A 49,440-nucleotide genomic window follows, 5' to 3' on the forward strand; every position below is an offset into this window, starting at 1 on the left:
TGGTACGCGGAGCACCGGGTGCTGCCCTACCTGCGCCGGGCGGTCGACGAGGGCGTCCTGCGGGCTGCGGAGGCGGCCGTCGTGGAGCGGGTGTGCGAGCGGCTGCCCGAGCTGGCCGGGCCCCAGGAGCCGCCCGCCCGGCTGCACGGCGACCTGTGGAACGGCAACGTGCTGTGGGGCGCCGACGGAGAGGCCTGGCTGATCGACCCGGCCGCGCACGGCGGGCACCGGGAGACCGACCTCGCCATGCTCCAGCTGTTCGGCTGCCCGTACCTGGACCGGGTGCTGGCCGGCTACGACGAGGCCGCGCCGCTCGCCGACGGCTGGCAGGGGCGGGTGCCGCTGCACCAGTTGTTCCCGCTGCTGGTGCACACGGTGCTCTTCGGCGGCGGTTACGCCGCGCAGGCGGTCACGGCCGCCAGGGCGGCGCTGGCGGCCTGACCGGACCGGGCGTCAGGACGCGCGGCGGTAGACGGCGGCGGGGCCGATGACCGTCGGGCCGAACCGGTCGCGGATGTCGTCCGCGGCCTCCTCCGCCGCCAGCCGGGCCTCCCGCGCCTCGTCCAGGCTGATCTGCCGGGCGACCTGCTCCGCGTCCAGCAGGTCCTCCGCCCTGAGGCCTATCGCCGTCAGCCGCCCCCGCTGCAGCCCCGCCGCGTCCATCAGCTGGTAGGCGAGGGCGCGCAGGTCGTCGTCGTGGCCCGAGGGCTCCGGCAGGCGGCGGGTCTTCTCCCAGGCGCCGCCCGCCGCGAACCGCAGGGTCAGCCGCAGCCCGCGGGCGGCCTGGCCGCGACGGCGCAGCAGGAGCCCCAGCCGGACCACCAGGTCGAGCAGGGCCGCCCGGACCTCCGCGCCGTCCAGGGTCTGCCGGGGGAAGGAGTGGCTCACAGACGCCGAGGCCGGCAGCTCACGCGGCACCACGGGCCGGGGGTCGATCCCCCGGGCCCGCTCCGAGGCCGCGCGCCCCGCCGTCCCGCCGAGCAGCCGCTGCACGGTGGCCGGCGGCAGTCCGGCCAGCAGCCCCACCCGGTCCACGCCGTACTCCCGCAGCGCCGACGCCTGACGGCGGCCGACGCCGTGCAGCGCCTCCACCGGCAGGGGGGCGAGCCAGGCGGCGACGCCGTCGGCCTCCACGGCCACCACGCCGCCGGTGGCCGCCCCGTCGCGGGCCGCCTGCCCGGAGGCGGTGGCCGCGACCGCGATCGTGGGGCCGATGCCGATCCGCAGGTCGACGCCCAGCCGGGATATCGAACGGATGCGCAGCACCTCGCCGAGCCGCCGCACCTCCTCGATCCGGCCGCCGTCCACGCCGTGGCAGCGCAGGGCTCCCCGCAGGTCCACCAGCGCGGCGGAGGGGGGCGACGCCTGCACCACGGGGGACAGATCCCCCAGCAGCTCCAGGACCTGCCGGTAGACCGCCTCGGGCAGCCGCTCGGGGCAGCGCACATGCATCACGCACCCCGTGCCGGTTCCGGTCCCGCCGCTGCTGGTCATCGTTCCCACCTCCCCCACCACGTTATCGAACTAGAATTCGAACACGCGAATCGTTTACGCCCCCCAGAAGTCGATCTCCTTGCTCTCCACGGTCCCGGCCACGCGACCGGGCGCCTTCTGGAAGGACCAGTAGAGGTTCGTGTGCGCGACGACCTCGGCAGGGGCGGGCGCGCCCCACCGGGTGAGGTCCACGGTGGTGTGCGCGTCCGAGACGAGCATCGCGTCGTAGCCCCGGGCCAGGGCGCCGTGCAGGGTCGAGCGGACGCACATGTCCGTCTGGGCCCCGGTGACGAAGAGCCGCGCCACTCCCCGCTCGGCCAGCACCGCGTCGAGGCGGGTGGCCTCGAACGCGTCCCCGTACTCCTTCTCCACCACCGGCTCGCCCTCGGCCGGGCGGAGCTCCGGCACGATCTGCCAGCCGTCGCCGCCCGCCGGCATGTCCTCGCTCTGGTGCCGCACCCAGACCACCGGCACCCGCTCGGCGCGGGCCTTCTCCACCAGCGCGCCGATCACCCCCACCACCGCGTCACGCTCGTACGCCTCCGCGACCACGGCGTTCTGCACGTCGACGACCAGTAACCCGCTCTTCAGGCGGCCTTCGAGAGTGCTCATGAAGGCTCCCCACCTCGATCCCACGATCCGACTTGTGACCGGGACCACATTACTGGCCGTCGCCGACAACACTCCTCGCCCAGGGCTCCGGGGCCAGGGCGCAGGGCTCCGGGCGCAGGGCCCGGGCTCAGACGGCGGGCAGGATCCGTCCGGTGACCGACCCGAACCCGATCCGCACCCCGCCGGCGCCCGGCGCGGTGGCGCTGATGGTCACCTCGTCGCCGTCCTCCAGGAAGGTCCGCACCGTGCCGTCGGGCAGCTCGACGGGCTCCGCCCCGCCCCAGCTCAGCTCCATCAGTGAGCCCCGCTGGTCCTGGCCGGGCCCGGAGACCGTTCCCGAGGCGTAGAAGTCGCCGGTGCGCAGGGAGGCGCCGTTGACCGTCATGTGGGCCAGCATCTGCGCGGGCGTCCAGTACATGGCCGCGAACGGCAGGGTGGCGACCAGGTGCCCGTTGAGCCGGACCTCCAGGGTCAGGTCGAGCCCCCAGTCCTCCTTCTCCACCAGGTAGGGACGCAGCTCGTGCTCGCGGGCCGGCGGGGCGACCCTGGCCTCCTCCAGCGCCTCCAGCGGGACCACCCAGTGGCCGACGGAGGTCGCGAACGACTTGCCCAGGAAGGGGCCGAGCGGCACGTACTCCCAGTTCTGGATGTCGCGCGCCGACCAGTCGTTGACCAGCGTCACCCCGAAGACGTGCTCGCGGAAGTCGTCCGTCGGCACCGGGGTGCCGAGCGCGGACGGTGTGCCGACGACGAAGCCGACCTCCGCCTCGATGTCCAGCCGGACCGACGGGCCGAAGCCCGGGAGGGCCCCCTCGCCGGACGGCCGCTGCTGGCCGCTGGGACGCACCACGGGGGTGCCGGAGGGCACCAGGGTCCCGGCACGTCCGTGGTAGCCGATCGGCAGGTGCTTCCACTGCGGGGTGAGCGGGTCGGAGCCGGGACGGAACATCCGGCCGATGTTGGAGGCGTGGTGCTCGGAGGCGTAGAAGTCGACGTAGTCGGCCGGCTCGAACGGCATGCCCAGCTCGACGGCGTCCAGCCGGTGCAGGTGGGGCTCGACGTCGGCCCTGCGCGCCTCGTCGGTCAGCAGGCGGACGACCGCGGCGCGCACCTCCTGCCAGCGGGCGCGGCCCTGGGCCATGAAGGGGTTCAGCGAGCCGTGCGCGAAGGTGTCGTCGCCGAGGACGGCCGCCAGGTCGAGGACCTGTCCGCCGATCGCGACGCCGACCCGGGCCTCGCCCTCGGCCGGGGTGAAGACGCCGTAGGGGAGGTTCTCCAACGGGAAGGGGGAGCCGTCGGGCACGGTGACCCAGGTGTGGTTCATGCGGGGTCCTTCGGGGTGTCGGGCGCGCCGAGCAGCAGGCGCGCCTGGTGGACGGGGGCGGCGGTGGAGCAGGAGCCGTAGGAGACCAGCACCCGGCGGACGGCTTCGGCCTCCTGGGCGCCGGTCGCGGCCGCGGCCCGGGCCAGTTCGGCGGGATCGCGGACCTCGAGGGTCCGGCGCACGGCCTCCTCGTCCCCGCCGCCCACCGCGGTCGCGGTGGCGAGCAGGAGGTTGAGGTAGCCGTGGTGGGTGAAGCCCGTCTCCGGCGAGGTGTGGCGGACGGCCTCGTGGAGACCGGCCGTGGCCTTGAAGGGTGTTCCGGCCCGCACGCAGGCGTGCAGGAAGGCGGCGACCTGGGCGGTGCTCGGGAAGAGTTCGGCGCGCACGCCGCCGCAGCGGAGCTTGGCGCCCAGCGGCCGGACGCCCGGGCGGGCGGCCAGCTCGGTGAGCAGCGGGCTGGGGCGCGCCTGCACGGCCGGCTCCACGTAGAGGGGCACCTCGGCGGGCACGACGTCGAGGGCGGCGAGCAACGCGTCGAGCGCGGCCGCCTCGTCGTCGCCGTACGCGGCGAGCGGCGCCTCGACCAGGACGATCCGCAGTCTCGGGTCGGCCAGGGCGCGGCGGCAGGCCCCGGTCAGCTCCTCGGCGCCCAGGTCGGCGATCAGGCCGAGCGTGAACACCTCGTCGTCGCGCAGGAGTCCGGCCAGCTCGTCCACCCGCGAGGCGGGGACCAGGAAGCGGTGCGTGTGCATCGCCTGCCCGGCCTCGAGGTCCGCGCGGTGGCGTGCCACGGCCCGGTCCATGGGCAGGGCGGTCGGCGGGAAGAGGCCGGCGTCGTCGACGAGGGCGCGCAGCAGTTCGGCGCTACCGGTGCTCACGCGCGCCGCCCTCCGGACCAGCTCCAGGCGTAGACACCGTCGTCGCACGCCTGGCCGCCCTCGCCGAGCTCCAGCGGCCGGAAGGTGTCGACCATGACGGCGAGCTCGTCGAAGAACTCGGCGCCGATGGACCGCTCGTAGGCGCCGGGCTGCGGTCCGTGGGTGTGGCCGCCGGGGTGGAGGGAGACCGAGCCCTGGCCGATGCCGGAGCCCTTGCGCGCCTCGTAGTCGCCGCCGCAGTAGAACATGACCTCGTCGGAGTCGACGTTGGAGTGGTAGTAGGGCACCGGGATCGACAGCGGGTGGTAATCGACCTTGCGCGGCACGAAGTTGCAGATGACGAAGTTGTCGCCCTCGAAGACCTGGTGGACCGGCGGCGGCTGGTGAACCCGGCCCGTGATCGGCTCGTAGTCCTCGATGTTGAAGGTGTAGGGGTACAGGCAGCCGTCCCAGCCGATGACGTCGAAGGGGTGGTGCGCCTGCAGGAAGCGGGTGCCGACGATCCGGCCGCCCGCGCCGCGGTGCTTGACCAGCACCTCGACGTCGGTGCCCTCCTCGCGCAGCAGCTCGGTGGGGCCGTGCAGGTCCCGCTCGCAGTAGGGGGCGTGCTCGAGGAGCTGGCCGTAGCGGGAGAGGTAGCGCTTTGGCGGGGCGATGTGGCTGTTGGCCTCCACGCAGTAGGCGCGCAGCGGGCCGTCGCCCTCGGGGATCCAGCGGTGCGTGGTGGCGCGCGGGATCAGCACGTAGTCGCCGGCCCGGGCGGTCAGCGTGCCGAAGACGGTCTCCACTCGGGCGGCGCCGGACTCCACGTAGACGCACTCGTCCCCGACACCGTTGCGGTAGAGCGGGGACGCCGTACCGGCCACCACGTAGGAGATGCGCACGTCGGCGTTGCCGAGGACCAGGCGGCGTCCGGTGACCACGTCGGCGTCCTGCCAGGCGTCGTCCTTGAACAGCTCGTGCAGCTTCAGGTGGCGCGGGCGCATCGGGTGGTTGGGCACCGTGCGGGTGTCCGGCAGCTCCCAGATCTCGGATCCGGTGATCGCGGACGGGATGTGGCGGTGGTAGAGCAGCGAGGAATCGGAGGAGAAGCCCTCCTCCCCCATCAGCTCCTCGTAGGCGAGCGCCTCGCCGTCGTACCGGAACTGGGTGTGCCGCTTGGGCGGAACGACGCCCAGGGAGCGGTAATGGGCCATGTCCGGCCTCCTTCGGTCGGTTCTGGGTGGGCCGGCCTCGACGCGTGGCGCCCGGGGTGGCGTGCGGCGCGGCCGGGTGCGCGAGTCCCCGTGACGAGGGGGCAGACACGCCGCGCTCGGCATGCCACACTCCTCTCGTCGCAGATAGCGAGACACCCTGTCGTGAATACCGCGACAACACCCTGCAACATCTCCGCACCGGACGCCTCCGGTCAAGATGTCTGCGGAAGTTTTCGCACCACCGGATGCTCCCGGGAGGTCTCCGGGACGTCATCGGACTCCACCGGACGCGGCATCTCGACGACTTGGCGATGTAACGACGTGACGATGTGACGACTTGGCGACATCGAACGGACGAGGCGGCCGCCGAAGCGGCAGGACGAGAGGAGAGGGCATGGCCACCGACGGCTCGCAGACACTCGAACGCGGACTCACCGCGCTCCGCCTGATCGCCGGCCGGCCGGAAGGGCTGACGGCGGGCGAGGTGGCGTCCGAGCTGGGGGTGCACCGCTCGATCGCCTATCGGCTGCTGGCCGCGCTGGTGCGCCAGGGTTTCGCCCACAGGGACGCGACCGGCCGCCACCGCCCGGGCGTCGCCTTCTACACCTTGGCCGAACTGGCCCGGCCTCCGCTGCTGGACGCGGCGCGGCCGGTGCTGCACGATCTCGCGGCGCACCTCGGCGTCACGGCCTGCCTGGTGGTGGCCGAGGCGGGCCAGGCGGTGGCCGTCGCCGTGGTGGAGCCGCCCGGGGCGGGCCCTCGCCTCTCGTACCGGGTCGGCAGCCGGGACCCGCTGGAGCGCGGGGCGGGCGGACTGGCCCTGCTGGCCGCGCGGCCGGAGGCCGAGGGTGAACCGGAACGGGTCGCCGAGGTCCGCTCCCGCGGGTACGCGGCCACCGGTGAGGAGTTGATCCCCGGCGTCTTCGGCGTCGCCGCCCCGGTGGGCCGGGCGGTCGGCGAGGAGCCCGCCGCGGTCACGGTGCTGACCCACCGGAAGGAACTCGCCGACGGGGCCGTCGCCGCCGTGCTCGAGGCCGCCGCGCGCCTGGCCGGCACCCTCGCGACGCCGTCCGTCGCGGGCGTCGGCGACGCGGACCAGGGGCAGGAGTGAACGATCACGCGGGTCCGCGCCAGGAGCGGCCCCGCTGCTCATGCGTCCGGTGAGGCGTCCACTCCTGGCCGCCGCCTCACCCTCGGCGTCCTGAGGCCATCACCAGGGTCCACCAGGGTCCGCCGCGCCCCCGGACCACTCCGACGCCGGCGTGCGTGTACCGGCAGTTGAGGATGACGGCCCGGTGCGGGGCACTGCGCATCCACGACCTCACCGCCCGGCGCGGCCCGGCCGGGCCGGCGACGACGTTCTCACCCACCGGCCCCGGGCGGTACCCGGTGGCCCGGACTCGCTGCCAGGGGGTGCTGCCTCCCCGGCCCCGGTGACTCAGCCGCCCGAGACGGGACAGGTAGGCGCTGTGCCCGGTGGCCGCCCGATGGAGGGCCCTGCGCCCTCCGACGGGTCGGCATCCGGCCCGGGCGCGCTGCTGGTTGACGGCGGACAGGACGCGTGAGCGCGCCGACGCCCTTCCCGGTGACTGCGGGCGGGGCCGCCAGGGAGCGATGCCGTCGCCCGGCCGGTGCGGGCGGCCTTGCCGGCCGTCGAAGAGCCAGGGAACCAGGTGGTGCGGGGTCCAGAGCGGCTGCTCATGACGGTGAGGGGGAGGATCCGCCAGGGGTTGCCCCGCCCAGGACGGCGTCGCCATGAGGGCCACCATCGCCAGGGCGATCCGCATCGCCGTTCCCGCTCTGCGCAGCCCGGCCATTTCATCCCCTTTCGCGGGCATTGTCTTCCCGCGCATCTTGGCACGCGCCGCCCGTCGCGACGGGCACCGGCCCGCGCCCCTTTCGGGGGATCGTCCGTTGTGCTGCACAAACAGGATGTATGCGGACAATTACGTACGGACATGTGTGCGACCCGGCGGTGACGCGGGTACTCGGGGCGTCGACCACGGGACCGCCCGGAACCGTCGGGAGGAGAAGCGACCATGACCACACTCGACTTCCACCGCCATCGCTCCAACGGGCACCGCACCGATACCCACGGCTCGCCGACCGGCACAGCCGACGCGCATGCGTCGGTGGGGCAGCTGGTGCAGCAGGCCTCACGACAGCTCACCGACCTGGTGCGGGCCGAGATGCGGCTGGCGCAGACCGAGATGACCCAGAAGGGCAAGCGGTTCGGCACCGGCGGAGGCATGCTCGCGGCGGCAGGGATATTCGGGTTCCTGGCACTGGCGACGCTGGTGACGGCCGCCATCGCCGCGATCGCCATGGAGCTGCCGCTCTGGGCGTCGGCACTGATCATCGCGGGCGCACTGCTGCTGATCACCGCCGTGATGGCGCTGGTGGGCAGGACGATGATCCGCAAGGCGACCCCGGCGGCACCACGCCGGACGATGGCGAGCATGCGCACCGACGTGGCCGAGATCAAGGAGAGGACTCGGCGATGAGCAATACGCACACCCATCACCACACCCACGCGGGGCCTCACGGCCCGCACTGCGAGGACGAACTCCGCCGGGACGTCGAGGTGAAGCGGGAGGAGCTGGGCCACACGGTCGAGGAACTGGCCTCCCGCGCCGACGTGAAGGCCCGTGCCCGGACCAAGCTGCGGGAGACGAAGCAGCAGGCCGAGGCCCGGCGGGCCGACCTGAAGACACGTGCCCTCCAGGCGAAGCAGCGGATCGGATCCGCCTCCGCCGAGGAGGAGACGACCGCGTACCGGCCCGTGATGCCTCCGGCCCCGGGAACGTCCGGAACGACGGACACGGGCGCCTACCGCGTGGATCAGAAGGAGGAGGGCTTCGGCAGCCGGAAGCCGTTGATCGCCGCGGGTGGCGCGGCGGCGCTGGCCGCCTGCGCGGCCGGAGTGATGCTGCGCAAGGGGAGCCGCTCCCCGATGGGCGGCCACTCCGCCATAGGCGGACGCCACATGGGCCGACACACCATGGGTCGCCGCACCATGGGCGGTCACCGTATGGGCCGGCACGCCACGGGCGGTCACCGCATGGCCGGCTCCACGTTGTCCAAGTTCACCGCGGGCAGGACGGGCACGGGATCCTCCGGCGGACACGCGGCGGGCTCGCTCGGCATGCGGTCCATGGCCTCCATGGGCGCGCTGAAGAGCGGCAAGGAAATGCTGAAGGGCCGTTCGACACCGACCCGTTCGACACCGACCGGCCGGATGCACCTCCCCGGCGGCCACGGCAACGTGCCCGGCGGATCGACGATGCGCGGCATGGCCCTGAAGAAGGGCGCCGCCATGGCCGGCGGCGCGCCGTTGGTGGGCGCGAAGATCGCCCAGCAGGGCGTGCGGAAGGGAGGCACGCTCATGCATGCCGGGGCCCGGGGCGGCGGACACTCCGCCACGAGCGGTCTCAGGCACTCCCTGGCCCACACGGTGACCCCGGACCAGGGCATGGGCCACCGGCTGGAGCACGCCATGGGCCACGGCCACCACCGTCACGGACCCAAGGGCCTGTGGCACTGACACCCCTCGTCCGGAAGGAGCCGACCATGACGGTCCGGCCCACGACATCCGCCCTGCTGGCGGCGGCCGTCGGCGCGGCGCTGGGGGCGCGCAGGTCCGCGGCGCGGCGGGCCGCCAGGTACGAGGCGAGCGCCGCCCGCGCACCGTGGCGTCGCAGCGCTCCCGACGGCCCCGTGGGCCGTACGACCGGCCGCTCCACCATGCGGTCCACGACACCGGAGCGTCCCGAGGCCGGCCCTCGGACCGACGACAGGACCACTCCCCGGACCGACGGACGGACCGAGCCGCAGGCCGACGCAAGGACCGACGACCGGGGCGACGGACGGACGGACGACCGAGGCGACGGCCGGAGCGAGCTCCGCGCCGACGCCCGGACCGATTCCGAGGACCGCCCCCCGGCGGCCTCTCCGCCGGCCGCCCACCCGGCCACGCCCGTCGGCGCCCCGACCGCCCCGGCCGCCCCGACGGCCCCCGTCGGCACGGCGGCGCCCGAAGGCCGGGCCGTGCCCGACGCCGGGCCGCAGGCGCAGACGATGGAGGAGGTGGGCCGGGACCTGCGCCGTTACTGGGACCGCATCCGGCCTCTGTATCCCGACGAGTGATCCGCGCGAGGGTCACCCGGACCCGGCGACGGCCGCGGAGGAGTCATCGGACCCCTTCGCGGTCGTCGCCGCTGTAGTCCACGACGTCCCGCCTTCCCTCGTTCTCCCGGTCCTCGACGGCGGCGTGCTCCGGATGGTGGATGTCGAAGGCCGGCGAGTCGGACCGGACCCTGGGCAGGGCGGTGAAGTTGTGACGCGGAGGCGGGCAGGAGGTGGCCCACTCCAGTGAGCGCCCGTAGCCCCAGGGGTCGTCGACATCGATCTTCGGGGCGTACTTCCGGGTCTTCCAGACGTTGTAGAGGAACACCAGGGTGGACGCGCCCAGCAGGAACGAGCCCACGCTGGAGACCGTGTTGAGCGCCGTGAACCCGTCGGCCGCGAGGTAGTCGGCGTAGCGGCGCGGCATGCCTTCGGCGCCCAGCCAGTGCTGCACCAGGAAGGTGGTGTGGAAGCCGACGAAGAGCGTCCAGAAGTGGATCTTCCCCAGCCGTTCGTCGAGCATCCTGCCGGTCATCTTCGGCCACCAGAAGTGGAAGCCGCCGAACATGGCGAAGACGATGGTTCCGAAGAGCACGTAGTGGAAGTGCGCCACCACGAAGTAGCTGTCCGTCACGTGCCAGTCCAGGACGGGTGAGCCGAGCACCACGCCGGTGAGGCCTCCGAAGAGGAAGGTGACCAGGAAGCCGACGGCCCACAGCATCGGCGTCTCGAAGGAGAGCGAGCCCTTCCACATGGTGCCGATCCAGTTGAAGAACTTGACCCCGGTGGGCACGGCGATCAGGAAGGTCATGAAGGAGAAGAAGGGCAGCAGCACGGCGCCGGTGGCGAACATGTGGTGGGCCCACACCGTCGCGGAGAGGGCCGTGATGGTGATGGTGGCGCCGACCAGTCCCATGTAGCCGAAGATCGGCTTGCGGCTGAAGACCGGGATGATCTCGGTCACCACGCCGAAGAACGGCAGCGCGAGGATGTAGACCTCGGGGTGGCCGAAGAACCAGAACAGGTGCTGCCACAGCACCGCCCCGCCGTTCTCCGGGGCGAAGACCCGGGCGCCGAACTGCCGGTCGGCCTCCAGGACGAAGAGCGACGCCGCGAGCACCGGGAAGGCGAGCAGGACCAGCACCGAGGTGAGCAGGACGTTCCAGGTGAACAGCGGCATCCGGAACATGGTCATGCCGGGGGCGCGCATGCAGATGATCGTGGTGATGAAGTTGACCGCGCCGAGGATGGTGCCGAACCCGGAGAGCGCCAGCCCCATGATCCACAGGTCGGCTCCCAGTGAGGGGCTGCGCTCGGCCGAACTGAGCGGCGTGTAGGCGGTCCATCCGAAGTCGGGCGCGCCCTCGGGGGTGAGGAAACCGCTGATCGCGATCAGCCCGCCGAACAGGAACAGCCAGTAGGAGAACATGTTCAGCCGCGGGAAGGCCACGTCGGGCGAACCGATCTGCAGCGGCATGATCGCGTTGGCGAACCCCGCGAAGGTGGGCGTCGCGAAGAGCAGCAGCATCACCGCCCCGTGCATGGTGAACGCCTGGTTGTACTGCTCGTTGGAGATGAACTGGATCCCGGGGCGGGCCAGTTCGGCGCGCATGACCATGGCCAGCACGCCGGCCAGCAGGAAGAAGCCGAACGACGTGGCCAGGTAGAGGTGCCCGATCGTCTTGTGGTCCGTGGTCGAGGCCCAGGCGATGACCGCGGCGCCCCTGCGGCGTCTCCTCCCGGACACGGCGGCGACCGGCTCCGTCCCCCGCTCCGTCCCTGTCGCCGTCTCCGTCCCCGTCGTCGGCGGCCTGTGCTCCTCGGCCTCAGTCACGGACGCGCCGCCCGTCGCGGGAACCGGCGTACGCGGCGACCCGAGCCGCGCGCAGCGTGCGGGAGGGGCGCAGTCCGGGCAGGCAGTGGGCGTACGGCTCGAAGGAGAGGGTGTGCGCGGCCGGTTCGGGGCCGGCCGGTTTGAGGGTGAGGGAGGCGAACATCCGCCGTGGCTCGCCGGCGGTCTCGGCGCAGAGCCGGAACCCGACGGCGTCCTGACCGAGTGCCTTCCGCAGCCCGGCCAGGGTGACGGGGGCCCGGACCCGTCCGGCGGCGGGCGTCACGGGGTGCGCGGTGAGCAGGCGGTGCCGGTCGCCCACCCGGTAGGCGGTGAGGGTGGAGTACGGGCCGCTCAGCGCGTCCCTGCGTGGGAGCGGCAGGCGGCGGCCGAGCCGGCCGGGGCCGCAGGAGGTGAACAGCAGGTCGAGCGTGGCGCCCGCGCCGTCGGCGTCGTCCACCCGCAGGGCCAGACCGACGCCGTCGGGCAGGCCGCCGGGCAGACCGGCCGCCCGAGACCACCGTGCGGTGACGGGGTGGACGGCGGGCCGGTCCAGCCAGTCCACTCCCCAGCGGCCCGACGGGTCGCCGGGGATCTCGAGTGTCCCGGTGGTCGTCACACCGGCCGGGTGCAGCGCGGGCGCGGCCCGCACCCGCGCCACCTGCCGGGCGACGGCGTACAGCGTCCTGCCGAACGGGCCTGTCATCTCGCACCCCTCTCCCGACCGCTCGACGGCCGGTCTCCGTACCCTCGGGCCCCTCCCGGAGACGCCGCGCGGCGGCGGGTCCGGTGCCCCCGCCGCCGCGTGGACGGTTCGGCCGCCCGGTGCCCTGCGCCGCCTCGGTCGTCGCGGCGAGTCGTCCGTCATGCTCCGTGGCGGGTCCCACCGCGGGGTGGGTCCACGCCAGGGAGTACCGCGCGTTCATCCGTTCGGGGCAGGCGGGTGGCGTCCGGACGGCCGTGCCCTCGTCGGGTGTCAGCGTCCGCCGTTCGGGGGTCGGTGCGGGGGCTGCTCGGGCGTGGGCCGGTGGACGGGGTTGGGGACGGGGCGGACGACGGGGCCGCCGCCGTTGGCGGTGACCCGCACCGGCTGGCCGTGGTGGCTGATGGTCAGTGGCTTGCCGCTGACCAGCTTGTAGGCGGCCGTGTCCTGGGTGATCTCGACCCGCAGGCAGCGGCCGAGGACCTGAAGGGTGAAGGCGAGGCGGCTGAACTTCTCCGGCAGCCGGGGCGAGAACTCCAGCCGGTCGCCGCGCTGCCGCAGTCCGCCGAACCCGGCGACCAGGGCCAGCCAGGCCCCGGCCAGGGAGGCGATGTGCAGGCCGTCGCGGGCGTTGTGCTCCAGGTCGTCGAGGTCCATCAGGGCCGCCTCGGCCGTGTAGTCGTAGGCGAGCCGCAGGTGGCCCGCGCGGGCGGCGATGACGGCCTGGCAGCAGGCGGACAGGGACGAGTCGCGGACGGTGAGCGGCTCGTAGTAGGCGAAGTTCCGGGCGATCTGCTCCTCGTCGAACATGTCGTCGCAGGTGTACATCGCCAGGACCAGGTCGGCCTGCTTGATGACCTGCTTGCGGTACAGGTCGAAGTAGGGGAAGTGGAGCAGCAGCGGGTACTGGTCGGGGCCGGTCTTGTCGAAGTTCCACCGCTGGTGGCCGGTGAAGCCGGCCGACTGCTCGTGGACGCGCAGTTCGTCGTTGTAGGGGATGTGCATCGAGGCCGCGGCGTCGCGCCAGCCGGCGCTCTCCTCGTCGTCGACCCCGAGCTGGGCGGCCTGGTCGGCGTGGCGTTCCACGGCGTCGGCCGCGGCGAGCAGGTTGGCCCGGGCCATGAGGTTGGTGAAGGCGTTGTCGTCGACGACGGCGCTGTACTCGTCGGGGCCGGTGACGCCGTCGATGTGGAAGTTGCCGTGGTGGTCGTGGTGGCCGAGCGAGCGCCACAGCCGGGCCGTCTCCACCAGCAGCTCCAGGCCGACCTCGCGCTCGAAGCGGGTGTCGCCGGTGGCGGCGACGTAGCGGACCACGGCCGAGGCGATGTCGGCGTTCACGTGGAAGGCTGCGGTGCCGGCGGGCCAGTAGCCGGAGCATTCGGAGCCGTCGATGGTCCGCCAGGGGAACGCGGCTCCGCGCAGCCCCAGGGTGGCGGCCCGCTCCTTGGCGACCTCCAGGGTGTTGTGCCGCCAGCGCAGCGCCTCGGCCACCGCCTTGGGCGAGGTGTAGGTGAGGGGGGTGAGCACGAAGGTCTCGGTGTCCCAGAAGGCGTGCCCGTCGTAGCCGGAGCCGGTGAGGCCCTTGGCGGGGATGGCGCGCTCCTCCGCGCGGACGCCGGCCTGAAGGACGTGGAACAGGGCGAAGCGGACGGCCTGCTGGATCTCCTCGTCGCCGTCGACCTCGACGTCGGCGCGCCCCCAGAAGTCGGAGAGGAACTCCTCCTGCTCCTTGAGCAGGCCGTCCCAGCCGCTGTGCCGGGCGGCTGCCAGGGCGGCGTCGACCTGGTCGCTCATCGCGGGCAGGGAGCGGGTGCGCGACCAGCCGTGGGCGACCATCTTGTGCACCGCCAGCCGCTGGCCGGGCTCCAGCACCGAGGTGACGGTGAGCCGGGCGAGATCGGCCTCGCTCTCGCTGTCGGTGACGATCGGCTGGTGTCCGCTGATGACGTGGTCGGCGGCGACGGCCACCCGGATGCCGCTGTGCCAGGTGCGGTGCACCAGGCGGAGCCTGTTGCCGGAGGCGAAGTCGTGCTCCGGCTGCAGCGGGGACTGAAGGGCCTTGGCGGCCCGGGGGTCGCTGCCCTTGCCGTCGGGGAGCTGTTCGTTGGCGACCAGTTCGGACTGCAGGACCACGCGGACCCGGGCGTCGACCGGCTCGACCTCGTAGGAGACGGCGGCGATGGCCCGCTGGGTGAGGGAGACCAGCCGGGTGGAGCGGACGCGGACCCGGGAGCCGGCCGGGGAGACCCAGTCGACGGTCCGTTCCAGGACTCCGCGTCGCATGTCCAGGGTGCGCTCGTGCGCCACCAGCCGGCCGTGGCGCAGGTCGAACGGCTCGTCGTCGACGAGCAGCCGCAGCACCTTGCCGTTGGTGATGTTGATCACCGTCTGGCCGGACTCGGGGTACCCGTACCCGGCCTCCGCGTAGGGCAGCGGGTGGAGTTCGAAGACGCCGTTGAGGTAGCTGCCGGGCAGGCCGTGCGGCTCGCCCTCGTCGAAGTTGCCGCGCCAGCCGACGTGGCCGTTGGAGAGCGCGAAGACCGACTCGCTCTGGGCCAGCACGTCCAGGCTGAGCTCGGTCTCCCGCACCGTCCAGGGCTCGACGGCGTACGACCGCTGGCTGATCACCGGCCACCTCCGGCGGCTCCGGCCGACCCGCCGGGTGCCGCGGAACTGTCGGGGGCCGCGGAAGCGTCCGGGCCGCCGAGCACGCCGAGTTCACCGAGGTCCGGCACGACGACGTCCGCGCCGTGGGCGCGCAGCGCGTCGGCCTGGCCGACCCGGTCCACGCCGACCACATGCCCGAAGCGGCCGGTGCGGCCCGCGTCCATGCCGGCCAGCGCGTCCTCGAAGACGGCGGCCTCGGAGGGCTCCACGCCCAGGTCGCGGGCGGCGGCGAGGAAGGTGTCCGGCTTCGGCTTGCCCGGCAGTCCGCGCTCGTCGGCGACCACACCGTCGATCCGAACGTCGAACAGGTTGACGGCGTCCACGGCGCGGAGCACGTCCAGGCAGTTCTTGCTGGACGAGACGATGGCCGTGGAGAGTCCCTGGGCCCGGGCCCTCCTGAGGTAGTCGAGCGTGGTCTCGTACGCCTCGACGCCGCCCTCGTGGATCTTGCGGAGCACCAGGTCGTTCTTCCGGTTGCCGAGGCCCTGCACGGTCGACGCCTCCGGCGGGTCGTCCGGGGAGCCCTCGGGGAGCGTGATGCCGCGCGAGGCGAGGAAGGAGCGCACGCCGTCGGCGCGAGGGAGGCCGTCCACGTACTCGTCGTAGTCGTGCGCCGCGTCGAAGGGCCGGTATCCGGCTCCGTCCCGTTCCCTCAGGAAGGTGTCGAACGTCTCCTTCCAGGCCGCCGCGTGCACCACGGCGGTTCGGGTGACGACACCGTCGAGGTCGAACAGGCAGGCCCGGATCTGCGAGGGAAGGCCGAGGTCGCTCATGCCGACCACCTTCCCACCAGGCGCGAATACGTGCCTGTCGGTTTCGCCGGGCCGGGTGAAAGGGGACCTGTGGTGGCTTTTCGGCCAGAGGCGTGCAGAGGAGGCGGACGCGGCGATTCCACCCTGCCCGGGCGTGACCCGGGACAACAGGGCCGAAGGTCCCTTGCGGATGCGCTGACGTGGGCATCCGCGTGATCCCGACCCACCGGGTGTGCCATGCTCATTGGGTGACGACCGACCCCGCCCCCTCCGCCGAGACCGGTGCCATCCCCGACGTGGTGGCGCCCGAGGCTGTGCTGGAGCGGGCCAAGGGCGTGATCATGGCGCTGACCGGCAGCACGGCCGACGCGGCCCACGCGGAACTGCTCCGCCGGGCCCGTGGCGCCGGACGCACGCTGCTGGACGAATGCTGGCTCACCTTGAGCGGAGCCTCGACGGGACGCCCGGCGCTCGGGGGCGACCCGGTCTCACGCCGGACCGCCTCCGTGCCCGCGCCCGCCTCCCCCTCGGAACGCGGCTCCTCCCCCGCCGCCTGGGGCTCCGCCCCCGCGCCGGCCGAGGACGTCAACGCCGCCGTGCTGCGCCGGGTGGGCCGGGCCCTGGTGGACGTCGGCGGACCCGCGGAGCTGGCCGCGGGCCTGCGTGAGCACCTGGCCCACAGCGTGGGCCCGGACGCCGTGGTCGTCTTCTCCACCCTGCCCGACGGCGGCCTGGAACTCACCGGCCACGCGGGCCTCGACGAGGACCTCGCGGCGCTCTGGCGCAGCTCTCCGCCGGGCTCCGGGTCCCCCGCGGCCGAGGTGTTCGAGAGCGGTGCCCCGTATTGGCTGGAAAGCGCCGATGCCGGACCGTCGGCGGCGTCCGGGTCGTCCAAGGCGTCGAAGTCGTCCAGGTCGGCGTCCTCCATGGCGGGCGGGGCGGCCGGGGCGCCCAAGGCGTCGAGGTCCGCCCGGTCGCCCGAGCGGTCCCGGGGCTCCGCCGGTCCCGTCGGGCCGTGGGGCTCGGGCGCCTGGCTGCCGGTCGGGACGGGCACCAGACCCGCCGCCGTCCTCGGCGTGCTGCGGTACGGCGGCGAGCCGCTGCCCGTGCGGACGCGCGAGTTGCTGCGGTCGGTCGCCCGGCTCTGCTCGGGCACGCTGGGATCCTTCGACACCCGGCCCCAGCCCTTCGAGGGCGTCTCGCTTCCGACCGTGCACGCGGTGCTCGCCGCTCTTCCCGAGGCGGCGCTCGCCCTGGTCCCGCTGCGGTCGGGCTCCGGGCAGGTAGAGGACTACCGCATCGAGGCCGCCAGCCCCGCCGTGGTGGGCCTGACCGGCCGCACCGGCCAGGACCTGGTGGGGGTGCGGTTGCTCGAGTCGTTCCCCGCCCTGGCCGACGAGCACATCTGGCAGGGCCTGCTGCACACCCTGGCCACCGACGAGCCCTACGAGGGCGAGCCGATGGCCTACCCCTCGGGGAACAGCGACGCCGGGGAGCTCCCCACCTTCTCGGTGCGGGCCCGGCGGCTGGGCGACGGCCTGATGCTCACCTGGTCCCGTTACGAGATCGCCGAGCGTCAGGAGCAGCGCCTCTCCGACGTGCAGCGCCTGGGCAATCTCGGCTGGACCAACTGGAACCTGCTGACCGAGGAGGTCAACTGGTCCCCGCAGGTCTTCCGCATCTTCGACCGTCCGTCCGCCGAGGGCCCCGTCCCGTACCACGACCTGCCCGACCAGGTGATGGCGGAGGACCGGCCCGCCCTCACCCGAGCGGTGCGTTCCCTCGCCTCCGACGGCCGCGCCTTCGACGTGCCCTTCCGGATCCGCACCGCGCACGGCGTGCGCCATCTGCGGGCGGTGGCCGAGGCGGTGACGGACACCCACGGCACGCCGGTGGAGGCCCACGGGTTCGTCCAGGACCTCACCGCGCAGCGCAGCGCCGAGCTGGCGCTGGTGGAGAGCGAGCGGATGATGCTCACCCAGCACGGCATGCTGCGCGCCGAGCGCAGTCTGGCAAGCCGGCTGCAGCAGGCGCTCCTGCCGTTGCCGCACGAGCCGGTGCGGCCCGGCGGGCTGCGGGTGGACGTGGCCTACCTGCCCGCGCAGTCCGGCATACAGGTGGGCGGTGACTGGTTCAGCGCGATCGAGCTGCCCGACGGGGACGCCCTGTGCGTGGTGGGCGACGTGGCCGGGCACGGCATCGACGCGGTCGCCACCATGGCGCAGCTGCGGTTCACCGCCAAGGGCATGGTGATCACCGGCTCCTCGCTGACCGGCGCGCTGGCCCGGCTGAACGCCCTGCTGCTGCACACCGGCGAGCCACGCGCGACGGCCACCATGGTGCTGGCCCGCTACAACCCGGCCGAACGCAAGCTGGTGTGGGCGCAGGCGGGCCATCCGCCGCCCTTGCTGCTGCGCGACGGCGAGGCCCGTTTCCTGAAGCGTCCGGTCGGCATGCTGCTGGGGGCGGTGGAGAACCCGCCGTACCAGGAGGCGGAGACGGTTCTGGAGCTGGGCGACCGGATCCTGCTGTACACGGACGGCCTGATCGAGCGGCCCTCGGAGGGCATCGACGCGGGTCTGCAGCGGCTGGCCGCCGCGGCGACCGGCCACGACGAGCAACCGGGTTCGGCCTCGCTGGGTCCGCTGCTCGCCGAGATGCTCGAGGGCGAGCGCCGCGACGACGTCTGCGTGCTGGACATCCGGGTCATGCCCGAGAAGGACCTGGAGCGCTGACCTCGCCCGCGTGGCCCGTGGGGTGCGCGGTCGGTCCGTCGGGCCGGGCGCCCGTGGGCCGTTCGGGCGGGGCGCCCGGGGACGGCCGCCGCTCGGGCAGGGTGTCCGAGGGTGCTTCAGGCAGGGTGCCCGGGCTCGATGTCCAGGGCGTCCTCCAGTCTCAGCAGGCGCCCCTGTACCCCGGGACGCTCCCCGCTCCGCTCGGGCGCCAGGACGTGCGCGACGTGGTCGCCGGTGTCCAGCCGCTGCTCGACGACGCCGACCGTCCAGGCGGCCGCTCCGGTGAGGACGACGCTGCCGCCCGGTCCCTCGCGCCAGTCGACGTCGGCGAACTTGTCGGTGCGGTCGCCGGTCTCGCCGCCGAACAGGGCCGCCAGGTCGTGCTGCTCGGGGGTGAGCAGGTGGACGACGAGCCGTTCGGCGCGCCGGGCCACCCGGCAGGTGCGGTTCGCCTTGGAGATCCAGACGGTGAGGCGCAGCGGCTCGATGGAGCACTGTGCCCAGAACCCGACGAGGCAGCCGGCCCGCTCCCCGTCCGCGACGGCGGTGACCACGCACATGTCGGGGTTGAGCCGTTTCATGAACGCGTCGGTGGATCGCATGCGTGCCATGCTGCCCCGGAAGCGCGCGGGCACTCCTGCGCCACTCCGCTCCCCCGCCCCGCCCGCCCCACCTGGCGGGACACCGCTCAGGCGTGGTCCAGCAGCCGGTGCAGGGCCTGCCTCAGGGCGTCGACGAAGGCGTCGCGGCGCTCGGCGGGGAGGACGTCGAGGGACAGGTACGGGTTGAGGTCCTCGAGCTCGACCAGCAGCAGCCCGCCGTCCGGGGCCCGGCAGGCGTCGACGCGCTGGATGCCGTGGGTGAGGGTGTTCCACGCGACGAAGCGGCGGGCGAACTCCAGGTCCTCCGCGGTGGGCTCGTAGGGGACGAGTTCCCAGCGGCGGGCGGGGTCCGGCGCGTACAGGGCGTACTGGAAGTCGTGGTCGACGAAGTAGAAGGAGACCTCGTGGGCGAAGCCGATCCGGGGCTGCACCAGGACGTCCCCGTACGCGATCCCGGTCAGCTCCTCGGCCGGCAGGAAGCGCAGTCCCACCGAGTCGGCGCCGAGCTTCGGCTTGACGACGTAGGCCTCGGCCGCGGGCAGGCGGTCGAGGTCCTCCGGCCGGTCGACGGTGGGGATGACCGGGTGGCCCTCGGCGGTGAGGTCGAGCAGGTACTGCTTGCCGGCCATGTCGCCCTTGCCGGTGAGCTCGTTGTAGACGCGCGTCCCGGACGCGAGCGCCCGGTCGCGGAAGTCGCGGTGGGCGTCGAGGTGGCCCAGGACGGGTCCGCTGTTGCGGACGAGCACGGCGTCGAAGGAGTCCATCAGCGCGGCCGCCTGCCGGGGGTGGCAGAGGGCGACGTCGAAGTCCTCGCCGAGGCGGGCGGACAGGTCGATGTCCTCGTCGCAGTACCGGCGTCCCGCGGCCGGGTAGGCGAGATCGGTGACGTGCAGGAGGCGGGGACGGACGGGCGGCATGGGCTTCTCCTCGAAGGGGTCGAACGCAGGGCGGCTCGAGGGCGTCGACGCAGGTCAACCTAGCCGGTGCACTCCGTTCCCCCCAGGAGGGGACGGAGTGCCGCCGTGTCCGGTCGGTGCTACGTTTCGCGGCATGAGTTTCCCGTCGAAGCCGCCGATGCGTGACGCGCTGGTCGAGGCCGCCTTCCGGCTCTTCCTGGAGCGGGGGTACGAGCAGACGACGGTGGAGGACATCGTCACGCTGGCCGGAGTCGGCCGCCGTTCGTTCTTCCGGTACTTCCCCTCCAAGGAGGGGGTGGTCTTCCCCGACCACGAGCGCCGGCTGGCCGAGGTGACGGAGTTCCTCTCCGGCAGCGACCGCGACGAGGACCCGGTGGCGCGGGTCTGCGAGGCGGTACGGCTGGTGCTGCGCCTCTACACCGACAACCCGACCTTCTCGGTGCAGCGTTACCGGCTCACCAAGACCGTTCCCGGCCTGCGCGCCTACGAGTTGTCCGTGGTGTGGCGCTACGAGCGGACCTTCGCGGGGCACCTGCGGGAGCGGCTGGCGGACCGGCCCGACGGGGCGCTGCGGGCGGACGTGATAGCGGCCGCTGTGGTCGCGGCGCACAACAACGTCCTGCGGTCCTGGCTGCGTTCGGAGGGGGAGGGCGACGCGCAGGCGGCGGTGGAGCGGGCGCTGGACTACGTGCGTGAGGCGTTCGGCGACGGCGCCGGGCCGGACCGCCAGGACGAGGACGTGGTCGTGGTGGTCTCACGCCGCCGGGCGCCGATGTGGCAGGTGGTGCGCGAGATCGAGTCCGCGTTGGGCCCCGGCACAGAGGACCGATAGACGGTACGCAGTGCCTTTACGTGTGGCACTGCGTGCCATACGCTGTGCTTCGCGCGCGGGGGCGCCGCGCGCCGGGGACGCCCCGTCCGAGCGCAGGGAGATGACCGTCGTGTTCCAGTCAGGATTCGCCTCTCACCCGGCCACCGGCTTCTCCGCGACGGGTGTGCTCGACCACGTCGCCCAGGAGACCGAGGCCCTCAGCTACCAGAGCTGCACCTGGTGCGGCACCGCGATGTACCACAAGCTGCTGTGCCCGGTCTGCGCGGGAAGCGAGCTGCGGACGGAGCGCAGCGCGGGCGCCGGGACGGTGCTGCGCTCGACGGTGGTCCACCGGAACACGCCGTCGGCCCGCAACGTCTCGCTGATAGAGATGGCGGAGGGCTTCGTGGTGCGGGGCCGGGTGACCGGTCCGCCGGCCGGGGTGCACACGGGCGACCGCGTCCGGCTGGTGACCGCGAAGGACCCGGTGCGGGGCGAGCCGGTCTTCCAGCTCACGGACGACACGCACCGTTCCTGGCACTGACGGCCGAGGAGCTCGATCCCGGGCGCCGTGTCGGACCCGCGCCCCCGCCGGGCGGGGACACGGGATACGGAGGAGGTCCTCAGGAGGCCCGGGCCGGACGGCGGCGGGACTTGGGCCGCGGAGTGGCAGCGGCCCACTCCCCCACCAGGCGCTGATACCTGCGGCGCTGCTCGTGGTCGAGCCGCCCGCCGGACTTCATCAACAGGTCCCGGATCTCCTCGTTCACCTCTGCCGCCGAACGCAGGCGGACGGTTTCAGGAGTGGTGGACATGTTGTGAAGCATACGGCGGAAAGCCGGGGGACGATGTGAGCAATCCGGCGAAAACGCGCATAACGGACGTGTCACTGATCACGTGCCGGGCTTGCGCCCCCACACGGACACCTCGTCGCCGTTGCGGAGCAACTCCCAGTACTTCTTGGCGTCCTTGGGCGTCATGTTGACGCATCCGTGCGATCCCGGCGGGGCCCAGACGCTCATCGCGACCGAGTGGAACGCCTGGCCGCCGTCGAAGAACTGGCTGTAGGGCATGGGCACGTTGTAGATGCTCGACACGTGGTCGATGTGGCGCCAGTAGACCTTCTTGAGGCCCGTGCGGGTCTCGTAGCCGTCGCGCCCGGTGCGCACCGGGACCGGCCCGTACACCAGCTTGCGCCCGTCCTGGATCCAGCTCAGCTGACGGGTGAGGTCCACGCACGCGATGCGGCCCTTGTCGACGGGGCAGCGCCCGTCCTTGTTCGGGTTCACGCCCGCCGCACGCTGCCGGTTCATGAGGTCCATCACCCGCCAGGTGAGCGGACCCGCGTAGCCGGCGCTGGGCGTGATCAGGTGTTTCCTCTGGAAGGCGCGGATCGCCTCGCAGTCGGCGCGCGACTGCTTCCCGTCCACCGGCCTGCCGAGGAAGCCCTCGGCCTGCCTCTGGTAGGGGCCCGTACCGGCGGTGCAGGCGGCGGCGACGGTCGCGCCGTCCGCCGCGCCGGCCGGTGCCGCGCCGACGACGAGTGCGAGCGGCGCCGCGAGCACCGCGGCGAGCAGGGCGGCGCCCCGCCTGCGGATGTCCCCCATGACCCAGGGCCTTCCTCTGGTCCGTGTCGTGCTGGTCGTGCCGACAGCGGTCCGCGCCCTGGGAGCGGTCACGGGTCAAGCAGGCCGGCGAGGAAATGATGACATCACAAATCGGGCGCGCCGTGCACCGGGGGGTACCGGCACGCCGCGAGGGCGCTCCGGTTCACCGGCCCGGTCCAGCGGCGCAACCACTCGCCGCCGTGCGTCTCAGTGCCCTCGGGCGATCCATTCGTCCAGGTGAGGAGCTTCTTCGCCGATGGTCGTGCTGTCGCCGTGGCCGGTGAGGACCTTGGTCTCCGGCGGGAGCGTGAGCAACCTCTCGCGAATGGATTCGACGATGTCCGGGAAGCTCGACCAGGACCTGCCGGTCGCTCCCGGCCCGCCCTGGAAGAGGGTGTCGCCGGTGAAGACGACGCCCAGGGCGACCGACCGCAGGCTGACCGCGCCCGGTGCGTGGCCGGGGGTGTGGATCACCTCGAGGTCGGTCCCGGCCACCTCGATCCGCAGGCCGTCCTCCAGCCAGGCGTCGGGCATCCGCTCCGGGTGGGTCTGCTTCCACAGGTGCAGGTCGTCGGGGTGCAGCCAGATCACGGCTCCGGTGCGTTCGGCGAGTTCGGGGGCGGCGTCGATGTGGTCGTTGTGGGCGTGGGTGCAGACGATGCCGGTCAGCCGGCGGTCGCCCACGGCCTCCAGGATCGCCTCCGCGTCGTGCGCCGCGTCGATCACCAGGGCCTCGTGGTCATCGCCGATGATCCAGACGTTGTTGTCCACGTCCCAGGTGCCGCCGTCCAGGCTGAACTGCCCGGAGGTGATCAGTCGTTCGATCCTGGTGGTCACGGGAGGACCACCACCGAGCGCAGGACGTCGCCGTGGTGCATGCGCTCGAACGCGGCTTCCACGTCGGTCAGTTCGATCGTCTCGGTGACGAACTTCTCCAGCGGCAGACGGCCCTGGAGATGCAGGTCGATCAGCATCGGGAAGTCGCGCGAGGGCAGGCAGTCGCCGTACCAGGAGGACTTGAGGGAGCCGCCGCGGCCGAACACGTCGAGCAGCGGGAGTTCCAGCTTCATCTCCGGGGTGGGCACGCCCACCAGGACCACGGTGCCGGCCAGGTCGCGGGCGTAGAAGGCCTGCCGATAGGTCTCCGGCCGGCCGACCGCCTCGATCACCACGTCGGCGCCGAAGCCGCCGGTGAGCTCGCGGATCGCCTCGACGGGGTCGGTCTCCTTGCTGTTGACGGTGTGGGTGGCGCCCATGGTGCGGGCGGTCTCCAGCTTCCGGTCGTCGAGGTCCACGGCGATGATCCGCGCCGCTCCCGCCAGGTTCGCCCCGACGATCGCCGCGTCGCCGACGCCGCCGCAGCCGATCACCGCGACGCTGTCGCCGCGGCCGACGTCGCCGGTGTTGACTGCCGCGCCGATGCCCGCCATCACGCCGCAGCCGAGCAGACCCGCGACGGCGGGAGAGACGGCGGGGTCGACCTTGGTGCACTGGCCGGCGGCCACCAGGGTCTTCTCGGCGAAGGCGCCGATGCCCAGCGCCGGGGTGAGCTCCGTACCGTCGGTGAGCGTCATCCGCTGCGTCGCGTTGTGGGTGTCGAAGCAGTACCAGGGACGGCCGCGCAGACAGGCGCGGCAGTGGCCGCACACGGCGCGCCAGTTGAGGACCACGAAGTCGCCGGGGGCCACCTCGCTCACGCCCTCTCCGACGGACTCCACAACGCCGGCCGCCTCGTGACCGAGCAGGAAGGGGTAGTCGTCGCCGATACCGCCCTGCTTGTAGTGCAGGTCGGTGTGGCAGACCCCGCAGGCCTGCACCTTGACGACGGCCTCGCCCGGTCCGGGGTCCGGAACGACGATCGTCTCGACCCGCACCGGCTCGTTCCTGCCTGGAGCGACTACGCCGCGTACTTCCTGCGCCATGGAGTGACCTTTCGTCGGTGACGTGAACCGGGCCCGGCCACCCAACGGTACGTCACGAGGGCGTGTCCGGGGCGCAGCCGGTGGAGCTGTCGCGCAGGTCAGCGGGCCGGGCGCCCTCCCCTGGGGGTGCGGCGGCCCGGTGCGGCCGGGCCCCGTGCGCGGCGGTCGCCGGCCGCAGCCCGCCGGCGTCGGTGAGCGACGACGTGCGCACGCACGGTGAACGGCCACCGCTGCGAAACGTCCGTGCGGGAAATCTGCACACCGGCTGCCCGATCCGGGCACCGCCCGGGGCCTTGCGGGGCGGCCGCGCACCGCGGCGGTCCCGAATGCCCGCTTCCGGCGCGGGGGCGGGAGAAGGCCCTGCGGTCCTCCCGTGACCCATGTGTGGAAGTGATCCCCATGTGGTGACGCCGCGTTCACTCTTCCCCCCGACCGAGAGGCAAACGCCCAGCTCACAGCGGTTGTTGATTGGAAGCCGGCAAGTCGCCCGTGCTTTGATCCCACCGCGCCGCAAGGTTCGCCGGCCCTCACGGGCCCGGCGGGCGGCGGCGCGTTTTCCCCCTATGTAGGTCCTTACGAAGGGAAGTTCTCATGAACTTCGTCCCCCAGGTCGAGACCGCCGAGATCTCCGACGCCGAGCTGGACAACGTCTCCGGCGGCCTGATCGGCGAGACCCTCGGTGCCGTCACCGGCGTCGTCGACGGCATCGTGCCGGTCTCGGGCATCCTCAACACCGCGGTCTCCACCGTCGAGGGTGTCACCGGCCTGAACACCGCTCCGGTCACCGGCCTGGTCAACGGCCTCTGATCGCATTTCGCGCCGTCGAGTCCCGGAGCCACCCCCACGGCTCCGGGACTCCCGGCGTTCCGTGCCCGGTTCCCGCACGGGGACCGGTTCCGTTCAGCCGAAAGAAGTTCCGTGCAGTTCCGCCAGCAGGCTCTCGACAAGTTGCGGTCGCCGGAGGACCTCGAGCTGCCCGCCCGGCTCGCCCGGCCGCAGGGCTGGCTGGTGCTCTCGGTGACGCTGGTCGTGATGGCCGCCGCCTCCGTGTGGGCGGTGACCGGCTCGGTCGTCACCACGGTGGGCGCGCCGGCCGTGCTCACCCACGGGCAGGGCAGTTACGTCCTGCAGAGCCCCGTCACCGGACAGGTGACCCGCGTGCTCGCGGAGGAGGGCGACCGGCTCGACGCCGGGGCGCCGGTCCTCGAGGTACGCGCCGCCGAGGGCAGGACCCTGGTGCGGGCGGTCGAGGCCGGCCGGGTGGGCGCGCTCGCCGTGAACGTCGGGGCCGTCCTGCAGACCGGCGCCGACGTGGCGGCGGTGGAGAAGGTCACCGACGAGCACTCCCCCTTGTACGCGACCGTGTACGTCCCGGCCGGCAAGGCCTCCGAGGTCCGCGTCGGCGATCCGGTCGACCTCACCGTGCAGACCGCGCCCGCCTCCCGCTACGGGGTGCTGCGCGGCAAGGTGACGTCCGTCGAGCGGCGCGCCCAGTCGGCCCGGCGCATCGCCTCCTTCCTGGGCGACGCGCAGCTGGCCGCCCGGCTCACCGAGGACGGCTCGCCCGTGGCGGTCACCGTCACCCCGGTGCGCTCCTCGTCGACGAGGAGCGGCTACCGGTGGTCCACCGGGGACGGGCCGCCCTTCCGCCTGGACTCCATGACCCAGGCCACCGCCTCCGTCCGCGTCGCCGACCAGCACCCCGTCGATTGGCTCCTGCCGTGACCACCCGCACCACGAACGTGAAGAAGGGCCCGCCGCCGCCCGTCCGGGGCAGACGCCGGGCCGCCCCGGCGAGGAAGGCCCCGGCGCGCCGCCCGCGCCGGCGCGCGGTCCGCACCCCCACCGTGCTGCAGATGGAGGCCGTGGAGTGCGGCGCGGCCGCGCTCGCCATGGTGCTGGGCCACCACGGCCGCCACGTTCCCCTGGAGGAACTGCGCGTGGCCTGCGGCGTCTCCCGCGACGGCTCCCGGGCGGGGAATCTGCTCAAGGCGGCCCGCGCCTACGGGATGACGGCCAAGGGCATGCAGATGGACACCGCCGCCCTCGCCGAGGTGGCGGCGCCGGCCGTGCTGTTCTGGGAGTTCAACCACTACGTCGTCCTGGACGGCATGGGACGGCGCTTCGGCCGGCGCGGCGTCCACGTCAACGACCCGGCGAAGGGCCGCCGCTTCGTGCCCATGGAGGACTTCGACACCAGCTTCACCGGCGTGGTGCTGGTGATGGAGCCGGGCCCGGACTTCCGGCGCGGCGGACGTCGCCCGGGCGCCCTGGGCGCGCTCCCCTCCCGGCTGCGCGGCACGGCCGGCGCCCTGCCCGCCGCCGTGCTGGCGAGCCTGCTGCTGGTGCTGGTCGGCGCCGCCGTGCCGGCGCTCAGCCGCACCTGGATCGACACCTTCCTGATCGGCGGCAGCACCTCCCTGCTGGACGTGCTGTTCACCTCGATGGGCGCCTGCGTACTGCTCACCGCCGTGCTGACCTGGCTGCAACAGGGCAATCTGCTGCGCGGGCGGATCATCTCCTCCACGCTCTCCAGCGCCCGGTTCCTGCGCCATCTGCTGCGGCTGCCGGTCACCTTCTTCTCCCAGCGCGGCCCCGCCGACCTGGTGCAGCGGCTGGAGTCCAACGACTCGGTGGCCGAGACCCTCTCCCGGGACCTCGCCTCGGCGGGTGTCGACGCCGTGGTGGTGGTGCTGTACGCGGTCCTCCTGCACACCTACGACCCGCAGCTGACCGCGGTGGGCATCGGGGTGGCGCTGCTGAACGTGGTGGCGATGCGGGTGGTGGTGCGGCTGCGGGCCACCCGTACCGCCAAGCTGCGCGCCGACACCGCCCGGCTCACCAACACCGCCTACACCGGGCTCCAGCTGATCGAGACGATGAAGGCGACCGGCGGCGAGGACGGCTACTTCCGCAAGTGGGCCGGGCAGCACGCCGTCACCCTGGAGGAGCAGCAGCGGCTGGGTGTGCCCACCGCCTGGCTGGGCGTGGTGGCGCCGACGCTGGCGACCCTGAACAGCGCGCTGATCCTGTGGATCGGCGGGTTGCGCGCGGTGGAGGGCCACATCACGGTGGGTCTGCTGGTCGCCTTCCAGGCGCTGGTCACCCGGTTCACCGCGCCGCTGACCCGGCTGAACGGCGTGGCCGGGCGGATCCAGGACTTCGCGGCCGACGTGGCCCGGCTGAAGGACGTGGAGAACTTCGCGCCCGATCCGCTGCACGTGCGCGGCGGCGATGACTCCACCCGTCGTCTGCGCGGCCACATCGAGCTGGAGGACGTCGCCTTCGGCTACAGCCCGCTGGACGAACCGCTGCTGAGCGGATTCGACCTGACGGTCGGTCCGGGCCGCCAGGTGGCGCTGGTCGGCGGCTCCGGCAGCGGCAAGTCGACGGTGGCCCGGCTGCTGGCCGGCCTGTACGCGCCCTGGGAGGGCGTGATCCGGATCGACGGGCAGCGGCTGGAGGACATCCCGCGCGGGGCGCTGGCCGCCTCGGTCTCCTTCGTCGACCAGGACGTGTTCCTCTTCGAGGGCACGGTCCGCGACAACGTCGCGCTGTGGGACCCGTCGGTCCCGGACGAGGCGGTGGTCGACGCGCTCAAGGACGCCGCCCTGTACGACGTGGTGATGCGCCGCCCCGGCGGCATCCACAGCCCCGTCGAGCAGGACGGCCGCAACTTCTCCGGCGGGCAGCGGCAGCGGCTGGAGATCGCCCGTGCCCTGGCCCGCCGTCCCAGCGTCCTGGTCCTCGACGAGGTGACCAGCGCGCTGGACGCCGAGACGGAGCTGGTGGTGATGGACAACCTGCGCCGCCGCGGCTGCGCCTGCGTGGTGATCGCCCATCGGCTGAGCACGGTCCGCGACAGCGACGAGATCGTGGTGCTCCAGCACGGCGTGATCGTCGAACGCGGCACCCACCAGCAGCTGCTGGCCGCGGGCGGCAGTTACGCACGACTGGTCAGGGAGCGGTAGATGACCTCCGGTTACGAGGACGCGCACCCGGGCGGCCGGGCCCCCGGGGACACGGGGCTCCAGGCGCTCGACACGCTGGGCACACCCGTGGACTGCTCCGGCCCGCAGCTCGACCTGGAGGGACCGCAGGTGCTGTGGCTGGTCGCCGCGGGCGCGCTCGACCTGTTCGCGGCGGACGTGGTGGGCCAGGGGCACTGGCACCACCTGGGCCGGCTGGAGGCGGGCTCCCTGCTGCTCGGGCCGGTCGCCGGTCCCCGGCACACGCTGGTCGCCCGGCCGCTGCGGGACTGCGCGGTGCGCCGGATCCAGCTGCGGGAGCTGTACCAGCCGGTGGCCGAGCAGACCTGGACCTACGACGAGTACGGCGCCCCGCTCCACCTGAGCCCGGGGTACACCGCCTCCGGGTCGAGTCCGCTGGAGCACGCGCTGGCGCTCGGCGTGGGGCGCGGTCTGTCGGTGCTGTTCCAGGCGCCGATGGCGGCGGTGTTCACGGCCGAGTTCACCGAGGGTTTCTCCACCGAGCCGGGCTTCCAGCAGGCCGCCGAGCACCTGGCGAGGAAGGCGGACGAGGACGTCTTTTCCCTGCACGTGCCGCCCGGCTCCGTCGCCCACGGCTCGGTGTACGGCGAGGAGGCCGCGGCCGACCTGCTGATGGACCCGGCGCTGTGGCAGGGCATGGTGGACCGTCAGTACCGGCTGCTGTCCACCCTGGACCGGTGGATCGAGCAGCAGGAGCGGTCGCACGAGAGCCGCGCCGCGGCGGGCGTCCGGGCCGGGCTGGAGGCCCGCGACCGTGCGGACCGCACCCTGTTGGCGTCGATGGGCGGCCGCTCGCGCCGCCGCATCACCGACGTGGACGAGGACGCCACCTGGGCCGCCTGCCGGCTGGTGGCCCGCGCCGCGGGCGTCACGCTGACCGATCCGGCGCGCGGCGCCGCGGGCGCCGAGCGGCTGGACCCGGTGGAGCGGATCGCGGCCGTCTCCCGGGTGCGGACCCGGACCGTGCGACTGTGCGCCGGCCGCTGGTGGAAGGAGGACGTCGGCCCGCTGCTGGGGTTCCGCGCGCTGTCGGGGGCTCCGGTGGCGCTGCTGTGGCGGCGCCGGGGTTACGTCGCGGTGCATCCGACCACCGGGCGGGAGACCCGGATCGGCGCGGACAACGCCGACGACTACGACGCGCGCGCCGTGATGTTCTTCCGCCCGCTGCCCGAGCGCCGGACCACTCCGCTGGGGCTGGCCCGGTTCGTGCTGTCCGGGGCCCGTGGCGACGTGGCGTCGCTGCTGCTGGGCGGGCTGGTGACGGTGGTGGTCGGCGTGTGCGTGCCGGTGGTCACCGGCAAGGTGCTCGGCGCGTACGTGCCGCAGGCCCGGACCGACCTGATAGCCCTGGCCTGCACCGCCGTGCTGGTGGCCGCCCTGGTGTCGGCGGTGTTCCTGCTGCTGCAGAACCTGACGATGCTGCGGCTGGAGGGGCGGATCGAGGCCGCGCTGCAGCCCGCGGTGTGGGACCGGTTGCTGCGGCTGCCGGCGCGGTTCTTCACCGGCCGCTCCACCGGGGAGCTGGCCGGGGCGGCGATGGGCATCAGCCGGATCCGGCAGTTGCTGGCCGGCGTGGGGCCGGTGGCCGTCCAGTCGCTGACGGTCGGCACCGTCAACCTGGCGCTGCTGTTCTGGTACGACCCGGCGATGGCGACGGCCGCCGTGGCGCTGCTGCTGGTGCTCGGCGCGGTGTTCCTGGCGCTGGGGCTGTGGCAGGTGCGGTGGCAGCGCCGTCTGGTCCGGCTCACCCACAAGCTCAACAACCAGGCGTTCCAGACCTTGCGCGGCCTGCCGAAGCTGCGGGTCGCGGCGGCCGAGAACTACGCGTACGCCGCGTGGGCGGGCGAGTTCGCCCGCAGCCGGGAGATGCACCGGCGGCTGGGCGGGATCAAGAACCTCAACGCGGTGCTCGGCGCGGTGGCGCTCCCGCTCTGCTCGCTGCTGATGTTCATGCTGCTGGCGGGCCCGGCGCGGGGTGCGATGCCGGCCGCCGACTTCCTCGCGTTCAACACGGCGGTGACCATGCTGCTCGGTTCGGTCACCCAGTTGACCGGGGCCGCCGTGTCGGTGGTGGCCGCGCTGCCGCTGTTCGAGGAACTCCGGCCGGTGCTGGACGCGGTGCCGGAGGTGCGGCAGGCGAACACGCCGCCGGGGCGGCTCACCGGGGCGATCGAGGCGCGCCGGCTGTCGTTCCGCTACTCCGACGACGGGCCGCCGGTGCTCGACGACGTCTCCTTCGAGGTCCGTCCCGGCGAGTTCCTGGCGATCGTCGGGCCCAGCGGCTGCGGCAAGTCGACGCTGCTGCGGCTGCTGATCGGCTTCGAGCGCCCCGCCTCCGGCAGTGTCCTGTACGACGGGCAGGACCTGGCCGCGCTGGACCGTGCGGCGGTGCGCCGGCAGTGCGGGGTGGTCCTGCAGCACGCGCAGCCGTTCACCGGGTCGGTGCTGGAGATCGTCCGCGGTCACGAGCCGTACACGCCGGAGGAGGTCATGGCGGCGGCGGAACTGGCCGGGCTGGGGGACGACATCCGGCGGATGCCGATGGGGCTGCACACCCTGGTGGCCGGCAGCGGCTCGCTGTCCGGCGGTCAGCGCCAGCGGCTGATGATCGCCCAGGCGCTGATCCGGCGTCCGCGGATCCTCTTCCTGGACGAGGCGACCAGCGCGCTCGACAACGAGACGCAGCGGCAGGTCATCGAGAGCACCCGGGCGCTGCGGGCGACCCGGGTGGTGATCGCCCACCGGCTCTCGACGGTGATGGACGCCGACCGGGTGATCGTGATGGACGAGGGACGGGTGGCGCAGATCGGTACCCCGGCCGAGCTGCTGGCCGACCGGGGAGGCCGGCTGCACGAGCTGGTGCGCCGCCAGATGGCGTAACGGACGCAGGGCCGGGTCACCGCTCCGCCGGGGCCCCGGCGGAGCCGGGTCTGTTCGTGGCGGTGCCGGGTACCCGCAGGTGGCCCCGGCGCGGGGCCGCCCTCGGGCGGCCCGCGGGCGGGGCGTCCCGAACCGGCGATTCCGAGGAGACGAACGGTGAACCACCACCACAGTGACCGCGACCGTCAGGACGACCCGCCGCGCACCGCGCTGGCCGAGGCCTTCCGCGAGGCGGAGGAGGCCGCGGCCCGCGCCGACGGCCGGGACCAGGAGGGTGCTGGCCGCTCCGGCGAGGCCGGCGACGCCACCTCGCCGAACCCGCGGGCCCAGGAGCAGGCCCGGCGGGACGGCTGACCTGGCGGTCCGCCCGGGTACCCGGCGTCGCGGCGGGTACCCGGGCCGCATGAGTCACGACCGCGACGCCCTTCACGACCGGCACTCCCCCGAGCTCCCCTCCTCCCGTGGCCCGCTGTCCCAGGGCGTCCTCGCCCTGCTGCGCGGCGAGGGCCCGCCCCCCGGCGCGGAGCTCGCCGCCGAGGCCGACCCTTACGGCGACGACCTCCAGCTCGCCCTGTACTGCTGCTACGAACTGCACTACCGCGGCTTCGCCGGTGTGGACCCCGCCCTGGAGTGGGACCCGGCCCTGCTCACGGTGCGCCGGGCGATGGAGAACCGGTTCCTCGCGGCGCTGCGCCGGGACGTCGAGGTGCACCGCGACGTGCGCTCCGCCGTCAAGGAGCTCGAGACGGAGCCCGTCGAGGGCACCGGCGTCAGTTGGTTCCTGCGCGACGAGGGCGAGCTGCGCCACCTGCGGGAGTACGCCGCGATGCGGTCGATCTACCACCTGAAGGAGGCGGACCCGCACGCCTGGGTGCTGCCCCGGCTGTGGGGGCGCGCCAAGGCGGCCATGGTGTCGGTGGAGTTCGACGAGTTCGGCGGCGGCCGCGCCGACCGGGTGCACGCCAAGCTGTTCGCCGACCTGATGGCGGACCTGGGCCTGGAGACCTCCTACGGCGTCTACCTCGAGCACTCGCCCGCCCCGGCGCTGGCCGTGGTCAACCTGATGTCGCTGCTGGGCCTGCACCGCGCGCTGCGCGGCGCGCTGGTGGGCCACTTCGCCACCGTGGAGATCACCTCCTCCCCCGGTTCCCGGCGGCTGGCCGAGGCCATGCGCCGTACCGGCGCGGGACCCGCGGCCGAGTTCTTCTACGACGAGCACGTCGAGGCGGACGCCGTGCACGAGCAGGTGGTCCGGCACGAGGTGATCGGCGGTCTGCTGGAGGTGGAGCCGTACCTGGAGGACGACGTCGTGTTCGGCATGGACGCGACGGTCTTCCTGGAGGACCGTCTGGGTGACCACGTCATGGCCTGCTGGCGGGCCGACCGTCCGGCGCTGCGCTCCGAGCTGCCGGAGCCCGTGGCGGTGTCCGCGTGAGCGGGACGGTCGCCGGGCCCCCGGAGCGCGCGACGGGACGGACCTGGACGGGTGACGGCGGGGGGCCCACCGGCCATGGTGCGGCCCGGCCTGGGTATTCGGCCCGTGTGAAGCGACCTTTGGTTATCCCTGGTGTGTACGCCCCCCAGGACGACACGCTCCTCCTCTCCGAGGCACTGGAGGACGAGCCCTTCCCCGCCGGCGGCCGCGTGCTGGACGTGGGCACCGGTTCGGGGGCACTGGCCCTGGCCGCCGCCCGCCGCGGCGGCGAGGTCACGGCCGTGGACGTCTCCCGCCGCGCGGTGGCCGGCGTCCGGCTCAACGCCCTGCTGCACGGGGTGCGGGTGCGCGCCGTGCGCGGCGACCTGTTCGACCCCGTCCGGGGTGAGTCGTTCGACCTGATCACCAGCAATCCGCCGTACGTGCCGACCCCTCCGGGCGGTTCGCGCGGCCGCCCCAGGGAGGCCCGCGCCTGGGACGCCGGGGACGACGGGAGGCTGGTCGTGGACCGGATCTGCCGGGAGGCGCCGGAGCTGCTGCGTCCGGGCGGCGTGCTGCTGATGGTGCACTCGGCGCTGAGCGGTCCCGCCGCCTCCGTGGAGCAGCTGCGGGCGGCCGGGCTGAAGGCGGCGGTGACCCTGCGACGCCAGGTGGCGTTCGGCCCGGTGCTCAGGGACCGGGTGAACTGGTTGAGGCACCGGGGGATGATCTCCCCGGAACAGGCCCGCGCGGAGCGGGAGGAACTGGTGGTGGTCCGTGCCGAACGACCCGTCTGAGCGCACACCCGCCCCGGGCGCCTCGCAGCGGCCTGCGGAGGCCCGGCGCATCGTGGTGCCGCGCCGTGGCCCGATGCTGGTCGACGGACCGGTCGAGGTGGAACTGGAGGACGGCACCGTGGCGTCCTCGGACCGCTTCCGGGTGGCCCTGTGCACCTGCCGGCTCAGCGAGCGCTACCCGTGGTGCGACACCAGCCACCGAAGGCGGCGCTGACGTGTCCCGCGCCGCCCACGCGTCACAGCTGCCACTCCCTGAGACGGTCGGCGGCCGCGTAGACGTCGGCCTTGCCCGCGATCAGTTCGCGGGCGAGGTCGACGAGCGCGCCGTAGGGCGGGTCGATCCCCGCCCCGCTGGCGTACATGTACGCCACCGCCGTGGCGCAGGCGAAGCGGGCGTTGGAGGACGGCAGCGGCCTGAGCACGGCGATGGTGTGCAGGAGGGCGGCGGCGCGCCAGGCGGGGTCGGAGTCCACGCCCAGGCGCGGCGGGTCCACCCGGTGCCGGGCGACCGCGGCCACCAGGGCCGAGAAGTCGCTGACCGTCGGCTGGTCCGGCAGCACCTCCTCGTGGCGTTGGAGGAGCCAGGGGACGTCGACGTGCAGGACGGAGGTCATGCGTCAGGCGGCCCGCCCCGCGCCGCGGACCGGAGGCTCGTCGTCCGGGAAGGCGGCGGCGAACTCGTCCGCGTGCGTGGTGAAGAAGCGGCGGAAGGCCTCGGCGCCCTCCTGGAGGGCACGGTGCCGCGCTATGTCGGCGGCGGCGGCCTCCCGGACCAGGGCCTTCATGGAGGTACCGCGCTCCTTGGCGATCTGCCGCAGGTCCTCGAGCTCACGGTCGCTGAACTCGACATTGAGAGCTGGCATGGCGCCACGGTACCGCTCACCCGACCGGGGGTAAATTCCCGCAGGTCACAGCCTGGGGAACACCCATTCGGCCCGGTACCCGAAAGGGTGGAGGGGGCGGTCTCCCCGGGCGGGCGCGCGGGAGCCGCCGCCCGCTCGGCCCAAGGGCGCGGCACGCGCCCCCGTCCGAGGTACTACGCTGGGACCGACGTGACGCGACGGTCACGGAAAGTGTCCGCGATGGAGTGCCGACCATGAGCCCGGTCAACCCGCTCGACGATGCCGCGACGGCCCGCGCCGTGGTCGGCGACGACGGTGTCGTGCTCGAGTGGAGCGAGGGCGCGGTGCGGCTCCTGGGCCACGCCCCCGACGAGATCGTGGGCCTCCGCGCCTCCACCCTGATCGCCGGTGACGGTGATCCCGGTGGCCTGCCGGCCGATCCCGCGCCCGTCGCGGACCGGATCACCGCCACGGTGCCCCTGCGTCACCGGGACGGGCGGACCGTGCGGGTCGGTCTGATCGCCCACCACAGACCTCCGCGGGACGACGCCCCGGGCAGCTGGCTCCTGGTGGCGCCGGTCGGTGAGACCGCGGCCCCGCTGCGCCCCGACGATCCGCTGGCGACGGTGGAGCTGGTGCAGTCCCCCTGCGCGATGGCCGTCTTCGACTCCGGTCTGCGGCTACGGGCGATGAACGGCGACATGGCGCGGGTGATGGGCGCCCCGGCCGAGCGGCTGCGCGGACTGCGGGTGTCCGACATCGGCGAGCGCCCGGAACTGGCGGAGGTCGAGCAGACCATGCGCCAGGTCCTGGAGACCGGCAAGCACTTCTCGGTGCGCACCTACCTGCCCCAGCTGGGCGGCGGCGGGACGATCCGCGCCTGGCTGACCAGCATGGCCCCGGTCCGCGACGGCACGGGCGCGGTCTGCGGCGTCTCGGTGGCCGCCCACGACTTCACCGAGCAGCTGCGCGCCCGCGAGCGCCTCCAGCTGGTGAACGAGGCGAGCACCCGGGTCGGGACCACGCTGGACGTCCGCCGGACCGCGCAGGAGTTCGCGGACGTGCTCGTGCCGGCGCTGGCCGACTTCGTCTCCGTGGACCTGCTGGACCCGGAGCACGGCGGCGACCCGCCGTCGGAACCGCCCCCGCCGTCGGTGCCGGTGAAGCTGCGCCGGGTCGCCGACCGCTCGGTGCTGGGCCGCTCCTCGGCGCTCCCCGACATCGGCGAGCTGGATTCCTATCCGGCGTCCAGCCTCCAGGCGGAGTCGCTCAGCCAGGCGCGGACCCTGGTCTTCACCGACACCCCGCAGGTGCTGGCGCGCCGCTTCTCCTACCGGGAGGGGCTCGGCCGCCGGGTGCTGGACATCGGCGTGCACTCGGCGATGGCCGTGCCGTTGCGGGCCCGCGGGATGATCCTGGGCGTGGCCCTGCTGGCCCGGCACCGGCAGCAGGAAGCGTTCTCCCGTGACGACGTGCTGCTGGCGGAGGAGGTCGCGGCGACGGCCGCGGTGTGCATCGACAACGCCCGGCGCTACTCGCGTGAGCGGGAGGTGGCGCTGGCGCTCCAGCGGAGCCTGCTGCCGCGCTCGCTGCCCGTCACCGCCGCTCTGGAGGCCGCCTCGCGCTACCTGCCGGCGGCCCGCGCCGGCGGGGTGGGCGGCGACTGGTTCGACATCATCCCGCTCTCCGGCATGCGGGTGGCGATGGTGGTCGGCGACGTGGTGGGCCACGGCGTCCAGGCCTCCGCCACGATGGGGCGGCTGCGGACCGCGGTGCGCACCCTGGCCGACATCGACCTCGCGCCCGAGGAACTGCTCACCCACCTCGACGATCTGGTGGTCCGGCTCTCCGAGGAGGCGGGCGGCGAGGGGAGTCCGGGCGAGGTGGGCGCGACCTGTCTGTACGCGGTGTACGACCCGGTGTCCCGGCGCTGCTCCATGGCTCGCGCGGGGCATCAGCCGCCGCTCATGGTCCGTCCGGGCGGTCTGCCGGAGCCGGTCGAGATGCCGGCCGGTCCGCCGCTGGGCGTGGGCGGACTGCCGTTCGAGGTGGCCGACCTGGAACTCCCCGAGGGGACGGTCCTCGCCTTCTACACCGACGGCCTGGTGGAGAACCGCGGTCTGGACATGGACGCGGGCCGCATCCAGTTGCAGGAGGCGCTGGCGGAGCCGGCCGAGTCGCTCGAGGCGAGCTGCGAGCACATCCTGGCGACGCTGCTGCCCAAGAGCGACGTGGCCGACGACGTGGCGCTGCTGCTGGCCCGCACCCGGGGGCTGCCCTCCTCGAAGGTGGCGACCTGGGACATCCCCGCCGACCCGGCGCTGGTGGCGGCGATCCGCAAGCAGTCGGTGAAGCAGCTGGAGCACTGGGGTCTGGAGGAGGCCTCCTTCACCGCCGAGCTGGTGGTCAGCGAGCTGGTCACCAACGCCATCCGTTACGGCTCCCGGCCCATCCGGCTGCGGCTGATCCACGGCGCGGGGACCTTGATCTGCGAGGTGTCGGACAGCAGCCACACCGCCCCGCACCTGCGCCGGGCGCGGACCTTCGACGAGGGCGGCCGCGGCCTGCTGCTGGTGGCCCAGCTGACCCAGCGGTGGGGCACCCGCCACACGCAGGAAGGCAAGACGATCTGGGCGGAACTGGCGCTGCTCGACGAGGCGTGAGGCGTGCGGAGGGGGTCTTTCCGAATCCGGTGGGCCGGAGGACCATGGCGGGCAGGTTCCGGCACGCCGATCTTCCGGGGAGTGGACGACCATGGGCCTCTCGCACGCGACGCGACACCGCCGCATCCTGGGGACGGCGGCAGCGTCACTGCCCCTTTCCCTCCTGCTGACGGGCTGCTGGGCGGGAGACGACGGGTCCGCCTCGGGGGCGGACGGGAAGCCGGCCGCCGCGGGTACCGCCGTGGAGCGGTGCCACACCTCCGGGCTGTCGGCCTCCGTGGGCCGGGGTGACGCGGGCGCGGGGCAGCGGAGCTTCTCGCTGGCACTCACCAACCAGTCGGGCCGCACCTGCACCGTGCGCGGGTTCCCCGGCGCGGCCTTCGCGGACGCCGACGGCAGGCAGCTGGGGCCGGATCCCGTACGGGTGGGGAAGGCGCCGGCCGGCAGGATCACCCTCGTCGCCGGCGAGAGCGTGTGGGCGGCGCTGTCGTTCCCGGATCCGAGGCTGACCGGGTCGAAGGCCGAGAAGCCCGAGACCTTGCTGATCACGCCGCCGGACGAGCGGCGGCCGCTGAGCGTGCGGTGGGAGAACGGCGAGGTTCCGGTCTCCGACGGGGCGGAGCTCTCCGTGACGGCGTTCGCCGCGGAGTCCGGCGGCTGACCCTCCCGGGGTGCGGACCGTTGGTGCCGCCGCGTGAGAGGGCGGCGTGTCGGCGGCGGCGCGCGGGCCCCGGCGTGCGCCGGGGGTCATGCTCGTCGGCGGACCCGACGCTCCCGACCCCCCGGAGGAACCGGTGCCGGCATCCCCGACCCCGCCGTCGCGTATCCCGCTCACCCGGCGGGCACGTGTCGCCCTGACCGCGGGAGCCGCGGCCCTCACCCTGGCCGCGGTGGCCCAGCCCTCCGCGCCCTCGCCCGACGACGGCCGAGGGCGCCCGTCCGCGGCGGCTCCGTCCCCGGGCCCCGGCGCGGAGGCCGCCGCCGAGACCCTCTGCGCGCCAGCGGGCGTGCTGAGGAAGGGCGGCGGGAAGAAGGCCTCGGTCTCCCTGTGCACGTCCACCGGCGGCCCTTCCCTCGCCCTCTCGGCGCCCGCCTCCTGTGCGACGGCGCACGGCGCGGTCCGTGCCTGCCGCACCACCGGCAGCTGGACGGCCCGCAAGGACGGCAAGGTGGTGGCCCGCGGCGCCCTGCCCGGCTCCGCCGACTACCCCGGGCCGGGGACGTACGAGATCACCGCCCAGGTCCGCGTCCGCTCGACACCCGCCGGTGTGGACGTGCGGGGCGAGGTGACCGCCCCCCTCACCCTCACCCAGCCGCTGCGCGAGCCCACGCACCGCATCGAGGTGGACCGGCAGGAGCTGCGGCCCGGGCGGGCGACGACGCTGACGTACACCGTGTACCGGGACAGCGAGGAGGGTGACGGCAGCGGCCGGTTCGGGGTGATCGGAGAGGAGGGATCCGGCATCCGCCTCACCACCGACGACGCCCGCTGCGTGAACCCGCTGGTCGGGCGCCACCCGTCGAAGAAGCGGCTCACCCACGCGCTCGACTGCGCGCTGACCGACCTGCAGCCCGGCCGCCCCGCCACGGTGGTCGTCCGGGCCACGACGGCCGACGCGTGCTCCACCGTGGTGTCCAAGCTGGGCTACTGGATGCCCCGGGGCCAGACCTTCCGCACCGGCGGGATGGTAGCGGGCCCCGCGGTCGGCTGCCGGGAGTGACGGCGACGGCTCGCGACGACCGCGGATCCGGATCCCGCGGCGGCCGCGGGGCCGACTTCCGCGACGACCGCGTGGCCGGAGTCCGCGACGGCCACGGGGCCGGCTCCCGTCCGGCCGGCTCCCGTCCGGCCGGGGATCGACCGGACGGGTGACGTGCGCGGGCGGCGGAAAATCCGCCGGAGCGCTGTGCATGAAGCCCGTGCGGTGGGGCAGACGCTTGTCGGGTCCCGCCGCGCTCCCCCGTCGTGGCGGGGCCCACCAGTGTGTCTTCACCTCCTTTCCGACGCGGCGTCGAGCCGGCCCCCGGGCCCGCCCGCGCGCTTCTTCCGCGAATGCCCTCCTCGCCCCTCTTCGTCGGTGCCGATCGCCGAAAAGGGGGAACGCAGTTCAGGGGAGCGGACGAGAGGTCCGCGGACGGCACCGGGAAGGCGGAACGGCGATGAGCGGCGAGGGAAACGCCGGGTACGGCCGTAAGAAGTTCAAGCGGTCGCGGAGTCACTTCGCCGACCGGGTCACGGCGGACGGCAGGCACGGCTGGCCGGTGGAGCCGGGCCGCTACCGGCTGGTGATCAGCCGGGCCTGCCCGTGGGCGAGCCGGGCGGCCGTCTCCCGGCGCCTGCTGGGCCTGGAGGACGTGATCTCGATGGCCGTCGCCGACCCCGTCCAGGACGACCGGAGCTGGCGCTTCACCCTCGATCCGGACGGCCGCGACCCGGTGCTGGGCATCGCGTACCTGCACGAGGCGTACGACCGGCGCGAGAGCGACTACCCCGGCGGCGTCAGCGTCCCGGCGCTCGTCGACGTCCCCAGCGGGAAGCTGGTCACCAACGACTTCCACCGGATGACTCTCGACTTCGCCACCGAGTGGACCGCCCACCACCGCGAGGGCGCGCCGGACCTGTACCCGAGGGCCCTGCGGGCGGAGATCGACGAGGTGATGGAGGACGTCTACCAGGACGTCAACAACGGGGTGTACCGGGCGGGTTTCGCGACCACCCAGGACGAGTACGAGGAAGCGTGCCGTGCGGTCTTCGCCCGGCTCGAGCGGCTCGCCGAACGACTGGAGGGACAGCGGTACCTGGTGGGCGACACCATCACCGAGGCGGACATCCGGCTGTTCACCACCCTGGTCCGTTTCGACCCCGTCTATCACGGCCACTTCAAGTGCAACCGCTGGAAGCTGGCGGAGAACCCGGTGCTCTGGGCCTACGCCCGGGACCTGTACCAGACCTCCGGGTTCGGCGACACGGTCGACTTCGACCACATCAAGCGTCATTACTACACGGTGCACACCGGCATCAATCCCACCGCGGTGGTGCCGGTGGGACCGGACCTGGCCGGCTGGCTCACCCCGCACGGGCGGGAGCGGCTCGGCGGCCGGCCGTTCGGTGACGGCACTCCGCCGGGACCGGTGCCGCCGGGCGAGGAGGTACCGGCTTCGGGACGGCCGACGCCGGCCTGACCGTCCGCGGGCCGCCTGCCCGCGGACGGCGATCACGACCTTTCCCCCGACCGAGGAACGAAGGAGAGATCCCTTGGCCACCTACACGCAGAAGAAGCAGAAGCTGCCCGCCGCCTACAAGCCGCTCGGCTTCGCGGTCAGCTGGGGCGGCGGCCGACTGGCCACCGCCGCCTTCCAGAAGACCTGGAAGGCGATCAAGAAGGAGGACAACGCGCCGGACGCCCTCGACCGCGACCGTCAGTGGGGCGAGATCCTGCTGGCGGCCGCGATCCAGGGAGCCATCTTCGCCCTGGTCCGGGCGGTCATCGACCGGACCAGCGCCCAGGCCGTGGAGCGCAGGACCGGCGTGTGGCCGGACGGCTCGAAGGGCAACGGCAGGGACTGATCCCGGCCACCGTGCCACGACCGGGGCCTCCGTGACGACGGGGGCCCCGGTTCTTCGTGTGACGGGTGAGGAAAGTGCACCCGGCACATGACCTCGAAAAGTAATACAGGTCACATGTTTGGGGAGTATGCCTGCACGGCCAGGAGGGCAGCTTCGGAACGGCTCCGTGCCTCAACTTGGCGCATTTATAGCGCAATTGAGCCCTAATCCGTCCCGAAAGGACCCCCATGCCTCAGGACGTCACGTTCGACCTGCCTTTCTCCACCCCCGTCAGCCCGCATCTGGAGTACGCGCGCGAACGGCATCTGCGCTGGGTCCGTGACCGGGGACTGGTCCGCAGCGACGCGGGCTTCGAGGAGTACTGCTCGTGGGACCTCGCGCAGGCGGCCGCGCGCACCTACCCCTACGCCTCCGCCGAGGACATGACCGTCCTGATGAACTGGTTCTCCCTGGCGTTCCTCTTCGACGACCAGTTCGACGCCAACCAGCCCGACCGGGCCGGCCGGATCACCGAGGTGGCCCGTGAACTGATCGTCACCCCGCTGCGCCCGGCGGGCACTCCCCCGCGGGTGGTCTGCCCGATCACCATGGCCTGGGCCGAGGTCTGGGAGCACCTGGCGCGCGGCATGTCCCTCACCTGGCGCACCCGGTTCGCCGCCTCCTGGGGCCGGTTCCTGACCGCCCACTGCGAGGAGGTCGACCTCGCCGCCGCCGGGCGGGAGGGCACGCTGACCGTCAAGGAGTACGCGGAGTTCCGCCGCCGCACGGTGGGCATCCACCACAGCATCGACGCCGGTGAGCGCAGCCGCGGCTTCGAGGTGCCGGCCCAGGTGCAGGCGCACCCGGTCATGGAGCGGATGCGGGACCTGGCCTCGGACGTCATCGGCTTCATGAACGACATCCACTCCTTCGAGAGGGAGAGGCGCCGGGGCGACGGGCACAACCTGATCGCCGTGCTCCGCCGCGAGATGGGCTGCTCCTGGGAGGAGGCCGCGGCCGAGGCGTACCGGATGACCGCCGGATGCCTGATGGAGTACCTGGAGCTCGAGGCGCGGGTGCCCCCGATGTGCGACGAGCTGGGGCTGTCCGAGGACGAGCGCGCCCGCACCCGCATGGGCGTGGAGGCGATCCAGCACTGGATCAACGGCAACTACGAGTGGGCCCTGGTGACCGGACGCTACGCGGCCGACAAGGACACCGTCGCGGCCGCCGCCGAGCGGGCCGGGAGAGGTTCCGTGGACGACCTGCTCCAGGTGAGCTGACACCCGGCGCGCGCACGGGACGCGCACGGGACGCGCACGGCCCGGCGGCCGCATCCCCCGCGTGAGGGGTGCGACCGCCGGGCCGTGCGCGTGCCGGCGGGACCCGGGTGGGCCCCGCCGGGCGTCTCACCTGCGTCTCACCTGACCGGGAACTCCACCGGAAGGCTGTCCAGCTGGGCGACCCAGGTGGAGGCGGTGGAGGTCAGCGAGTCCGCCGGGGCGGCCAGCCGCAGACCGGGCAACCGGTGCAGCAGGACGTCGACGGCGATCTCGATGATGGCGTGCCCGATGCCCTGCCCGGGACACTCGTGCGGGCCGGAACTGAACGCCAGGTGCGAGTGGTTGCCCTGGACCGAGACTCCGGCGGCCTGGCGGATCTCCGGATCGAGGTTCCCGGCCGCCAGCCCCAGCAGGAGCATGTCGCCCTCCTTGACCGCCGCGTCGCCGAGCTGGAGGTCCGCCGTGGCGAACCGTCCCGGCAGCACGGCCAGCGGAGGCGTGTTCCACATGACCTCCTCGACCACGGAGGACAGCGCGAGCTCCCCGCCGACCAGGGACGCGAGACGGGCGTCGTCGGTCAGTATCGCCTGCAACACCCGGGCCAGCAGGTTGCTGGTGGTGGTGTGGGCGGTGATCAGCACCAGCCGGAGGTGGTGGAGGATCTCCTCCTCGTCGAGCCGGGCCGGGTGCGAGAGCAGCCCGCTGGTGAAGTCGGCCCCCGGCTCACGGCGCTTGCGTTCGGCGAGCTCGCCGAGGATGGCCATGATCCGGGTGTTGTGGACGAGGGCGTCCGCGCCGCCCTTGATGACGTGGTTGCTGGACTCGGCGAGGCTGCGTCCCTCGCTGGCCGCGAGTCCGAACAGCCGGGTGAGCACCAGCATCGGCAGGTACTCCGCGAAGTCGGTCACCAGATCGGCGCGGCCCGCGTCGGCGAAGGCGTCGATCTGCTTGTCCGCGAAGTGCGCCACGTGCCGCCGGATGCCGCGGCCCGCGACCGCCTGGAGGCTGTCGGTCACGGCGCCGCGCAGCCGGCGGTGCGGCTCGCCGTCCTGGGAGACGCAGTCGGGGCGCCAGCCGACCATCTGCATCACCGGCAGGTCGTCGGCGACGCGGCCCTCCTTCCAGTCCCGCCAGATGCGGGCGTCCCGGCTGAACTGGAGCGGGTTGTCGAGCACCCGCCGGTTCTCCCGGTAGCCCAGCACCAGCCAGGCGGCGACGTCGCCCTCGATCAGGACCGGCGCCACCGCGCCGTGCTCGCGGCGCAGCCGCGCGTAGACGCCCTCCATGTCGTGCGTCGTCTCGGGCCCGTACAGCCGGGTGGCTGCCCCGTGGTCCACGGGGCAGCCTGGCTCGGCGGTGAGGCCTGCAGAGGTCCGGTCGGTCATCGGGGCTCCAGGGCGAGAGCGCGTTCCTGCAGATGGCGTATGAGGGCGACGAGCACGTCCCGGCTGGCGGACCGGTCCCGGGCGTCGAACGCCACGACCGGGATGTCGTCCGGGATGTCGAGGGCGTCACGGATCTCCTCGACCGGGTGGTCGCGGCTGTCGGGGAAGATGTTGAGCGCTATCACGAACGGGACGTCCTGGCGCTCCATCTCCTCTATCGCCCGGAAGCTGGACGCCAGCCGGCGGGTGTCGACCAGGACCACCGCGCCCAGCGCCCCCTTGAAAAGGCCGTTCCACAGGAACCAGAAGCGCTCCTGTCCGGGGGTGCCGAACAGGTAGAGCACCAGTTCGTCGTTGATCCCGATCTTGCCGAAGTCCAGGCTCACGGTCGTCTGCTGCTTGTCCGTCACGCCGACCAGGTGGTCCACGCCGACGCTGGCCTGGGTGAGCGTCTCCTCCGTGGTGAGCGGGCGGATGTCGCTGACCGACCGGACCATCGTGGTCTTCCCGGTGCCGAAGCCTCCGGCGATCATGACCTTCACCGAGCGGGTGCCGTCGGCCGCCGTGCTCCGGCCGGTGGGGTCAAAGCCTTTGAAGTCCACTGAGTACCTCCTCAAGGAGCGCGAGGTCGGGCCCGAGTCCGGCGGAGTTCGCCGGGACGGGGTCACGGGTTTCCACGCGTCCTGCATCGAGCAGATCGGCCAGGAGTACCGCGATGATGTTGAAGGGCAGCCCCAGATGGGCGCCGAGCTCCGCCACCGACAGCGGCTCGCGGCAGCGGCGGAGGATCTCCTCGTGCTCGTGCTGCAGGCCGGGATGCGGCGACGGCTGAGGTCCCGTGCGGGAGACCACCAGGGTCGCCACGTCCAGGGTCGCCGCCGGACCGGCCGGCTTGCTGCGGCCTCCGGTGAGGACGTAGTAGCGCTCGAGCCCGGCCGGATCGGTGGGGCGACGGGGAGCACTCATCCAGAGTGCTCCTCCAGCCGCGGAGTGGTGCCGAGGAGCTCCCCCATCCTCCGGGCCAGGTCGCGCATCTGGTGGCCGAGCAGACCCTGGTCGAGGCCTTCCTTGGCGAGGACGCCGAGGTAGGTCTCCTGGCCGGCCCGGACCACGAACAGGTGGCCGCCGTCGACCTCGATCATGGCCAGCCGGAGCTGCCCGGCCGCCGCCGGGAACTGCTCGGCGACCGGCTGGGCGAGCGCCTGCAGTCCGGCGACCACGGCGGCGAAGCGGTCGACGTCGTCCGGGTCCTCGGCGCCGTAGGAGGTGATGGCCTTGCCGTCGCTGGAGGCGACCAGGGTGAAACGGATCTCCGGGATGCTCTCCGCGAGGTCGCGGAGCGCCCAGCTGACATCGGTTCCCTGCTGCGTCGTCATGCGGACCAGTCGCTTTCTTCCGTACGGGGCTCGGTGGACTCGAGGTCGTCGGCTGCCGCCCGGGGGGCCGGTGCGCCGGTGTCGCGACCGGCGGTGGCGAAGGCGGCGAGGCCGGCGAACGAGGCGTCGGGCGGGACGTCGGGCACCCCGGCGGACCGCCGCGCGGGAGCCTCGGCCGCCTCGGCACGCGCGGGCTCCCGCTGTGCGGCGGGCGCGCTCCGCCGGATGCTGCGGCGGCGGGGCAGCCCTCCGGGGGTGGAGTCCCCGGTGGTCTCCACGTCGTCCGTGTCGTGCCCGGGCGCGGACTGCGCCGGCACCGCCGGCAGACCCGGGGACCGCTCGGGGGCGGTGGCGACCGGGGCGGCGGCGAGCGGACTGAAGTACTTGTGCGGCACGACGACGACGACCGAGGTGCCCAGCCAGGGCGAGTCGGCGAAGGTGACCCGGATGCCGTAGCGGCGGGCCAGCGCGCCCACCACCCGCAGGCCGAGGTGGGCGTCCTCGGAGAGCCCGCCGAGCCCGGAGCCGGCCGCGACGCCCGCCAGGGACCGCTCGGCCTCGCGCTTCTTCTCCTCGCTCAGGCCCTTGCCGGCGTCCTGGATCTCGATGCCGACGCCGTTGGGCACCTCCTTGCCGGAGACGATGACCGGCTCGCTGGGCGGCGAGTAGCGGGCGGCGTTGTCGAGGAGGTGCGCGAAGATCAGCGTCAGGTGGTCCACCAGACCGCCGTCGACGCCGAGTTCGGGCAGCTGACGGACCTCGACGCGGTGGAAGTCCTTGATCCGGCCGATGCCGCCGCGGACCACGCCGAGCAGGCGCTGGGGCTCCTGCCACTGGCGGCCGGGGCGGGCCGAGCCGCCCAGCACGCCGATGGAGGCGGCCAGACAGTCCGCGGGGCCGATCTGCTGGTCGAGCTCCATCAGGCCCTGCGCGACCACCGGGTGGCGGCCGTGCTCGCCCTGCATCTCGTGCAGGCGCACGCGGAGCTTGCTGGTGAGGACGTGGATGCGGTTGCCGAGGCTGATGACGGCCTGCTCGGCGGAGGTGGAGCGGTTGAGCTCCTCCTCCACGCCGATCAGGGCGGTGCGCAGCACCTTGCGCAGCTCGGCGCGGACCTCGGGCGTGACGTCCTGCTCATCGGTGATCAGCGGCAGGAGGTCCTCGACCGCCTCGCCGTCACGCAGGCGCCTGAGCGCCTCGGGCAGGTGCTGTCCGGCGAAGCGGGCCACGACGGCCAGGTCGCGCTCGCGGGTGGCGATCCACGCCTGGTCGCGCTCGGCGAGACGCCGGTCGAGCGTCTCGCGTTCCGCGGCGACACGGGCGTCCGCCTGGGCGCGCGTGGTGGCCAGTTCGCTCTCCAGACCCGCGACGCGCTGCCGCCAGCGGCGCTCCGTCTCCTGGGCCTCGGCGTGGAACTCCTCGCGGGAGCGCCGCAGCCGGTCCTGCGACTTGAGCAGGAGCCGGACGCACACGGCGCCGGCGGCGGTGGCCGCGGCTCCCACGGGGGTGGTCAGGGCGGGTTCCGGGCCGAGGAAGGCGGAGGCGACCGTACCGGAGCCCAGCGCCAGCGGCATGAGCCACCAGCTGTACCGGGCGGCCGAGGGCCTCTCCGGTGGTGTGGCGAAATCCATCTGCATCCTTCGGGGCGACACGTCGGAGCGACAGGCGGACGGGTGGGGAGTCGGGAGGGGGACTGGCGGACGGGTGGACGGGCAACGCGACGAGGCGCGTGACGCGCCCCGGGGACACGCCGGCGGACCGGACCGCCGGCCACCCCTCCGGCACCGCGGGCAAATGGGCACGCAGGTGCGGACGGTGAGGCGAACGCGGTGCGTAGGGGTTCCAACTCGCAGCGCTCCGGGGGAGCTTAGCCGGAATTCCGACCGCCGGATCAACCTCCGGCGATTCGGCCGGGAATATTCCATCGGGATGATCCACGGGCGCTACCCTCCGCCGGCGCCCGCTCCCCCCGGCCCGCCGTGCGCCCCCGGCGTGCGGGTGGCAGGCTGGTCGGCATGAGCGGCTCGAAGACCATGCGCGCGATCCGGCAGGACACCCTCGGTGGCCCTGACGTGCTGCGGGAGGTGGAGATGCCCCGCCCCTCGCCCCGTCCGGGCGAGGTGCTGGTGCGGGTCCGCGCGGCCGGACTCAACCCGACGGACTGGAAGCACCGGGCCTCCGGCGCGTTCCTCGGCGACCCTCCGTTCGTGCTCGGCTGGGACGTCTGCGGCACGGTGGTGGAGACCGGATACGGTGTCACTATCCACCGATCGGGTGACGAGGTGTTCGGGATGTTGCCGTACCCCTTCGGGCACGGCTCGCACGCCGAGTACGTCGTGGGCCCGGCCCGCGCCTTCGTGGCCCGGCCCGAGGGCGTGGACGTGCTGCAGGGGGGCGCGCTGCCGCTGGTCTCGCTGACCGCCTGGCAGGCGCTGGTGGACACGGCGATGCTGGGGCCGGGGCAGCGGCTCCTGGTGCACGCCGCGGCCGGCGGCGTGGGTCACGTGGCGGTGCAGATCGCCAAGTCCCGCGGCGCCCATGTGGTGGGCACGGCGAGCGCGGAGAAGCACGGGTTCCTGCGGGCGCTGGGCGCGGACGAGCAGATCGACTACCGGGAGACCGACTTCGCCGAGGCCGTCTCCGGGATGGACGTCGTGCTGGAGACCATGGGCGGGGAGCACGCCCTGCGCTCGCTGCGGGTGCTGCGCCCGGGCGGCACACTGGTCTCGTTGCTGCGCCTGACGCCGGAGGTCGAGGCCGAGGCGGAGCGGCTCGGCGTGCGGACGGCCGTCATGCTGGTCGAGGCCGACCAGGCCGGGATGCGGGCGGTGGCGGACCTGGCGGCCACCGGGAGGCTGCGGGCGGCGATCGCGGAGACCTTCCCGCTCGCCGACGCCGCCCGGGCGCACGCGGTGGGCGAGAAGGGGCGCACCACGGGCAAACTGGTCCTGACGGTCGGCTGACCACCCGGGCGCGGTGCGGACGGGGAGGACCGGGAGGACCGGCGGCACCGGAGCCGCCCGAGTGCGACGGCTCTCACACAAGCCTCACAGCCAAAGACCAGACATATGTCAATTGAACATGCTGGAATTCACCTCATCGGGGTAACTACCCTTCCAGGTAAGGGACTTGGGCGGACCCGAGGCAGGCTGCGGCCGGATGGAGGCGAACGTCGTGCGGCAGGAACCCGCGCCCCTGACCCGGCATCTGCGTGTCCGTGAACACCAGGGCCGGATCGTCCTGGAGTTACGCGGCGAGATCGACATCCTCTCCGCGCAGGAGATCCACCCCCACATGGACGCCGTGACGGGCCGCCCCGAACCCGACGTCGTCGTCGATCTGACGCCCGTGGAGTTCTTCGACTGCGCCGGCCTCAGACTGCTGTACCGGGCCCGTCGGCGGATCCTCGACCGTGGCGGCGAACTGCGGCTGGTGTGCTCCGACCGGCTGGTGCTGAGGATACTGCGCATCACCGGGCTGGCCGAACTGCTGCCCCCGGCGCCCACCCTCGACGCGGCGCTGGACGCCCCGGGCCCCAGGGCGGCGACCGGAGCGACCTGACGGCCGGCGTCGGCCGTCGCACTCCTCCCCGCATCGCCGCCGTTCCCCCGCGCGACGTCCCACCCCCTCCGTCGGCCCCCTGCGGCCACCCCTGTCACGGCCGTCCGCGGCCCGCGTCCGTGCGCCCCAACTGTCGGGTCTGAGCCGACGGATGGAGGGAAGAGGTCAGCTGAAAGGGGGAGCCGAGATGACGACGAAGCCCACAGGCGCCGGGCGCCGATCGCGGACGGGGGCATGGGCCGCCGCCCTGCTGCTGGTCCTGCTGGCGCTGGCCGCGGGGATCAAACTCAGCGGGATACCCGGTCCCGGTGACTGGTTCGGCACCGACACGCACGACCGGTCCGGTCCCGCACTGCTGGAATCGGTGCAGGACATCAGCCGCTACGACGCGGCCACCGGCAACTTCCAGGTCGTGGTGGACTTGGAGAAGGACACGAAGTTCCTGCCGGACGCCGTCCGCGGCAGCCGCACGCTGTACGTGGGCGCGGGCACCGTCGACGCCTACGTCGACCTCGGCCGGGTGGGCGACAAGGACGTCACGGTGAACGAGGACCGTACCGTCGCGACGCTCCGCCTGCCGCACGCCCAGCTCGGCAAACCCGCCCTCGACCCCGACCGGTCGTACGCCGTCTCCAAGCAGCGCGGTGTGCTGGACCGTCTCGGCGACCTCTTCTCCGACAACCCGAACAGCGAGCAGGCCGTGCAGAAGCTCGCCGTCCGGCACATCGGGGAGGCCGCGGACGAGAGCGGTCTGACGAAACGGGCCGAGGAGAACACGACCGGAATGCTGGAGGGCCTGCTGCACTCCCTGGGCTTCGAGAAGGTGACCGTCACCTATGGCGACTGAACGCGCTACCCGTACCGCCGACATCGCGGCGCCGACCGGACCGCGGCCGCTGCCGTGGCCGCTGAGGGCGCTGGCCATGCTGGCCGGTTTCGCCCTCCTGGTGGGCTTCGCGGTGCTGCTGGCCCGCCTCACGCTGGAGCCCTCCCCGGCCTCGGCGGACCTGACGCACAGCAACCTGCGTCCCGGTGACTCGCTGCGGCGGTACTTCGAGACCTACGAGCCCCTTCAGGCGCTCAAGCAGGTCGGCGGGAACGTCCTGCTGGGCGTGCCGTTCGGCGTGCTGGTGCCGATCGTGGCCCCGGCCGCCCGCGGCATGCTGAGGGTCCTCGCGCTGACCGCGGTGGTGATGCTCTGCGTGGAGCTGGTGCAGGGATCCCTGATCACCGGCCGGGCCTTCGACATCGATGACGTGATCATGAACACGGCCGGGGCGCTCCTCGGTCACCTGCTGCTCGGCCGCAAGCTGGGCCGGGCGGTGCACGCCCGCCGGACCCGGCGGCCCGCCGCCTGACCCGCTTCCCCTCCGCTCCCCTGAAACGGCCGGCCCCCGCGGGTGGCGGCCGGGTGATGTTGGGGGCCCGGGGGGGGGGGCGGGCGGGTTGGCGGGGCGCCGGGGGGGGAGGTGGGGGGAGCGGGGGGGTGGGGGAGAGGGTTGGGAG

The 49,440-nt window shown here is 73.5% G+C and carries 49 protein-coding genes (1 of these 49 only partly in view); 26 read left to right on the top strand and 23 right to left on the bottom strand.

All coding sequences use genetic code 11. The annotated features are described in order from the left end of the window. On the top strand, positions 1–441 hold the 3' portion of the coding sequence (locus ABT026_RS22890; protein ID WP_351116866.1) for a fructosamine kinase family protein. 423 nt of this gene lie to the left of the window's left edge; only the last 441 of its 864 coding nucleotides appear in the window; its start codon lies beyond the left edge, outside the window; it ends in the stop codon at positions 439–441. Between the two features lie 12 nt (positions 442–453). Here ABT026_RS22890 and ABT026_RS22895 read toward each other — a convergent pair whose 3' ends face one another. The 5 genes from ABT026_RS22895 to ABT026_RS22915 form a co-directional block, all read right to left on the bottom strand. Next, complete coding sequence (locus ABT026_RS22895; protein ID WP_351116867.1) at positions 454–1,494, bottom strand: DNA polymerase Y family protein; 1,041 nt, start codon at positions 1,492–1,494, stop codon at positions 454–456. A gap of 54 nt (positions 1,495–1,548) precedes the next feature. Further along, entirely contained in the window at positions 1,549–2,106 is a 558-nt protein-coding gene (locus tag ABT026_RS22900) for an isochorismatase family protein (protein ID WP_351116869.1), read from the bottom strand. A 127-nt stretch (positions 2,107–2,233) separates the two neighbouring features. Next, a complete protein-coding gene (gene fahA / locus ABT026_RS22905; protein ID WP_351116871.1) occupies positions 2,234–3,430 on the bottom strand; it encodes a fumarylacetoacetase in 1,197 nt (398 codons plus the stop codon). Beyond that, on the bottom strand, positions 3,427–4,308 hold the full coding sequence (locus ABT026_RS22910; RefSeq protein WP_351116873.1) for a hypothetical protein: 882 nt from the start codon (positions 4,306–4,308) through the stop codon (positions 3,427–3,429). The genes fahA and ABT026_RS22910 overlap by 4 nt, the downstream gene beginning before the upstream one ends. Further along, the gene (locus ABT026_RS22915) at positions 4,305–5,504 is read right to left on the bottom strand and encodes a homogentisate 1,2-dioxygenase (RefSeq protein ID WP_351116875.1); all 1,200 of its coding nucleotides are present in this window, start codon (positions 5,502–5,504) and stop codon (positions 4,305–4,307) included. Before ABT026_RS22915 ends, ABT026_RS22910 begins: the two co-directional genes overlap by 4 nt. A 394-nt stretch (positions 5,505–5,898) precedes the next feature. Here ABT026_RS22915 and ABT026_RS22920 point away from each other — a divergent pair, with 394 nt between their 5' ends. Continuing rightward, complete coding sequence (locus tag ABT026_RS22920; protein WP_351116877.1) at positions 5,899–6,615, top strand: IclR family transcriptional regulator; 717 nt, start codon at positions 5,899–5,901, stop codon at positions 6,613–6,615. Positions 6,616–6,691: 76 nt separating this feature from the next. On the opposite strand, the gene ABT026_RS22925 is transcribed toward ABT026_RS22920, so the two are convergent. Further along, positions 6,692–7,357, bottom strand: a complete 666-nt coding sequence (locus ABT026_RS22925) for a CAP domain-containing protein (RefSeq protein ID WP_351116879.1) — start codon at positions 7,355–7,357, stop codon at positions 6,692–6,694. A 186-nt stretch (positions 7,358–7,543) separates the two neighbouring features. On the opposite strand from ABT026_RS22925, the gene ABT026_RS22930 reads away from it, so the two are divergent. The 3 genes from ABT026_RS22930 to ABT026_RS22940 are packed head-to-tail and all read left to right on the top strand — an operon-like array spanning position 7,544 to position 9,650. Continuing rightward, a complete protein-coding gene (locus ABT026_RS22930) occupies positions 7,544–8,008 on the top strand; it encodes a phage holin family protein (protein WP_351116881.1) in 465 nt (154 codons plus the stop codon). After that, on the top strand, positions 8,005–9,048 hold the full coding sequence (locus ABT026_RS22935; protein ID WP_351116883.1) for a DUF3618 domain-containing protein: 1,044 nt from the start codon (positions 8,005–8,007) through the stop codon (positions 9,046–9,048). Before ABT026_RS22930 ends, ABT026_RS22935 begins: the two co-directional genes overlap by 4 nt. Before the next feature lie 26 nt (positions 9,049–9,074). Further along, the gene (locus tag ABT026_RS22940) at positions 9,075–9,650 is read left to right on the top strand and encodes a hypothetical protein (protein WP_351116884.1); all 576 of its coding nucleotides are present in this window, start codon (positions 9,075–9,077) and stop codon (positions 9,648–9,650) included. A 43-nt stretch (positions 9,651–9,693) separates the two neighbouring features. Here the strand turns inward: ABT026_RS22940 and ctaD are convergent, their stop codons facing one another. From ctaD to ABT026_RS22960, 4 genes are all read right to left on the bottom strand, one after another. Continuing rightward, a complete protein-coding gene (gene ctaD, locus ABT026_RS22945; RefSeq protein WP_351116886.1) occupies positions 9,694–11,376 on the bottom strand; it encodes an aa3-type cytochrome oxidase subunit I in 1,683 nt (560 codons plus the stop codon). A gap of 79 nt (positions 11,377–11,455) precedes the next feature. After that, the gene (locus tag ABT026_RS22950; protein ID WP_351116887.1) at positions 11,456–12,166 is read right to left on the bottom strand and encodes a phosphodiesterase; all 711 of its coding nucleotides are present in this window, start codon (positions 12,164–12,166) and stop codon (positions 11,456–11,458) included. A gap of 270 nt (positions 12,167–12,436) precedes the next feature. After that, complete coding sequence (locus ABT026_RS22955) at positions 12,437–14,791, bottom strand: glycoside hydrolase family 65 protein (protein WP_351116889.1); 2,355 nt, start codon at positions 14,789–14,791, stop codon at positions 12,437–12,439. Continuing rightward, positions 14,788–15,603 carry a beta-phosphoglucomutase family hydrolase gene (locus ABT026_RS22960; RefSeq protein WP_351116891.1) on the bottom strand — a complete coding sequence of 272 codons (816 nt, stop codon included), beginning with the start codon at positions 15,601–15,603 and terminating at the stop codon, positions 14,788–14,790. Before ABT026_RS22960 ends, ABT026_RS22955 begins: the two co-directional genes overlap by 4 nt. Before the next feature lie 227 nt (positions 15,604–15,830). On the opposite strand from ABT026_RS22960, the gene ABT026_RS22965 reads away from it, so the two are divergent. Further along, positions 15,831–18,317 (top strand): SpoIIE family protein phosphatase, encoded by a 2,487-nt coding sequence (locus ABT026_RS22965; RefSeq protein ID WP_351116892.1) that lies wholly within the window; start codon positions 15,831–15,833, stop codon positions 18,315–18,317. 116 nt (positions 18,318–18,433) lie between these two features. Here ABT026_RS22965 and ABT026_RS22970 read toward each other — a convergent pair whose 3' ends face one another. After that, positions 18,434–18,919, bottom strand: coding sequence for a flavin reductase family protein (locus ABT026_RS22970; RefSeq protein ID WP_351116894.1), 486 nt, complete (start codon positions 18,917–18,919; stop codon positions 18,434–18,436). A gap of 86 nt (positions 18,920–19,005) precedes the next feature. Continuing rightward, the gene (locus tag ABT026_RS22975) at positions 19,006–19,836 is read right to left on the bottom strand and encodes an ATP-grasp domain-containing protein (protein ID WP_351116896.1); all 831 of its coding nucleotides are present in this window, start codon (positions 19,834–19,836) and stop codon (positions 19,006–19,008) included. A gap of 133 nt (positions 19,837–19,969) precedes the next feature. Between ABT026_RS22975 and ABT026_RS22980 the strand changes: the two genes are divergently transcribed. Beyond that, positions 19,970–20,668, top strand: a complete 699-nt coding sequence (locus tag ABT026_RS22980) for a TetR/AcrR family transcriptional regulator (protein ID WP_351116898.1) — start codon at positions 19,970–19,972, stop codon at positions 20,666–20,668. A gap of 100 nt (positions 20,669–20,768) precedes the next feature. After that, a complete protein-coding gene (locus tag ABT026_RS22985) occupies positions 20,769–21,191 on the top strand; it encodes a Zn-ribbon domain-containing OB-fold protein (protein WP_351116900.1) in 423 nt (140 codons plus the stop codon). A 79-nt stretch (positions 21,192–21,270) separates the two neighbouring features. On the opposite strand, the gene ABT026_RS22990 is transcribed toward ABT026_RS22985, so the two are convergent. The 4 genes from ABT026_RS22990 to ABT026_RS23005 all read right to left on the bottom strand — a co-directional run bounded on the left by ABT026_RS22990 (position 21,271) and on the right by ABT026_RS23005 (position 24,176). Next, positions 21,271–21,474, bottom strand: a complete 204-nt coding sequence (locus tag ABT026_RS22990) for a hypothetical protein (protein WP_108955618.1) — start codon at positions 21,472–21,474, stop codon at positions 21,271–21,273. A gap of 66 nt (positions 21,475–21,540) precedes the next feature. Continuing rightward, positions 21,541–22,254 carry a L,D-transpeptidase family protein gene (locus ABT026_RS22995; RefSeq protein ID WP_351116901.1) on the bottom strand — a complete coding sequence of 238 codons (714 nt, stop codon included), beginning with the start codon at positions 22,252–22,254 and terminating at the stop codon, positions 21,541–21,543. Positions 22,255–22,461: 207 nt separating this feature from the next. Beyond that, positions 22,462–23,091 (bottom strand): MBL fold metallo-hydrolase, encoded by a 630-nt coding sequence (locus ABT026_RS23000; protein ID WP_351116903.1) that lies wholly within the window; start codon positions 23,089–23,091, stop codon positions 22,462–22,464. Then, a complete protein-coding gene (locus ABT026_RS23005; RefSeq protein WP_351116905.1) occupies positions 23,088–24,176 on the bottom strand; it encodes an S-(hydroxymethyl)mycothiol dehydrogenase in 1,089 nt (362 codons plus the stop codon). Before ABT026_RS23005 ends, ABT026_RS23000 begins: the two co-directional genes overlap by 4 nt. 591 nt (positions 24,177–24,767) lie before the next feature. Between ABT026_RS23005 and ABT026_RS23010 the strand changes: the two genes are divergently transcribed. From ABT026_RS23010 to ABT026_RS23045, 8 genes are all read left to right on the top strand, one after another. Beyond that, positions 24,768–24,983 (top strand): type A2 lantipeptide, encoded by a 216-nt coding sequence (locus tag ABT026_RS23010; RefSeq protein WP_351116907.1) that lies wholly within the window; start codon positions 24,768–24,770, stop codon positions 24,981–24,983. A gap of 111 nt (positions 24,984–25,094) precedes the next feature. Continuing rightward, complete coding sequence (locus ABT026_RS23015) at positions 25,095–25,901, top strand: biotin/lipoyl-containing protein (RefSeq protein ID WP_351116909.1); 807 nt, start codon at positions 25,095–25,097, stop codon at positions 25,899–25,901. Further along, the gene (locus ABT026_RS23020; protein WP_351116910.1) at positions 25,898–28,147 is read left to right on the top strand and encodes an NHLP family bacteriocin export ABC transporter peptidase/permease/ATPase subunit; all 2,250 of its coding nucleotides are present in this window, start codon (positions 25,898–25,900) and stop codon (positions 28,145–28,147) included. The genes ABT026_RS23015 and ABT026_RS23020 overlap by 4 nt, the downstream gene beginning before the upstream one ends. Next, positions 28,148–31,066: an NHLP bacteriocin export ABC transporter permease/ATPase subunit gene (locus ABT026_RS23025; protein ID WP_351116912.1), complete on the top strand. Its 2,919-nt coding sequence runs from the start codon at positions 28,148–28,150 to the stop codon at positions 31,064–31,066. It abuts the gene before it with no gap. 156 nt (positions 31,067–31,222) lie between these two features. Continuing rightward, positions 31,223–31,420 carry a hypothetical protein gene (locus ABT026_RS23030; protein WP_351116914.1) on the top strand — a complete coding sequence of 66 codons (198 nt, stop codon included), beginning with the start codon at positions 31,223–31,225 and terminating at the stop codon, positions 31,418–31,420. A 49-nt stretch (positions 31,421–31,469) separates the two neighbouring features. Continuing rightward, a complete protein-coding gene (locus tag ABT026_RS23035) occupies positions 31,470–32,501 on the top strand; it encodes an iron-containing redox enzyme family protein (RefSeq protein ID WP_351116915.1) in 1,032 nt (343 codons plus the stop codon). 134 nt (positions 32,502–32,635) lie between these two features. Next, a complete protein-coding gene (locus tag ABT026_RS23040) occupies positions 32,636–33,277 on the top strand; it encodes a HemK2/MTQ2 family protein methyltransferase (protein ID WP_351116917.1) in 642 nt (213 codons plus the stop codon). Then, a complete protein-coding gene (locus ABT026_RS23045; protein WP_382558169.1) occupies positions 33,258–33,491 on the top strand; it encodes a CDGSH iron-sulfur domain-containing protein in 234 nt (77 codons plus the stop codon). The genes ABT026_RS23040 and ABT026_RS23045 overlap by 20 nt, the downstream gene beginning before the upstream one ends. 22 nt (positions 33,492–33,513) lie before the next feature. Here the strand turns inward: ABT026_RS23045 and ABT026_RS23050 are convergent, their stop codons facing one another. Both ABT026_RS23050 and ABT026_RS23055 read right to left on the bottom strand, forming a co-directional pair. Then, the gene (locus ABT026_RS23050; RefSeq protein ID WP_351116919.1) at positions 33,514–33,891 is read right to left on the bottom strand and encodes a toxin Doc; all 378 of its coding nucleotides are present in this window, start codon (positions 33,889–33,891) and stop codon (positions 33,514–33,516) included. A gap of 3 nt (positions 33,892–33,894) precedes the next feature. Then, positions 33,895–34,140 carry a hypothetical protein gene (locus ABT026_RS23055; RefSeq protein ID WP_108955630.1) on the bottom strand — a complete coding sequence of 82 codons (246 nt, stop codon included), beginning with the start codon at positions 34,138–34,140 and terminating at the stop codon, positions 33,895–33,897. Between the two features lie 233 nt (positions 34,141–34,373). Between ABT026_RS23055 and ABT026_RS23060 the strand changes: the two genes are divergently transcribed. From ABT026_RS23060 to ABT026_RS23085, 6 genes are all read left to right on the top strand, one after another. Then, on the top strand, positions 34,374–36,782 hold the full coding sequence (locus tag ABT026_RS23060; RefSeq protein ID WP_351116921.1) for a SpoIIE family protein phosphatase: 2,409 nt from the start codon (positions 34,374–34,376) through the stop codon (positions 36,780–36,782). A 91-nt stretch (positions 36,783–36,873) separates the two neighbouring features. After that, positions 36,874–37,443: a DUF4232 domain-containing protein gene (locus ABT026_RS23065; protein ID WP_351116923.1), complete on the top strand. Its 570-nt coding sequence runs from the start codon at positions 36,874–36,876 to the stop codon at positions 37,441–37,443. 133 nt (positions 37,444–37,576) lie between these two features. Then, positions 37,577–38,503, top strand: a complete 927-nt coding sequence (locus ABT026_RS23070; RefSeq protein WP_351116925.1) for a hypothetical protein — start codon at positions 37,577–37,579, stop codon at positions 38,501–38,503. A 439-nt stretch (positions 38,504–38,942) separates the two neighbouring features. Beyond that, positions 38,943–39,965 carry a glutathione S-transferase family protein gene (locus tag ABT026_RS23075; RefSeq protein ID WP_351116927.1) on the top strand — a complete coding sequence of 341 codons (1,023 nt, stop codon included), beginning with the start codon at positions 38,943–38,945 and terminating at the stop codon, positions 39,963–39,965. A 73-nt stretch (positions 39,966–40,038) separates the two neighbouring features. Then, a complete protein-coding gene (locus ABT026_RS23080; RefSeq protein ID WP_351116929.1) occupies positions 40,039–40,350 on the top strand; it encodes a DUF4235 domain-containing protein in 312 nt (103 codons plus the stop codon). A 227-nt stretch (positions 40,351–40,577) separates the two neighbouring features. Further along, complete coding sequence (locus ABT026_RS23085) at positions 40,578–41,612, top strand: 7-epi-alpha-eudesmol synthase (RefSeq protein WP_351116931.1); 1,035 nt, start codon at positions 40,578–40,580, stop codon at positions 41,610–41,612. A gap of 137 nt (positions 41,613–41,749) precedes the next feature. Here the strand turns inward: ABT026_RS23085 and ABT026_RS23090 are convergent, their stop codons facing one another. From ABT026_RS23090 to ABT026_RS23110, 5 genes are read right to left on the bottom strand one after another with little or no spacing between them, the layout of a single operon-like run. After that, positions 41,750–42,997 carry a cytochrome P450 gene (locus ABT026_RS23090; RefSeq protein ID WP_351116932.1) on the bottom strand — a complete coding sequence of 416 codons (1,248 nt, stop codon included), beginning with the start codon at positions 42,995–42,997 and terminating at the stop codon, positions 41,750–41,752. Further along, positions 42,994–43,599, bottom strand: coding sequence for a GTP-binding protein (locus tag ABT026_RS23095; protein ID WP_351116934.1), 606 nt, complete (start codon positions 43,597–43,599; stop codon positions 42,994–42,996). Before ABT026_RS23095 ends, ABT026_RS23090 begins: the two co-directional genes overlap by 4 nt. Further along, on the bottom strand, positions 43,580–43,963 hold the full coding sequence (locus ABT026_RS23100) for a DUF742 domain-containing protein (RefSeq protein WP_108955637.1): 384 nt from the start codon (positions 43,961–43,963) through the stop codon (positions 43,580–43,582). Before ABT026_RS23100 ends, ABT026_RS23095 begins: the two co-directional genes overlap by 20 nt. After that, complete coding sequence (locus tag ABT026_RS23105; protein ID WP_108955638.1) at positions 43,960–44,373, bottom strand: roadblock/LC7 domain-containing protein; 414 nt, start codon at positions 44,371–44,373, stop codon at positions 43,960–43,962. Before ABT026_RS23105 ends, ABT026_RS23100 begins: the two co-directional genes overlap by 4 nt. Further along, on the bottom strand, positions 44,370–46,004 hold the full coding sequence (locus ABT026_RS23110) for an ATP-binding protein (RefSeq protein ID WP_351116937.1): 1,635 nt from the start codon (positions 46,002–46,004) through the stop codon (positions 44,370–44,372). The genes ABT026_RS23105 and ABT026_RS23110 overlap by 4 nt, the downstream gene beginning before the upstream one ends. Positions 46,005–46,388: 384 nt before the next feature. On the opposite strand from ABT026_RS23110, the gene ABT026_RS23115 reads away from it, so the two are divergent. The 4 genes from ABT026_RS23115 to ABT026_RS23130 all read left to right on the top strand — a co-directional run bounded on the left by ABT026_RS23115 (position 46,389) and on the right by ABT026_RS23130 (position 49,292). Continuing rightward, a complete protein-coding gene (locus ABT026_RS23115; protein ID WP_351116939.1) occupies positions 46,389–47,336 on the top strand; it encodes an NADP-dependent oxidoreductase in 948 nt (315 codons plus the stop codon). 196 nt (positions 47,337–47,532) lie between these two features. Further along, the gene (locus ABT026_RS23120) at positions 47,533–47,934 is read left to right on the top strand and encodes an anti-sigma factor antagonist (protein WP_351116941.1); all 402 of its coding nucleotides are present in this window, start codon (positions 47,533–47,535) and stop codon (positions 47,932–47,934) included. Positions 47,935–48,121: 187 nt separating this feature from the next. Then, positions 48,122–48,781 carry a DUF4230 domain-containing protein gene (locus ABT026_RS23125; RefSeq protein WP_351116942.1) on the top strand — a complete coding sequence of 220 codons (660 nt, stop codon included), beginning with the start codon at positions 48,122–48,124 and terminating at the stop codon, positions 48,779–48,781. Continuing rightward, complete coding sequence (locus tag ABT026_RS23130; RefSeq protein WP_351116944.1) at positions 48,771–49,292, top strand: VanZ family protein; 522 nt, start codon at positions 48,771–48,773, stop codon at positions 49,290–49,292. Before ABT026_RS23125 ends, ABT026_RS23130 begins: the two co-directional genes overlap by 11 nt. The last annotated feature ends 148 nt before the right edge of the window (positions 49,293–49,440 follow it).

This window comes from Streptomyces sp. NPDC002734, from assembly GCF_040295685.1.
Classification (GTDB): domain Bacteria; phylum Actinomycetota; class Actinomycetes; order Streptomycetales; family Streptomycetaceae; genus Streptomyces.

Excerpts from the sequence above, each read along its gene's own strand:
- ABT026_RS22895 (WP_351116867.1), bottom strand. The coding sequence starts at position 1,494 with ATGACCAGCAGCGGCGGGACCGGAACCGGCACGGGGTGCGTGATGCAT.
- ABT026_RS22900 (WP_351116869.1), bottom strand. The coding sequence starts at position 2,106 with ATGAGCACTCTCGAAGGCCGCCTGAAGAGCGGGTTACTGGTCGTCGAC.
- fahA (WP_351116871.1), bottom strand. The coding sequence starts at position 3,430 with ATGAACCACACCTGGGTCACCGTGCCCGACGGCTCCCCCTTCCCGTTG.
- ABT026_RS22915 (WP_351116875.1), bottom strand. The coding sequence starts at position 5,504 with ATGGCCCATTACCGCTCCCTGGGCGTCGTTCCGCCCAAGCGGCACACC.
- ABT026_RS22920 (WP_351116877.1), top strand. The coding sequence starts at position 5,899 with ATGGCCACCGACGGCTCGCAGACACTCGAACGCGGACTCACCGCGCTC.
- ABT026_RS22925 (WP_351116879.1), bottom strand. The coding sequence starts at position 7,357 with ATGCGCGGGAAGACAATGCCCGCGAAAGGGGATGAAATGGCCGGGCTG.
- ABT026_RS22930 (WP_351116881.1), top strand. The coding sequence starts at position 7,544 with ATGACCACACTCGACTTCCACCGCCATCGCTCCAACGGGCACCGCACC.
- ABT026_RS22935 (WP_351116883.1), top strand. The coding sequence starts at position 8,005 with ATGAGCAATACGCACACCCATCACCACACCCACGCGGGGCCTCACGGC.
- ABT026_RS22940 (WP_351116884.1), top strand. The coding sequence starts at position 9,075 with ATGACGGTCCGGCCCACGACATCCGCCCTGCTGGCGGCGGCCGTCGGC.
- ABT026_RS22950 (WP_351116887.1), bottom strand. The coding sequence starts at position 12,166 with ATGACAGGCCCGTTCGGCAGGACGCTGTACGCCGTCGCCCGGCAGGTG.
- ABT026_RS22960 (WP_351116891.1), bottom strand. The coding sequence starts at position 15,603 with ATGAGCGACCTCGGCCTTCCCTCGCAGATCCGGGCCTGCCTGTTCGAC.
- ABT026_RS22970 (WP_351116894.1), bottom strand. The coding sequence starts at position 18,919 with ATGCGATCCACCGACGCGTTCATGAAACGGCTCAACCCCGACATGTGC.
- ABT026_RS22975 (WP_351116896.1), bottom strand. The coding sequence starts at position 19,836 with ATGCCGCCCGTCCGTCCCCGCCTCCTGCACGTCACCGATCTCGCCTAC.
- ABT026_RS22980 (WP_351116898.1), top strand. The coding sequence starts at position 19,970 with ATGAGTTTCCCGTCGAAGCCGCCGATGCGTGACGCGCTGGTCGAGGCC.
- ABT026_RS22985 (WP_351116900.1), top strand. The coding sequence starts at position 20,769 with ATGACCGTCGTGTTCCAGTCAGGATTCGCCTCTCACCCGGCCACCGGC.
- ABT026_RS22990 (WP_108955618.1), bottom strand. The coding sequence starts at position 21,474 with ATGCTTCACAACATGTCCACCACTCCTGAAACCGTCCGCCTGCGTTCG.
- ABT026_RS22995 (WP_351116901.1), bottom strand. The coding sequence starts at position 22,254 with ATGGGGGACATCCGCAGGCGGGGCGCCGCCCTGCTCGCCGCGGTGCTC.
- ABT026_RS23005 (WP_351116905.1), bottom strand. The coding sequence starts at position 24,176 with ATGGCGCAGGAAGTACGCGGCGTAGTCGCTCCAGGCAGGAACGAGCCG.
- ABT026_RS23010 (WP_351116907.1), top strand. The coding sequence starts at position 24,768 with ATGAACTTCGTCCCCCAGGTCGAGACCGCCGAGATCTCCGACGCCGAG.
- ABT026_RS23025 (WP_351116912.1), top strand. The coding sequence starts at position 28,148 with ATGACCTCCGGTTACGAGGACGCGCACCCGGGCGGCCGGGCCCCCGGG.
- ABT026_RS23035 (WP_351116915.1), top strand. The coding sequence starts at position 31,470 with ATGAGTCACGACCGCGACGCCCTTCACGACCGGCACTCCCCCGAGCTC.
- ABT026_RS23050 (WP_351116919.1), bottom strand. The coding sequence starts at position 33,891 with ATGACCTCCGTCCTGCACGTCGACGTCCCCTGGCTCCTCCAACGCCAC.
- ABT026_RS23055 (WP_108955630.1), bottom strand. The coding sequence starts at position 34,140 with ATGCCAGCTCTCAATGTCGAGTTCAGCGACCGTGAGCTCGAGGACCTG.
- ABT026_RS23060 (WP_351116921.1), top strand. The coding sequence starts at position 34,374 with ATGAGCCCGGTCAACCCGCTCGACGATGCCGCGACGGCCCGCGCCGTG.
- ABT026_RS23065 (WP_351116923.1), top strand. The coding sequence starts at position 36,874 with ATGGGCCTCTCGCACGCGACGCGACACCGCCGCATCCTGGGGACGGCG.
- ABT026_RS23075 (WP_351116927.1), top strand. The coding sequence starts at position 38,943 with ATGAGCGGCGAGGGAAACGCCGGGTACGGCCGTAAGAAGTTCAAGCGG.
- ABT026_RS23085 (WP_351116931.1), top strand. The coding sequence starts at position 40,578 with ATGCCTCAGGACGTCACGTTCGACCTGCCTTTCTCCACCCCCGTCAGC.
- ABT026_RS23090 (WP_351116932.1), bottom strand. The coding sequence starts at position 42,997 with ATGACCGACCGGACCTCTGCAGGCCTCACCGCCGAGCCAGGCTGCCCC.
- ABT026_RS23100 (WP_108955637.1), bottom strand. The coding sequence starts at position 43,963 with ATGAGTGCTCCCCGTCGCCCCACCGATCCGGCCGGGCTCGAGCGCTAC.
- ABT026_RS23105 (WP_108955638.1), bottom strand. The coding sequence starts at position 44,373 with ATGACGACGCAGCAGGGAACCGATGTCAGCTGGGCGCTCCGCGACCTC.
- ABT026_RS23110 (WP_351116937.1), bottom strand. The coding sequence starts at position 46,004 with ATGGATTTCGCCACACCACCGGAGAGGCCCTCGGCCGCCCGGTACAGC.
- ABT026_RS23115 (WP_351116939.1), top strand. The coding sequence starts at position 46,389 with ATGAGCGGCTCGAAGACCATGCGCGCGATCCGGCAGGACACCCTCGGT.
- ABT026_RS23120 (WP_351116941.1), top strand. The coding sequence starts at position 47,533 with ATGGAGGCGAACGTCGTGCGGCAGGAACCCGCGCCCCTGACCCGGCAT.
- ABT026_RS23125 (WP_351116942.1), top strand. The coding sequence starts at position 48,122 with ATGACGACGAAGCCCACAGGCGCCGGGCGCCGATCGCGGACGGGGGCA.
- ABT026_RS23130 (WP_351116944.1), top strand. The coding sequence starts at position 48,771 with ATGGCGACTGAACGCGCTACCCGTACCGCCGACATCGCGGCGCCGACC.